Raw genomic sequence first — 49,778 nt, forward strand, 5'->3', positions numbered from 1 at the left:
CGCGGTTGCCCGAAAGCTCGTAACCATCGCGAACGCGCTGTGCAGGAACCGTCAGAAATGGGCCGCTCCGGCTACCTGACAGATACAGTTGCTAGTGACCGACAGGGCGACACCCGCCAGAACTTTGGCGTGCCGCGTGAAAACACGTTGCGGCAGCGGCCTCTCGAAATCATGCTCGATCCCGCAGGCGCTATGGAAAGCGCCTCGTCTTGAGATCCCGGGCAACGGGACCGAGCAGCGATGAGGCAACCGATGATCACACAACCCGTCTCCGCGGGCCGCTTCGGCCGGCGACGTTTTCTGGGCACCCTCGGCGCAAGCCTGGCTTTGCCGTTGGTATCCGGATGTGGCTTCCGCAGTTCCGAGCCGCTTCCCCCACCCTCGCGGGCGGGAACGCGCCTAGACGCGGTGTTCCCGCAGGTCGACAGCCATCCTAACATCAGGAACGCGCATACCGGCGAACAGGTCGCCCTTCGCTTCATGGCCAACGGCCGCGAAAGACGCGGTCCCTTGCACACGCTCGACTGGATCTTCCGGGACTGGCGCGCAGAAGAGGCCGAGGACATCGACCGCCGGATCTACTGGACCCTGGCGGCGCTGACCAATGAAGCGAAACGGAACGGACATTCCGGCGAGATCACGCTCCTGTCCGGCTTCCGGACCGCGCATACGACGAGAGTCCTACAAAGCCGCAGCTCGGGTGCATCCTCGACGAGCTACCACATGCTGCGACGTGCGGCGGACATCAGGTTCGAAGGTATCCCGCCCGAAGAGATCGCGCGATTGGCCGAATGACTCGAGGTCGGCGGTGTCGGGCGCTACGGCTCTCGGTTCACGCACATCGATTCCGGCCCGATCCGAACCTGGGGAAGCTGATCTTCCGCGGATAACGCACCTTGCCGCCAGCCGCCGGAGAAGTCGGCTTGGATCAGACGGTCGAGACATCTCAGGGTGGCGATCTCTGGCATACGGAACGACCAGAACCGCGCGAGATCTGCACTCTGACCTGTCACGCAGCCCATGCGGACAGCACCACGTAGCAGATCGTCTCGAACGTCATCAGCACCGCACCGAGCACGTCTCCGGTATACCCACCGAGCCTACGCCACGCGAGGCGCAGGACCACAGCCAGCCCGGCCATTGAGGCGATCACCATTGCGAAGGAAGACGCGCCGGAACCCGTCGCAAGCAAGAGCAAGAGACCGGCCACCGCTCCGACCGGGAGAACCGCCACGCTCTGCCCTCCTGCCGAATGGCCGAGCCCGTCGCGCCGGGCGGCTGGCGCGAACTGCATGACCACGAGCATCGCTAACCGGCTCGTTACCGTGATCGAGAGTACCTGCACGACGCTCAGAGACGCGTCCATGGACACCAGTGCCGTCGCCTGACAGCCAAGCGCGAGGATCAGCGCGAGTGCGCCGTAGCTGCCGATCCGGCTGTCGCGCATGATCTCGAGGCAATGCGCCCGGTCGCGCCCGCCGCCGATGCTGTCAGCGAAATCGGCAAGCCCGTCGTGATGCAGCGCGCCGGTCACCATCGCGTTCGCCACGAGGAACAGCATCGCGGCCACGGGCTCCGGCAGGCCCGCCCAGAGAGCCCCTGCGAGGACCAGCCAGCACAGCAGGCCCACCGGCAGGCCGACCAACGGGTAGGCCCATTGCGCCTCAGCGAGGGTCGGGACGGGATCGCGCAGCCGGCCCGCCGGCAGGCGGGTGAGCAGCATCACCGCCACCTGCGCCTCGGCGATGCGGCGCCGGGCGCTCATGCGCCGCCGATACCCGCTTCCGCGAAGGTGGCCATGCCGTCGTGGCACGCGAGCGCGCCGCGCAGGATCGACAGGGCCACCGCCGCGCCGGTGCCCTCGCCCAGCGCCATGCCGAGATCGAGGAGCGGCACTTGGCCCAGAGCCGCGCAGAGCCGGGCGTGGCCGGGCTCGGCGCTCGCGTGCGACACGAGGCAATGATCGAGAAATGCCGGCGCGGCGGCGTGGAGCGGCGCGATCGCGGCAGTGCAGATGAAGCCGTCGATCAGCACCGGGATGCGCGCCGCACGCGCGGCAAAGACCGCCCCGCAGATCGCCGCCTGTTCCCGGCCGCCGAGCGCCGCCAGGACGTGCAGGCCGATTGCATCGGCGTGCAATGCCCGCCCCTCCTCGACCACCCGCGTCTTCAGCGCCAGCCGGTCCGCGTCGGCGCCGGTGCCGCGGCCCACCCAATCAGCAGCCGCGCCGCCGAAGCAGGCATGGGCGAGCGCCGCCGCCACGGTGGAATTGCCGATGCCCATCTCGCCGAGAACCACCACGTCGGCGGACGGATCGACGGCGCCGGCGCCACGCCGCATCGCCGCGAGGCACTCCGCCTCAGTCATCGCCGGGCCGGTGGTGAAGTCGCGCGTCGGCCGGTCGAGGTCGAGCGCCACCACCGAGAGCGTCGCCCCGGCGTGACGGCAAAGCTGGTTGATCGCCGCGCCGCCGCGCTCGAAATTGGCGACCATCTGGGCGGTCACCTCCTGCGGGAAAGGATTTACGCCGCGGTCGCAGATGCCGTGGTTGCCGGCGAAGACGAGGGCCTGAGCGCTGTCGATCCGCGGGCGCGCGCTACCTGACCAGCCGGCCATGAACACCGCGAGATCCTCAAGCCGCCCGAGCGACCCGGGCGGTTTGGTCAGCTCGGCCTGGCGGTCGCGTGCGGCGGCGGCGGCGGCCGCGTCGAAGGCCGGCATGGTCCGCGCCCAGCCGGCAATCGAGTACAGGTCATCGAACGCGGGATAGTCGCTCATCGGGGTTTCACCTTGATCGGGTAGCCGGCGACGCAGAGCTGGACCTCGTCGCAGACCGCCGCGACGCGCTGGTTCAGAAGGCCCGCCGCGTCGCGGTAGCGACGGGCGAGCGCGTTTTCCGGGACGATGCCGGCCCCGACCTCGTTGGTGACTATGACGAGCGAGGCGCGCTGCGCGGCGATCGTCTCTGCAAGCTCCTGCGCCGCAGGCTCCCAGTCGCAGTCCGTGAGGATGAGGTTCGAGAGCCACAGCGTCAGGCAATCGACGAGCCGCGGCACATCGCCGTCGCTGTTGCGCAGGGCCCCGGCGAGATCGAGCGGCGCCGAGATCGTCCGCCATTCGGGGCCGCGCCGCGCCTGGTGACGCGCGATCCGCTCGGCCATCTCGGGATCCTGTGCCTCGGCCGTGGCGATGTAGACGGCCTTCGACCCCATGGCGAGGGTGGCCGTCTCGGCAAAGGCGCTCTTGCCCGACCGCGCGCCACCGGTGATGAGGATCGACTTTCCCATGACGCCGTGACAAAGCAGAAAGTCGTTCCGGGGAAAAGACCTGACCGATATGCGACCCGCGCCAGGAGACCTACTGATAATCCGCCACGCGCCGGCCGACCATGGCGGGCGGCTGTGCGGGCGCACGGACGTCCCCGCGATCCTGCCCGACGCCGCTTCGCTCGCCGGACTGGCCGAGTTCCTCGCGGGCAGCGCCATGATAGCGAGCCCCGCCGCGCGGTGCCTGGCGACGGCCCGTGCGCTATCGGCCGACGGCGGGATCGAGACCGAAGAGCGCCTCTGGGAGCAGGACTTCGGCCGCTTCGACGGACAGAGCTTCGTGGACCTGCCTGACCTTGGCGAGATGACCCGAGAGGCCCTCGCTTCGCATCGTTGGCCCGGGGGCGAGAGCTTCGAGGACATGGCCGGGCGTCTTGACCCGGCACTGACGGCGCTCATCGTAGTGGCGCAGGCGCGTCCGGTGGCGGTCGTGGCCCATGCCGGCACGGTCCGTGCGGCGCTCGGGCGCGCGCTCGGGGCACCCTCCCGCGGTCTCGCCTTCGACATCGCGCCGCTCTCGGTGACCCGGTTCCGGTGTTACGCGGGCGGGCTGGCGATCCTCGGCGTCGGACTGCCGCCCTCGGCCTTCGCATGATCCGTGTGGCGGGTCATTTCGGGGAGTGGTTGCAGGGGCGCCTCGGAGCCGACGGCCCGGTGGCGCTGGTCACCATGGCCTGCCCGGCGCTGTCGGTGCGGCTCGAGCGGATCGGCGACGGGTCGTTTTCTCTCGAGCAGAGCACGCGCATCCTCGCCCCGTCGCACCTCGCATGCCTCTGGCGACAGTCCAAGCGACCGGAGGGGCGCTTCCGGCTGAGAGCCGACATGCCGCCGGGTGGTGGGGCCGGTGCCTCGACCGCCGCACTTATCGCACTCACCCGGGCCGCCGGCATGCCCAAGTCCGGGATCGCCGCGCTCTGCCTCTCCGTCGAAGGCGCGACAGATCCGCTGATGCTCGAGGCACCCGACGCGGTGCTCTGGGCCTCACGCGAGGCGCGGGCACTGGAGGCGCTGCCGCCACCGCCCCGGGCACGGATCGTCGGCGGGTTCTTCGGCCCGCCCTGCCCGACCGATGCGGCCGACCACGACTTTCCAGACATCTCGGACCTCATGAAAGACTGGCGGACCGCTCCAAACCTCGTCGCCGCGGCGCGCCTCGCCAGCGTCTCCGCACAGCGCTGCACGGCGCTGAGGGGGCCCGCGGACGATCCGATGCCCGAGCTCGCCGCAACGACCGGCGCGCTTGGGCACGTCCGGGCGCATACGGGTTCGGCCCGCGGCCTGGTCTTCGCGCCCGGATCGGACACGAGGGCGGCGGAGCACGCGATGGCCGAGGCCGGCGCAACCGGGCTCGTGACCTTCGAGACCGGGGGCCGGCCGTGAGCTTCGCCGCGATGATGTTCCTCGGGGCCCTCGTCGACGCGGCGCTCGGCTGGCCCGACCGGCTTCATTCGCGCATCGGTCACCCGGTGACCTGGATCGGCGCGCTGATCGCCTCGCTGGACCGGCGCCTGAACGATGACGCCGGCACCGGACGGTGCCGCAGGATCGCCGGCGCCGCGACCGTGGCGCTTGTCCTGATCGTCGTCGCCACGCCCGCCACCCTCGTTCAGGCCGCCCTGCCCGCCGGACCGCTTGGGCTCGTCCTCGGCGGTGTACTCGCCTGGCCGTTCCTCGCAATCCGGTCGATGCACGATCACGTCGCCTCGGTGGCCCGCCCGCTCGCTGCCGGCGATCTCGAGGCCGCGCGCCGCGCGGTGGCGATGATCGTCGGGCGCGACCCCGCCCGGCTCGACGGCGCCGGCATCGCCCGCGCCACGATCGAGAGCCTCGCCGAGAACACCTCGGACGGCATCGTCGCGCCGCTCTTCTGGGGGGTAATCGGCGGGCTGCCGGGCCTCGCGCTCTACAAGGCGATCAACACGATGGACTCGATGATCGGTCACCGGACGCCGCGGCACGAGGCGTTCGGATGGGCGGCGGCGCGGCTCGACGACCTCGTGAACCTGGTGCCGGCGCGGCTGACCGGCGCGGTCTTCGCTCTCGCCTCGCTGCGGCCGCATATCGCGCTGCCGGTGATGTGGCGCGATGCCGGGCAGCACCGCTCGCCCAACGCCGGCTGGCCCGAGGCGGCGATGGCCGGCGCGCTCGGTGTGCGTCTTTCCGGCCCGCGCGTCTATGGCGCGCGGATCGCCGACGAGCCCTTCGTCAATGACGGCGGCGCCGATCCGGACGCGGCCGACATCGCACGGGGCCTTGCGCTCTACCGCCGGGCGATGGTCTGTCTGGCGGCGCTTCTCGCCGGCCTCGCGCTGGCCTGACCCCGGGGGGACGGGATGACACGCGATCATGGCGGCGACACGGATGCCGCGGCGGCGCGCTACGGCAGCGGCGACTGGCTCGACCTCTCGACCGGGATCAACGCGCGCCCCTACCCGATGCCGGACCTGTTCGCGCACGTTCTGAACGCGCTGCCGACCGCCGCGGAGATCGCGGCGCTCGAGGCCGCGGCCCGGCAGGCCTACGGCGCGACGGTCACCCCCGTGGCGCTCGCCGGCGCGCAGGTCGGGATCCAGCTCGTGCCGCGGCTCGCCGATACCGGCAGCGCCCGCGTCCTCGGGCCGACCTACAACGAACACGCCGGCGCGCTCGCGACCGCCGGCTGGCAGGTCGCGGAGGTCGCCGGGATCGACGCCCTTGCCGGTGCCGACATCGCCGTCGTGGTGAACCCGAACAACCCCGACGGCCGGCGGCACGACCCGGCCACGCTGCGCGCCCTCTCGGCGCGCGTGGGTCTCCTGGTGGTCGACGAAAGCTTCGCCGATCCCACGCCCGAGCTGTCGCTCGCCGGATCGCTCGGCGCGGCCGACGCCCGGCTGCTGGTTCTGCGCTCCTTCGGCAAGTTCTACGGTCTCGCCGGCCTGCGGCTCGGATTCGTGCTGGCGGGCGACGAGCTGTCGGCGCGGCTTCGCAGCCTTGCCGGTCCGTGGGCGGTCAGCGGCCCGGCCATCGCGGCCGGCCGAGCGGCGCTGGCGGACGACGCCTGGCGCGCGGAAACCGTGGACCGGCTGCACCGCGATGCCGCGCGGCTCGATGCCTTGGCGGCCGGAGCCGGCTGGGATCTCGTCGGCGGGGCGGCGCTCTTCCGTACCTACCGGGTCGCGGAGGCCGCCGCGGTACAGGACGCACTGGCACGGCACCGGATCTGGACCCGGATCTTCCCCTACGCGCCGCACTGGATCCGGCTGGGCCTGCCCTCATCCGAGCCCGACTGGTCCCGCCTGCGCGCCGCCCTCACCGGCGAGGCCGCCTAGCGCGCCGCGGCGAACAGCCCGGTCACGTCGAGATGCGCCTCGACGTGGTCGGCCAGCGCGTCGAGTGCCGCCTCTACGCCCGCATCGTAAAACAGCCCGGACGCTGCGCCGAAGGTCGACAGCCACGCCGCGCGGAAGCCGTCGTCGCGGAACATGCCGTGCAGGTAGCTGCCCGCGATGCGACCGTCTTCGCTGATCGCGCCCTCGGGCGCCTGCGCCACCCGCGCGAAGGGCCGCGCCCGGTCGGGGCCGTCGGTGCGCCCGATATGGATCTCGTAGCCGCGGAACCCCGCGCCGCTCGGCACGTGGCGGGCCGAGACCTCGGTCAGCGTCTTGTCCGCCCGCATCACCGTCTCGACGTCGAGAAGCCCGAGCCCCGGGTCGGTTCCGGGCGCGCCCTCGAGACCCTCGGGGTCCGCGATGCTCTGGCCGAGCATCTGGTAGCCGCCGCAGATTCCGAGGACCTGGCCGCCCCGGCGCACGTGCGCGGCGAGGTCGATGTCCCACCCCTGCGCGCGCAAGAAGGCAAGGTCGCCGCGAGTGGACTTGCTGCCAGGCAGGATCACCACGTCGGCGTCGCCCGGCACCGCCCGACCCGGCGCCAGCATGGTTAACCGCACGCCCGGCTCCTGCGCGAGCGGATCGAGATCGTCGAAATTTGCGATCCGCGACAGCTGCAGGCAGACGACGTGCAGCCCCGCCTCGCGATACGGCGCAGCGACGTCGAGCGCATCCTCCGCGGGTAGACGCCAGGCGTCTGGGAACCACGGCAGTACGCCAAAGCCGGGCCAACCGGTGCAATCCTCGATGGTCCGGTAACCGTCGTCGAAGAGGCTCGGATCGCCGCGGAACTTGTTGATGACGAAGCCCGCGACACGCTCGGCATCCGCCGGCGCCATGACCGCACGGGTGCCGACGAGCTGCGCGATCACGCCACCGCGGTCGATGTCGCCGGCCAGGATCACCGGCACCTCCGCCGCCGTCGCGAAGCCCATGTTGGCGATGTCGCCGGCCCGGAGGTTCACCTCGGCCGGGCTGCCGGCGCCCTCGACGATGACGAGGTCATGGGCGGCGCGCAGGCGCCGGTAGCTCTCGAGCACGTGGTCCAGAAGGCGCGGCTTCAGCCGCGCGTAGTCCCGCGCCCGCGTCGAGGTAAGGCGCCGCCCCTGCACGATCACCTGCGCGCCGGTATCGGTTTCGGGCTTCAGCAGCACCGGGTTCATGTCGGTGACCGGCGCCAGACCGCAAGCCAGCGCCTGCAGCGCCTGCGCGCGCCCGATCTCTCCGCCGTCGGCGGTCACCGCAGCGTTGTTGGACATGTTCTGCGGCTTGAACGGCGCCACGCCGAGGCCGCGCCGGCGCGCCGCGCGGCAGAGACCCGCGACCAGCATCGACTTGCCGACATTCGAGCCGGTGCCCTGGATCATCAACGCCGCCGGCATCCGAGCGCGTCAGCCCCGGTCCGAACTTGCGAAAGCACGAGGCACGATCAGAACTCCACCCCCGCCTGCGCCTTCACGCCGTCGCGGAACGGGTGCTTGACCAGCGTCATCTCGGTCACCAGGTCGGCGGCCTCGATCAGCTCGGGCTTGGCGTTGCGCCCGGTGAGCACGACGTGGGTCATCTCGGGCTTCTCGTGCAACAGGAACTCCACCACCTCGTCGATGTCGATGTAATCGTAGCGCAGCGCGATGTTGATTTCGTCGAGCAGCACGAAGCGGATCGCCGGGTCGCGGATCTGCTCCTTGGCGATCTCCCAGCCGCGGCGTGCGGCAGCAACGTCACGCTCTCGGTCCTGCACCTCCCAGGTGAAGCCTTCGCCCGACACGAAGAACCGGCATTCGTCCGGGAAGCGCTCGCGCAGGAAGGACTTCTCGCCGGTGTCCCAGGTGCCCTTTATGAACTGCACCACGGCGCAGGGCATACCATGGGCGATGCAGCGCATGATCATCCCGAAGGCCGAGGACGACTTGCCCTTGCCCTTGCCGGTATGGACCACGACAAGGCCTTTTTCCTCGGTCTTGGTGGCCATCATCCGGTCGCGGACCTCCTTGATCCGCTTCATCTTTTCGTTGTGGCGGGCGGTGAGGTCATCCACGGCGTCGGTCTCCTGGCACTTGACAAGATCGGCGTCACGCGCGCATGTCAGCCCATGCTGGTGCCCGTGTAAACGGGTGAAAATGGGAATGCGTAACCCCGGGCCTCCCGGGTCAGGCGCAGCCGCCCCCGCGACCGTAACCGGAGAGGTCGCCCATAGGTCACTGGCCCGCATCGGGCCGGGAAGGCCGGGCAACCGCAGGATCGCCGCAACGCGATTCCAGATCCGCAAGCCGGGAGACCTGCCAGCACGAGACGACGAAACCGGACGGGGTGCTCCGGTGTCGGGAGGCCTGTGGTCCGCGCCCCGATGCGATGCGTGGAATCCGTAAAACCGCCCGCCATCTGACCCGCGTCCCGCCATGGGAGTGGGACCGACGTGACCGAAACCGACGAGGCGCAACCGGCGGAGCTGCTGGTTTGCATCAAGTGCCGCCGTGGCATGGAAATCCCCGAGGACGATCGCCGTCCGGGGGCACGGCTTTACGACAACCTGGCCGCCTGCTCGCGCCCCGAAGGCGTGACCGTCACGCCGGTGGAATGCCTGCAGAACTGCGACCATGGCTGTACCGTGGCTCTGCGCGGGCCCGGCCGCTGGACATACGTCTACGGCCGCCTGCACGAGGCAGAGGACGTCGAGACGCTGCTCGACGGCGCCGAGCGCTACCGCGCTACCTCGGACGGTCTCATTCCCTGGCGCCAGCGCCCCGAGCACTTCAAGCGCAACTGCATCGCCCGCGTCCCGCCCCTCGCCCGCGTCACGGAGGCCTCCAATGGCTGATCTCGAGAAACTTCCCGTCACCGTCGTCACCGGCTTTCTCGGCTCTGGCAAGACGACGCTGATCTCGCACCTGATGCGCAACCCCGGCGGCAAGCGGCTCGCGGTTGTAGTGAACGAGTTCGGCGACGTCGGCGTCGACGGCGAGATCCTCAAGGGCTGCGCGATCCCCGAATGCCCGGCCGAAAACGTGCTTGAGCTCGCCAACGGATGCATCTGCTGCACGGTGGCCGACGATTTCATCCCGACTATCGAGGCGCTGCTGAAGCTCGACCCGCGGCCGGAGCATATCCTGATCGAAACCTCCGGCCTGGCGCTGCCGAAACCGCTTCTGAAGGCTTTCGACTGGCCCGACATCCGCTCGAAGATCACCGTCGACGGGGTGATCGCGTTGGCCGACGCCGAGGCCGTGGCTGCCGGCCGCTTCGCGCCGGACGTCGCCCGCGTGGACGCCCAGCGGCTCGCCGACGACAGCATCGACCACGAGACCCCGCTTTCCGAGGTGTTCGAGGACCAGATCGCTTGCGCCGACATCGTGCTACTGACCAAGCCCGACCTCGCCGGCCCCGAGGGCGTCGCGAAGGCGCGCGAGGTGATTGCCGCCGAGGCGCCGCGCCCGCTGCCGGTGGTCGAGGTCGCCGAGGGCGCGATCGACCCGCGCGTGATCCTCGGCCTCGGCGCCGCCGCCGAGGACGACATGGACGCCCGGCCCTCGCACCACGACACACCACACGATCACGATCACGACGACTTCGAGAGCGTCGTGATCGACCTCCCCGAACTGGCCGAGCCCGCCGCGCTGGTGTCCCGCATCGAGGCGCTGGCGCGGGCGCGCAACATCCTGCGGGTCAAGGGCTACGCCGCGGTGACCGGCAAGCCGATGCGCCTCCTCGTGCAGGCGGTGGGCGCCCGGGTGCGGTACCAGTACGACCGGCCGTGGCGCCCGGACGAGGCGCGGCAGGGACGGCTCGTGGTCATCGCCGAGCACGACGACATCGACGAGGCGGCGATCCGCGACGCGCTGACCGAGACGCGGCAGGCGGCCGAGTAGGCGCAATGCACGTCGTCTTCCGCGAAAGCCACGGGCTCGAGGAGAGCGAGACGCCCACCGATCTCGGGCAGACGCCCGGCGATCTCGTGGTGCTGTCATTCTCGGACAGCGACCTCGGGGCCTTCGCGGCGGGATGGGAGCGCGGCGGCGGTCGTGAAGGGCAGATGCCGACGCTGCGCCTCGCCAACCTCGCTGCGCTGAAGCACCCGCTGTCGGTGGACACCTACGTCGAGCAGACCCTCGAGGGCGCCAAGGGCATCCTGATCCGCCTGATCGGCGGCACGCCCTACTGGGCCTACGGGCTGCAGCAGGTCGAGGCGCTGGCCCGGGCGCGCGGCCTGGCGCTCGCGGTGCTGCCGGCGGACGGCCGGCCCGACGCGCGGCTCGACGCGGTCTCGACGGTGCCGGTCTCGACACTGCGGCGGCTGGCGCACCTTTGCGACACCGGCGGCGCGGTCGCGGCGCAGGCGGCACTGGCGCAGATGGCGCTCGCCGCCGGGCTGTACGCGGGGCCGGTGCCCGGGTCCAAGGCCCTACCTTCCGTCGGGGCCTGGACGCCGCGCGACGGAGTTTGCTGCCCGATCCTCGCGCACGCGGCCGAGGCCGGAAGGGGGCTGTCCGCTCCCCGCGCCGGCGGCGCTCCCCCCTCGGATATATCGATCCGTAAGAAGCCGCTGGCGCTGGTGATCTTTTACCGCTCCTACCTCTTGTCCGCCGATCTCGGGCCCGTCGAGGCATTGTTCGCGGCGCTCGAGGCGCGCGGGTTCCGGGCGCTGGGACTGTTCTTGCCCTCGCTGAAGGCGGCGGAGGCCGGGACGTGGCTGGCGGGCCAGGTCGCGCGGCTGGGCCCCGCAGCGATCGTGAACGCCACAGCGTTCTCGGGGCGCAGCGACGGCGGCGCCTCGCCTCTCGACGCTGGCGACGTGCCGGTGTTCCAGGTGGCGCTCGCAACTTCCGGCCGCGCCGCCTGGGCGGAGGCCGAGCGCGGCCTGTCGCCCGCCGACCTCGCGATGCACGTGGTGCTGCCCGAGGTCGACGGTCGGCTCTTCGGAGGCGTGGTGTCGTTCAAGGAACCGGCGGCCCGCGATCCGGAGCTTCAGTTCGCGCGACACGTCCATCGCGCGGATGCCGACCGCGTCGGCGCGGTTGCCGACCGGGTCGCGGGGTGGACACGCCTCGCCGCCGCGCCGGCCGGCGAGCGGCGGATCGCGCTGGTGCTGTCGACCTACCCGGGCCGCGAGTGGAATCTCGCCCACGCGATGGGACTCGACGCGCTGGCCTCGGCCGAGGCGATCCTCGCCGACCTGCGCGGCTCCGGCTACGACGCGCCGGCCGGCGCGCCGCTGGCCGGCAGCCTCGGGAGCGCGCGGATCACCTGGCCGCTCGCGGCCTACGAGGCCGCGCTCGCCACGCTACCGGAGACGCTGCGGACCGCCCTCTACACGGCATGGGGACCGCCCGAGACCGACCCGCAGATCGGCCCCGAGGGGATCCATTTCGCCGCGCTGGAACGCGGCGCCACGACGGTTGCGCTGCAGCCGGAGCGCGGCACGCCGGAGACCCGCGGCGACGATTACCACGACCTCGCGCGCGTGCCGCGGCATGCCTATGTGGCGTTCTACCTTTGGCTCCGCACGCAGGCCGACGCGATGATTCACGTCGGCGCGCACGGCACGCTCGAATGGCTGCCGGGCAAGTCGGTGGCGCTCTCCTCCGAGTGCTGGCCCGAGGCGCTGACCGGCGCCCTGCCGGTGGTCTATCCGTTCATCGTCAACGACCCCGGCGAGGCGGCGCAGGCCAAGCGGCGCATCGGCGCGGTCACGCTCGGCCACGTCCCGCCACCGATGCGTGCCGCGGGCACACCCGACCGGCTGGTGCGGCTCGAGGCGCTGCTCGACGAATTCTCGAACGCCGACGGTCTCGACCCGAAGCGCCGCGGGCGGCTGATCGAGGACATCCGCGGCGAGGCGCAGGCGCTCGGCGTCGAGGACGACCTCGGGATCGACGCGGCGTCCTGCCCGGCCGAGGCGGTCACCCGGATCGACCGTTTCGTCTGCGACGTGAAGGAAAGCCAGTTCGGCGACGGCCTGCACGTCTGGGGCCGCGCACCGGAGGGCACGGCCCCGTTCGACACGGCGGGCGCCGCTGACGCAGAGCGTCGCGCTCTGCTCGAAGCGCTCGACGGCCGGCGCATCCCCGCCGGCCCGTCCGGCTCGCCCTACCGGGGCCGCACCGACGTGTTGCCGACCGGGCGCAACCTCTACACCACCGACCCGTGCAGCGTGCCCACCCGGGCCGCCTACGCGCAGGGCGCGCGGCTCGCCGACGAGCTCGTGCGGCGGCACCTGCAGGACGAGGGCGAATGGCCGCGCGGGTTGATCGTGGATCTCTGGGGATCGGCCACGATGCGGACCGCCGGCGAGGAGTTTGCCATGGCCCTCGCGCTCCTTGGCGTGCGCCCGGTCTGGGATGCGGGCTCCGAGCGGGTGTCGGGGATCGAGGTTCTGCCGATCGCCGAGCTCGACCGCCCCCGGATCGACGTCACCCTTCGCATCTCGGGCCTCTTCCGCGACGTGTTCCCGACCCTCTCGGCGCTCTTTCAGCAGGCGGTCCGGGCGCTCGCGGCGCGCGACGAGGCGGGCGACTGGAACCCCTATGCCGGCGGCGAGACCGCCCGGGTCTACGGCCCCGCGCCGGGCCACTTCGGCCTCGGCATGGGCGCCACGCTCGAGACCTATTCCGACGACGGCCGCCGGGCCGCCGGCGAGGCCTGGCTCGCCGCGTCGTCCTGGGCCTTCGACGGTGACCGCGCAGCGCCGGACCGAGCCGGGCTCGCGGCGCGCGTCGCCGCCGCGGACGGCTTCGTCCACGCGCAGGACCTGCCCGAGACCGACCTTCTTCTCGCCGAGGACTACGCCAGCCACGAGGCCGGCTTCGCCGCCGCGCAGGGCGTAACAGGCGGCCGCGCGCGGCTCTGGCACCTCGACAACACCGATCCGTCCCGGCCGCGCGCCCGCGCGCTGACCGAGGAGATCGCCCGCGTCGTGCAGGCCCGCGCCGCGCATCCCGGGTGGATCGCCGGCATGCGCCGGCACGGCTTCCGCGGCGCCGCCGAGATCGCCGCGACGCTCGAGAACATGGCGGCCTTCGCCCACCTCGCGGACGTGGTGCCGGCGCGGCTCTTCGACCTCTTCCACGAGGCGACGCTCGGCGATGCGGAGGTCACCTCGTTCATGGCGAGCGCCAATCCCGGCGCCCTTCAGGCGATGCGCGACCGGTTCGCGGCGCTGCACGAGGCCGGGCTCTGGCGCTCGCGCCGCAACTCGATCCTCGCAAGCCTCGGAGCGGTGCAATGAGCCGGCCGGTGGTGAAGGGCTGGTGCCCTGGCGCCCATCGGCCGATGCGCTCCGGCGACGGGCTGGTGGTGCGCGTTCGGCCGTGGCTCGGCGCACTGTCGGCGGATCAAGCGCGCGGCCTGGCGGAACTCGCGGCGCGCTTCGGCAACGGCGCGATCGACGTTACCGGCCGTGCCAACCTGCAGATCCGCGGGGTGCAGGACGCGCGCTTTCCGGAACTGCTCGAGGGTCTCGACGCGCTCGGCCTTCTCGACCCGGACGACAGCAGCGAGGCCCGGCGCAACATCGTGCTCGACCCTTTCCGGCCCATGGAGCATCCGCACGACCGCATCGCTGCGACGCTGGGCGAGGCGCTGCGGCACGCGGAGTTCGCCGGCCTGCCTGCGAAGTTCGGCTTCGTGCTGGACACTGTCGGCCCTGTCCGTCGCCTTGCCGGGGTCAGCGGCGATATCCGGCTGGAAAGCGGCCCGGGCGGTGCGCTGGTCCGTGCCGACGGCGCACCGACCGGGCGACGGGTCCGTGACCCCGAGGAGGCGTTACGGGTCGCGCTCGACCTTGCCCGCTGGTTCCTCGCCTCCGGTGGCGTCGGCGCGGACGGTCGCGGTCGCATGGCGCGGCACCTAGCCGGCAGCCATCGGCTGCCCGCGAAGTTGACCGGATCGCACCTACCCTCGCCGGCCGAGCCACGACCTTCGCCCGGCGCCAACGCCCGCGGCCTGACCGTCGGCGCGGCCTTCGGCCAATTCACCACGGTGCAGCTGCGACAACTCGCCGATGCGTTGCCGCCCGGCGCCGAGCTGCGCGTCACGCCGTTTGGGCTGCTGCATCTCACCGCCGCGCCGGCCGCCGACGCTCTCGCAGGCTCCGGGCTGATCGCGACGCCCGGCAATCCGCTGCTCCGGGTCGCCGCCTGCGTCGGCGCGCCGCTCTGCCCGCAGGCCGAGGCCGAGACGCGCGAGACCGCCCTCCGCCTCGCTGCACGCCTGCCCGCCGGTATCCGCGCCCATGTCTCCGGCTGCGCCAAGGGCTGCGCATGCCCGCGCGCCTCGGAGCTGACGCTCATTGGGCGCGACGGCCGCTTCGACCTCGTGCGCCACGGCGCGCCCTGGGACATCACGGAGCGCCGCGGCCTGACGCCCGCCGACCTCGATCACATTTTCGGACCCTGACATGCCCTACAGCTACGAAACCGACGGCGCGGCAATCTACGCCGAGAGCTTCGCCACGATCCGGGCGGAGGCCGAGCTCGCGCCCTTCGACGCTGACGCCGAGCCTGTGGCCGTGCGGATGATCCACGCCGCAGGCCTCGTCGGCCTCGAGCGCGACATCCGCATCGCGCCCGGCATGATCGCCCGCGCCCGCGCCGCGCTCGGCGCCGGCGCGCCGATCCTTTGCGACGCGCGCATGGTGAGCGAAGGCATCACCCGGCCGCGGCTGCCCGCGAACAACGAGGTCGTCTGCACCCTGCACGAGCCAAGGGTTCCGGAATTTGCGGCGGACCTGAAGACCACGCGCTCGGCGGCGGCGCTGGAGCTGTGGCGGCCGAAGCTCGGCGGGGCCGTGGTAGCGATCGGCAACGCACCGACTGCGCTCTTCCACCTGCTCGAGATGCTCGAGGACCCCGATTGCCCGCGCCCGGCGGCGATCATCGGGTGCCCGGTCGGATTCGTCGGCGCGGCGGAATCCAAGGAGGCGCTCTGGGAGACGCAGCCCGCACCGTCGCTGATCGTCCGCGGACGGCTCGGTGGCAGCGCCATCACCGTAGCTGCGGTCAACGCCATCGCGAGCCGCGCGGAATGACCAGCGGGATCGGCACCATACACGGCGTCGGCCTCGGACCGGGCGATCCGGACCTGATGAGCGTCAGAGCCGACCGCCTGGTGCGGAGCGCCCGGAACGTCGCCTTCTTCCGCAAGGCCGGGCGTCCGGGACGGGCGCGGACCATCATCCAGGGTATGCTGTCGGAGGACGTCCGCGAGATTGCGATGGAATACCCCGTCACCACCGAGATCCCGCTCGCCGATCCGCGCTACAACGCATGCCTGTCGTCGTTCTACGCCGCGCAGACCGAGCGCCTGCGCGCGCTCGCGGAGAGCGGTGAGGACGTCGTGGTGCTCTGCGAGGGCGACCCGTTTTTCTACGGATCGTTCATGCACTTGCACGACCGGCTCATGGATCACGTGCCGGTCGAGGTCGTGCCGGCGATCACCGGCATGTCGGCAGCCTGGACCGCCACCGGCCGGCCGATGACCTGGGGCGACGACGTGCTGAGCATCGTCATGGGCACCCTGCCCGAGGCCGAGCTCGCGCGCGCCATGCTGAATGCCGATGCGCTGGTGGTGATGAAGGTCGGCCGCAACCTGCCAAAGATCCGCTCCGCGCTGGCGCAGGCCGGCCGCGCCGACCGGGCGGTCCTCGTGCAGTACGCCAGCATGGAAGGGCAGAAAGTCACGCCGCTAACCGCGGTCGAGGACGGGCCCGCACCCTATTTCTCCATCGTCATCGTGCATGGCGAAGGCCGGCGGCCATGAGCGGCCGGGTGATCATTGCGGGGCTCGGTCCCGGCTCCGAGGCGCTCGTCACCCCGGAGGTGAGCGCGGCGCTCGCCGAGGCGACGGACGTGGTCGGCTACATCCCCTATGTCCGGCGAATCGCGCCCCGTCCGGGCCTGACCCGTCACGAAAGCGACAACCGGGCCGAGATCGACCGGGCGCGGCACGCCCTGGCTCTCGCCGTCGCGGGCAGAAGGGTCGTGGTGGTCAGCTCCGGCGATCCGGGCGTCTTTGCCATGGCCTCGGCGGTTTTCGAGGCCGTGGAGCACGGCACGCCCGCATGGCGCGAGCTCGACATCCGCGTGCTGCCGGGGATCACCGCGATGCTGGCGGCGGCGGCCCGCGCAGGAGCGCCGCTCGGGCACGATTTCTGCGCCATCAACCTCAGCGACAATCTCAAGCCCTGGGCGCTGATCGAAAAGCGCCTGAGGCTCGCCTGCGAGGCCGACTTCGCCATGGCTTTCTACAACCCGCGCTCGGCGTCCCGACCGGAGGGGTTCGCCCGGACGCTGGACGTGCTGAGTGAATGCTGCGCGCCGGACCGGGTGATCGTCTTCGCCCGCGCGGTGTCGACGCCAGAGGAAAAGATCGACGTGCAGGCCCTGTCCGACGCGACGCCCGAGATGGCCGACATGCGGACCGTTGTCCTGGTGGGATCGAGCGCGACGCGGCTGATCCGCCGAACCGGCGCTCCCTTCGTCTACACTCCGAGATCGGTGCCTGCATGAGCCACCCAGTCGAGCGCGCCCGCGACGTCATGCACCTCGGCCCGGCCGGGCTGCGGCGGCCGGTCGATCATGATGACCGGAAGCCCGATCGCGCGGGCCGCGGCGATCTTTGCGTAGGCCCCGGTCCCGCCGGCATCCTTGGACACGACGAGCTCGATCCCGTGGGCCTCCATCAGCTCCCGGTCGCGCGCCGGGTCGAACGGTCCGCGGTCGACCACGACCTCGTGCCGGGGGAACGGCGGCGGTTCCCGCGGCGGATCGACGAGACGCAGCAAGTAGTGGTGCTGTGGCAGGCCGGCGAACTCGGCGAGGTGCATGCGTCCGATCGCCAGCATGACCGAAACCGGCGCGCGATCGAGCGCCGCCACCGCGCCGGAGATGTCCGGAACCCGTGTCCAGTCATCGCCCGGCACCTCGTCCCAGGCCGGCCGGGTCAGCGCCACCAGCGGCACGCCCTCGGCCGCGCAGGCGGCAACCGCGTTGCGGCTCATCTGCGCGGCGAAGGGGTGGGTGGCGTCGACGACGTGGGTGATCGCCTGACCCCGCAGGTAGGCGCGCAGGCCCTCGACGCCGCCGAAACCGCCGACCCGCCGCGGCAGCGGCTGGCGCAGCGGGCGGGCCACTCGGCCGGCGAAGGACACGGTCCCGGCCAAGCCCGCGTCGGCCGCGGCACGGGCAAAGGCGGTCGCCTCGCTGGTGCCGGCGAGAACGAGGAGGTTGGCGCACATGGCTGAGGATCCGTGGCTCACGATCATCGGTCTCGGCGAAGATGGACCGGAGGGCCTCTCGTCTGCAAGCCGCGCGGCGCTGGAGACCGCGGAGGTGGTGATCGGCCCCCCGAGGCACCTGGCGCTCCTGCCCGGCACCAACGCCGAGCGGATCGACTGGCCGGTGCCCTTCGCCGACGGGCTCGACCTGCTCGAGAAGTGCCGCGGGCGGCCGACCGTAGCGCTGGCGTCAGGCGATCCGTTCTGGTTCGGCGCCGGCCGTGTCATCGCCGCCCGGCTAGAGCGGTCCGAGTGGCACGCCTTGCCGGGCGTGTCGACCTTCGCTCGCGCCGCCGCGCGGATGGGCTGGGGGCTGGAACGCACGACCTGCCTCGGGCTGCACGCCGCGCCGCTCGGCCGGCTGCGGCCGCATCTCGCCACCGGCGCGCGGCTGATCGTGCTGTTGCGCGACGGCGCCGCGGTGGGCGAACTGGCACGCTACCTTCGCGAGCAGGGTTTCGGTGGCACCCGCATGGCCGTGCTCGAGGCGCTCGGCGGCCCGCGTGAGCGGCGCACGAACGCCCGCGCCGACGCGCTCGAGGGCACCTTCCATCATCCGCTCTGCGTGGCGCTCGAGGTCTCGAGCGGTCCCGGCCTCGCCTGCGTACCCGGGCGCGAAGACGACGTCTTCGACAATGACGGACAGATCACCAAGCGGCCGATCCGGGCGCTGACTCTCTCGGCGCTCGCGCCTCGGCCGGGCGAGCGGCTGTGGGACATCGGCGGCGGCTCGGGCTCGGTCGCCATAGAATGGCTGCTCGCGCACGCAGCGAACGACGCAGTCTCGTTGGAGGCCCGCCCCGACCGCGCCGAGCGTATCGGGCGCAACGCCGCGGCGCTCGGCGCCGACCGGCTGCAGGTCGTGCAGGGGCGCGCGCCGGAGGCGCTCGCGGGCCTGCCGCGCCCAGATGCGGTCTTCGTCGGCGGCGGCCTGTCCCGGACGCTGCTCGACGACCTCGCCGAGCGCCTCGCTCCGGGAACCCGCCTCGTCGCCAATGCAGTCACCCTCGAGTCCGAGGCGCTCCTGACCGCCTGGCACGGCGCGCGGGGCGGCGAGCTGATGCGGGTCGAGCTGTCCCGGGCCGCACCGCTTGGACCCCGCCGGGGCTGGCAGGCCGCCTACCCCGTTGTGCAGTATCGGGGAACGCTGTGATCGTGGCAGGCTTCGGATTTCGCGAATGTGCGACCCATGACAGTCTCGCCGACGCGCTTCGGCAGGCCTGGGCGGCGCCCACGGTCGCCTGGTTCGCCACGGCCGAGGACAAGGCCGATCACCCCGCGCTGGTAGCGCTCGCGGCCGAGCGCGGGGTTCCGATCCGCGCCATCCCGGCTGCGAATCTCGAAGCGCAGGACACCAAGACGCACTCGGCCCGATCGCTCGCGGCCCGGCGCTCCGGCAGCGTCGCGGAGGCGGCGGCGCTCGCCTCGCTCGGCGCCGGCGCGCGGCTGATCGCGCCGCGCGTGATCTCGGGCGACGGCTGCGCGACCTGCGCGCTGGCATGGAAGGACACGAAATGACCGTTCACTTCATCGGCGCCGGGCCCGGCGCGCCGGACCTCCTGACGCTTCGGGGGCGCGATCTCATCGCCGCCTGCCCGGTCTGCCTGTTCGCCGGCTCGCTGGTGCCGCCGGCGGTCCTGGAGCACTGTCCCGAGGGCGCCCGCGTGGTGAACACCGCGTCGATGGACCTCAACGGCATCATCGCCGAAATCGAGGCGGCCGAGGCGCGCGGGCAGGACGTGGCGCGGCTCCATTCCGGCGACCTGTCGGTCTGGTCGGCCATGGGCGAACAACTCCGGCGGCTCGACGCGCTCGGCATTGCCTACACCGTCACGCCGGGGGTGCCGGCGTTCGCGGCGGCGGCGGCGGCCCTCGGGGCGGAGCTGACGCTGCCCGAGGTCGCGCAGTCGGTCGTCCTGACCCGCACCCCCGGCCGCGCCTCATCCATGCCCGAGACCGAGAGCCTCGCGGTCTTCGCCGCAACCGGTGCGACCTTGACGATCCACCTGTCGGTGCAGAACCTCGCCGCGGTCGTGGCCACGCTGACGCCGCACTATGGCGCCGACTGCCCGGCGGCCGTGGTCTACCGGGCGAGCTGGCCCGACGAACAGGTCATCCGAGCGCCCCTCGCCGAGCTACCCGAAACGGTCGGCGCGGACATCACCCGCACCGCTCTGATCCTCGTCGGACGGACGCTCGGCGCCGGCGACTTTGCCGAAAGCCGCCTCTATGCCGCCGACTACGACCGGCGCTACCGTCCGCAATCTGCGGAGAGCCCCTGGGCGGGCTGGACGGACGACACCGGCTCGGCCGGCGGCCAGGGAGGTGCGGCATGACCGACTGGCCTCCCGGCCTCCTCATCTCGGCGCCGGCCTCGGGTACCGGCAAGACCACGGTGATGCTCGGGCTGCTGCGCGCGCTGGCCGAGGACGGCCTCGAAGTGCAGCCGTTCAAGTCCGGGCCGGACTACATCGACCCGGCGTTCCACCGAGCGGCTTCCGGGCGGGCGTCGTTCAACCTCGACACCTGGGCGATGGACGGCGCGCTTCTGGACGCCGTCGCCGCACGCGCCGACGGCGCCGACCTGTGCATCGGTGAGGGTTCCATGGGGCTCTACGACGGAGTGGCGACCGAGGGCCTGTCGGGCTTCGGCTCGAGCGCCGAGACCGCTGCGCGCATGGGCTGGCCGGTGGTGCTGGTCCTCGATGTCGGCGGGCAGGCGCAATCGGCGGCGGCGACGGCGCTCGGTTTCGCCTCCTACCGCCCGGACCTGCCGTTCGCAGGCGTCATTCTCAACCGCGTGGCAAGCCCCCGGCACGAGCGCCTCACCCGCCTCGGGATGGAGCGCGCCGGTCTGCCGGTGCTCGGCGTGCTGCCACGCCGCGGCGACCTGACCCTGCCCGAGCGGCACCTCGGCCTCATCCAGGCGGTCGAACATCCCGATCTCGAGACCGCTATTGCCGGCTACGCCAGCTTTCTGCGCGCGCATGTAGACCTCGGCGCGATCCGGGACGCGGCCGGCGGCGGCGCGGCGCATGGCGCCCGCGACCTGCCGCCGCCGCCAGCGCGGCGGATCGCGCTGGCGCAGGATGCCGCGTTCTCGTTCACCTATCCGCACATCCTCGATGCCTGGCGCGCCGCCGGCGCCGAGATCCTGCCGTTCTCACCGCTCGCCGACGAGGCGCCGGCACCGGACGCCGATCTCGTCTGGCTGCCCGGCGGCTACCCCGAGTTGCACGCGGGCACGATCGCCGCGGCGCAGCGCTTCCTGATCGGCCTGCGTCGCCACGCCGAGACCCGGCCGGTCCACGGCGAATGCGGCGGCTACATGGCGCTCGGCGAGGCACTGATCGACAAGGAGGGCACGCGCCACGCGATGGCGGGGCTTCTCGGCCTCGTGACCTCCTACGAAAAGCGCAAGTTCCACCTCGGCTACCGGCGCGCGGTGCTCGAGGTGCCGATGCCGGGCCTCGGCGCCGGGGCGGCCTTGCGCGGGCACGAGTTCCACTACTCGACCATCCTCGAGCAGCCCGACGCCCCGCTCGCCCGCGTCGCCAATGCCGACGGCGAGCCGGTGCCTGAGACCGGCTCGCGGCGCGGCACCGTCACCGGCACGTTTTTCCACCTGATCTCGACGGAGGGCGCATGGCGGGCCTCGTGAGTTTCGTCGGCAGCGGGCCGGGCGACCCCGAGCTCCTCACGCTCAAGGCAGTCGACCGCCTACAGCGCGCCGACGCGGTCCTCTTCGACGACCTGTCCTCGGGACCGATCCTGAGCCACGCCCGCCCCGGCGCGGACCTCGTCGGGGTCGGCAAGCGGGCCGGCCGGCCGTCGCCGCGTCAGCATCACGTCTCGCGACTGCTCGTCGACTACGCGCGGGGCGGGGGTCGGATCGTACGGCTGAAATCCGGCGATGCCGGGATCTTCGGACGGCTGGAGGAGGAACTGACGGCACTCCGGGCCGAGGGAATCGCGCACGAGATCGTGCCCGGTGTGCCGTCGGCCTGCGCCGCAGCGGCGGCGGCTGGTCTGCCACTGACGCGCCGGCTGACTGCGCGGCGGGTCCAGTTCGTCACCGGCCACGACGTCACCGGCGAGCTGCCCGAGGAGATGAACCTCGCCGCTCTCGCCGACCCGGCCGCCTGCACCGTGGTCTACATGGGCAAGCGGACCTTCCCGAGGCTCGCAGCGCTCCTCATGTCGCACGGTCTGCCCGGCGCGACGCCGGCGCTTCTGGCCGAGGGCGTGACGACTGTCGGAGAGGCCCTGACCCGGTCGACCGTGGCGCGGCTCGCCGAGCGGTTGGCGGACACCCGCAGCGAACTGCCGGCGCTGATCCTCTATGGTGCGCTCGCCGACGAGGCCGGGCATGGGTGACCTCTGGCTGATCGGCATCGGCACCGGCAACCCCGACCACGTGACGCTCGAGGGACGGCGCGCGCTGCGCGACGCCGCGCTCGTCCTGGTTCCGCGCAAGACCAAAGGAAAGGACGACCTCGCCGAGCTGCGCCACGCGATCCTTGCAGGCGCCGGGGCGACCGCCGAAGTCGTCGAATTCGACATGCCGGTGCGAGACGAGAGCCTGCCCTACGCCGCTCGCGTGCATCGCTGGCACGACGAGATCGCCCGCCGCTGGTCCGCGGCCATCGCGCGCGCCGGCGTCTCCGGCCCGGTGGCGCTGCTCGTCTGGGGCGATCCGGGCCTCTACGACAGCACGCTCCGGATCGCGGACCGCCTGTCGCCGGCGCCGCGGGTGCGGGTCGTTCCGGGCATCACCGCGCTGCAGGCGCTGACCGCGGCCCACGCGATCCCGTTCAACACGGTCAACGGCGCGGTCACGGTGACCACCGGCCGAAGCCTGCGCGACCACGGCTGGCCCGAGCCGGCCGAGAGCGTCGCAGTGATGCTCGACGGAGCCTGCAGCTTCCGCGCCCTGTCGCCCGTGGGACTGACGATCTGGTGGGGCGCGTTTCTCGGCATGGACAACCAGATGCTCGAGGCCGGCTCCCTCGCCGAAGCCGGCCCGAGGATCGTCGAGACCCGCGCCGCGGCGCGCGCCCGGCACGGCTGGATCATGGACACCTATTTGCTGCGGCGGGCCCAGGAGTGACCGCGCGGCTGCACCTCTGCGCCTCCTGCGAGGGCTCGGACCTGCCCGCTTTGCGCGCGGCGCTCGAGGTCTCCGGCCTCGACGTGGCGCTGCGCTCGGAACGCTGCCTGAACGGCTGCGCCGCGCCGGTCTCCATGGCGCTGCAGGCGCCGGGCCGGGCGACATATTTCTTCGCCGGTATCGACCCCGCCGGGGACGCTGCCGACATCGTCGCGACCGTCCGCCTCTACCTCACCGCGCCGGCGGGATGGATCGAGGACGCGCGCGGCTGCGGCCGGGTGCGCTTCTGCCTGAAGGGGCGCGTGCCGGCGCTCTAGTTGGCGACCGTCACCACCTGCTCGACCGGTACGTCGCCGACCGCCAGCGGCCGGTGATCGTTGGCGTTGAGAGTAACGCGCAGCTCCACGTCTCCCGCCGGCAGCTCGGCGAGGTGGGTCCAGGCCCCGTAGATCCGGGCGCGTTTCTGGCCGTTGACGTATAGATGTGCGTGGCCCTCGCCGAGCACGTGGGCGCCGCTCGCGCTGAGCGGAGCGAAGGCGAAGCCGGTGGTCGCCAGGTGCAGGTTCCAGCCGGACGCGGGGTCCGGTTCGACCGAGACGTCGAGCGTCGGCGCCTGTGCATCGCTGGGCAGCGACAGCTGCGTGGCGTGGTCGTGGCGCTCCGCCATGCTCGTCTGGTGGCCGGCCACGTGGTGGGCCGGGTCGCCGTGATCGTGGCCGTCGAGCGTGATGCCGTTGGCGGCGGCGACAGTGAAGCCGAGGCCGCCGCCAAACATCAGCCCGATCAGCAGGAGTGGAATGGACCGATCCATAATGTGTCTCCGCGGTGCGGGCCACTGGGCGGCGGCGCCGCCCGGTGACCCGCATATTTCAGCTGTCAGGCAGGCTGTGCCGCGGCGTCCCGCCCCGCGGTCTCGCGGGCCCAGAAGTGGCCGGCGAAACCGCCCAGCATGACCCAGGCCGCCATGCCGACGCCGAAGGCCCGCGCCGCGAAGAGCGCGCCGATTTCGGTCGGAACCGGGCCGGTGAAGACCTCGGGCTCCGGCGCGCCGACCAGGTGCGGCGCGGCAAGCAGCACCACGGCTGGCCCCCAGGCCGCCCAGCCGCGCCCGAAGGCGACCAGCCAGAGCGCCACCGCGGCGGCCAGAACCGTGGCGAACCACCAGACCTGCCGAAGTCCAACGTCGGCCGCGGCCACGCCGGGCACCTCCGGCGCCAGCGTGAAGCCCGGCGCGAAATGCACGACGATGAAGCCGCAGAGGCCCCAGATCAGGCCGGTGCGCGCGCCTATCCGGGCGCCACGCTCCTGTGCGAGCGCCATCAGCGGCACGAGGATCAGCGCGTAACCGGAGTAGATCATCATGGTGAAGACGATGCTCAGACCGTCGCGGACCGGGCTCAAACCGCCGAGATCCTGCTCCGCCGGCACGGTGGAGTCACCGCCGAAATGGACGAGTTCACCGCCCTCGTAGAGTTCCGCGTGCAGCAGAACTGGTTGCACGAACACGAGCTGCAGGAGGGCGGCAATCAGCCCCGCGGCAGCACCAGCGAACAGCGCGCTGGTCAGAATGCGTGTGAACATCGGCTCAGTGGCAGGGAAAGCCGGTGGCGTGGCGAACGTCGTGAGCGGCGTCGTGCAGCGTGTCCGCCTGCACGTGGCCGGTCACCACGATCATGCCGAGACCGATCAGCGCGGCGAAGATTCCGGCGCCGAGAAGCCCCGTCCGCGACGGCGTCGCGGTCGTCGATTGTACGTTCATGTCTTACTCCTTGCCATCTCACCCGAGGGCATTGCGGTTTCTGTGACGGCAGGTCTCCTGGCTTGCGGGTCGTCGCGTCGGGTCGGCCTTCCCGGTTTTCACCAGTGGCGTGTTCGACCCTGCTGTCCGCTCACAGTTGCGGGGGCAGCTGCAGCCTCGGCGCGTCGCGCCTCACTGCATTCCCTCTTTCCTCCGGCGGGTCACCCACCGGAACCGTTCACAGGTTCGTCATGGCAGATCGCCCGCGCCGCGGTCAACGATAAACCCGGGCGGTCACTCCGGCCCGGTGATCCAATCCTCGAAACGGGCCCGCGCCCGGGCCGGCAGGTCCCGCGGCAGGTCGGCCGTCGATGCCTCGGCGTCGCCCACCTCGATCAGCATGACCATGCCCATGCCGAAATGCGGCGAGCACTTGATGCCGTAGACGCCCTCGGCGTCGAGCGTCACCTCGATCTCTTGGTCGATGTTGCCGGTGAAGGGCGCGGCGCCGTCGGGGATCATCCCGTCGATCGTCGCGGCGTTGTGGCCGGGATCGGTTGCCACGAAGCGCACACTGTCGCCGGGGGCGATGGAGAACCGCGAGGGTACGTACACCATCGCGCCGGCGGTGCCGCGCGTGCGCATCTCGACCGTGTGTATCTCGGCCATCGCCGGGGCAGACGAAAGCGCGAGGGCGATCATGGCTGTGCGAACCGTCATGCCGGTTGCTCCGTTCTTTGGAATCTCAGGAATTGCACTCCGTCCTCTGGATCGGTCAACACGCGCGCAGAAACTGCGAAAGCGTCGCGCAGCCGGTCCGGCGTCAGCACCTCGGCCGGCGAGCCGAGCGCGATCAGTCGGCCCCGGTGCATCAGCGCGAGCCGGTCGCACTCCATGGCCTGGTTGAGATCGTGCAGTGCCACAACGGTCGTCGTCGGCAGCCCGCGCACAAGCGCGAGGATCGACAGCTGGTGGTGGATGTCGAGGTGGTTGGTCGGCTCGTCCAGCAGCAGGATTCGCGGCTCCTGCGCGAGCGCGCGCACGATGTGAGCACGCGACGCTCGCCGCCGGACAGCGTATGCCAGGGCCGGTCGGCGAACCCGGTCATCCCGACGGCCGCGAGCGCATCTGCGACGATCTGCGAGTCCGCCTCCGACCACGGCCGCAGAACCGAGAGCCACGGCGTCCGGCCGAGCTCGATCGCGTCACGCACGCTGATGCGGTCGCCGGTATCGGCCTGCTGTTCCACCAGCGCGATGACCGGCGCGATCTGTCGCTGCGACACCGTCTCGAGCCCATGCGCTCCGAGGACGACGCGACCCGCGGTCGGCGGCCGGATGCCGGCGAGCATCTTCAGCAGCGTCGACTTGCCCGAGCCGTTCGGGCCGATAAGCCCCAGGGTCTCGCCCTCCTCCACCCTCAGCGACACGCCCTCGACGATCGGACGGCCGCGCACGGACCACCCCAGACTTTCGCAACTCAGCATCATCGCGCCGCCCTCCCGCGGACGAGAGTCAGCGCGAAGGCCGGCGCGCCGACAAGCTCGGTGATGACCCCGATGCGCAGCACCTGCCCGGGCACCAGGACGCGCGACAGGATGTCGGATGCGATCAGGAAGACCGCCCCCGCAAGCGCCGAGGCCGGCACCAGGCGCGCATGCCGGACGCCGACCACGAAGCGCATCGCGTGCGGGATGACCAACCCGACGAAGCCGATGGAGCCTACCATCGAGACCATCGCTGCGGTCACCAGCGCCGCCAGTCCGATCAACAGCACCTGCACCCGGCGCACTGCGATTCCGAGCGACGCGGCGCTGTCGGCGCCGAAGGTGAACGCGTCGAGTGCGCGGACGTGCCAGAGACAGGCGCCCAGCCCCAACAGCGCCGCCGGGACGGCGAGCCAGACGTCCTCCCATCGGACCCCGGAGAGGTTGCCCATCAGCCAGAACATGATTACGCGCGCCTGCTCGGCATTGGCGGACTTAGCGATTATGAAGGCGGTGAGCGCGTTGAAGAGCTGCGACCCGGCGATGCCTGCCAGCACGATTACGCCCGCAGCCTGAACGCTGGCGCCGCCCCCCGCCGCCCGTGCCAGCGCGGCGACGAGAAGGAAAGCCAGCGCCGCCCCGGCAAAGGCGCCGGCTGAGAGCGACACGACGCCGGCCCCGACGCCTGCGACCGTCACCACGACCGCGCCGGTGGAGGCACCGGCAGAGATCCCGAGCAGGTAGGGGTCCGCCAGCGCGTTGCGCAAAAGCGCCTGCAGCACCACCCCGGAGAGCGCGAGTCCCGCTCCGCAGCACGCCGCCACCACCGCGCGGCTGACCCGGTAATCCCAGACGATGCCCGCATCGATGCGGCCGACGGTATATTCGGTGCCGAAGAGCTTGTTGCCCAGCACCTGCAGAACGGTCGCGACCGGGATGCGCGTCTCGCCGATCGCCGCGCCTGCGACGAGCGCAGCGAACAGCACCGGGGGCGCGATCCACCCCCAGTGGAGGCGCTGCCGCGCCGCCGGCCATGCCTCGGCCTGCATCATGCGCCCAGATCGAAGCCGACGAGCGCCTCGGCCAGGGTCTCGAGTCCAAAGATAGTGCGCATGGTCGCGCTCATCGCATGGGCGTCCATCACCACGATCCGGCCCTCGCGCACCGCCGTCATCTGGCTCGCCACCGGGTCATTGCGAAGGAACTCCAGTTTCTTCTCAATGTCGTCCGCGGGAAAGCGGCGGCGGTCCATCTTGGCGATGACCAGCACCGTCGGGTCGGCTCGAGCGATGGTCTCCCAGCCCACGGTCGGCCATTCCTCGTCCGAGTCGACGACATTCTGGATCCCGAGCTTCGACATCATGTAGCCCGGCGCGCCCTTCTGCCCGGCCATGTAGGGGTCGATCTCGAGGTCGGCCGAGGAGAACCAGAATGCCGCCGAAATTCCCTCTGGTAGTTCGAGCGCCTCGGCCTGCGCGATGGCCTCCGCCTCGCGGCCCTGCAACTGGCTGACCAGGTTCTCGCCGGCGCTCTGAACATCGAAGATCTCCGCCAGCTCGCGGATGCCCTTGTAGATCGACCCAGTTGCGAACGCCGAGGTCCGGGTGCCGTCGCCACCGGTCGTGTTGTCCTTGGTGTCGCAATCGGCGGGCAGGACGTAGGTCGGAATGCCGAGATCGTGGAACTGGTCACGCGTGCCGACGATGCCGTTTGGGCCGACATGCCATTCGTACTGAACTGCGACGAGGCCCGGCGCCTTGTTCGCAACGCTCTCGAAGCTCGGGTCGTTGTCGGCGAGGCGCTCGATGTCCGCGTTGACCTCCTCGAACTGCGGCAGCACCGGATTGAACCAGACCGACGTGCCCGCGACCCTCTCGGCAAGTCCGAGCGCGTAAAGGATCTCGGTCGCCGACTGACCGACCGTGACGGCGCTGTCGGGCGCCGCGTCGAAGCCGACGGTCTGGCCGCAGTTCTCGATCTCGAGCGGGTAATCGGTGGATTGTGCGTGGGCGGGAAGGCCCGCGAAAGCGATCAGCGCCGCAGGCGCGGCGAAGCGAGTGAACATGACTGTCTCCGGATTGCTGGAATCCGGGCGTTCGGGCTGTGAGGCGATCTGAATGCGCCGAACGGCAGAGGGCGGCTGTCCACGGAACGCGGATCCGGCGTGCGGTCTGGAACGGTCATCGGCATCCTTCCCCCGGGCAACCCCGCCCGGTGTTACGGTCTGACGCCGGCAGGTCTCCTGACTGGCGGGTCGTCGCCGATCCGGCCTTCCCGGGCACGGGCCCAGTGGCATGTTCGGACCGAGGCTCGCCGCCTACAGTTGCGGGGGCAGTTCCGTTTCGCATCCCGCAGGGCGCGGGAGGCGGCGGATTCCCTTTTCATCTCCTCTCGGAGAACCGACCTGGGCAGAGGGCACGAATGCCCCCTGCCCGTAAAGCGGCCGTTCCGGTCCGGGGAGGCCGATTGCGCAGAATTACGGCGGGCCACGTGGTTGCTGCCCGCCAGAGAGGCTCAGGCAGCACGCATCCGGCGCAGGCCGAACAGTGCCAGTTCGATGCAAGCGACGACGACCAGCGATAGCCCGACGAGCGGGAAGAAGATGCCCGCGGCGACTGCGATAACGAGGATGCCGCGCGGGATTCGCCAGTCCTCCGGAACCGTCGGAGCGCCGAGGCCGCCGGCCGGGCGGCGCTTCCACCACATCACCACGGCCGACACCGCCATCAGCACCATCGCCGCGCAGGCGAGCGCCAGCACCACCTGGTTCGCCACGCCGAAGGCCTGCCCCTTGTGGATGCTGACGCCCCATTCCGCCGCCCGGCCGAGCGCGCCAAGATCGGCGAGCCCCATGTCGAAGAGGATCGCGCCGCTGTACTGGTCGAGGTGGATCACCCGCTCCTGGCTGATGTCGTCCGGGTAGACCGAGGCGGTGAACACGCCCTCCGGCCCGGACGGCATGGTGAGCGCGTAGCCCGGATGGATGCCCGCGGCCTCGACGGTCGTGACCACGGTGTCGATCTGCGCTGGCACTCCTCCGGACGCGCCCGAGTGGCGGCGCGCCGCAAGCATGTGATACAGTCGTGTCCTTACATCTCGGGGCCCTCCCAGCCGTGGTTCTTAGCGTCGGCGTCCTGTAGAGCGCCCGAGTTCCCCGCAAGTTGTTCACGGGTCAGCCGCTGCCAAGCCGGATCGGGCTCGCCGGACGAAAACTTAAAGACGACCTCCTCCGCACCGTCTTCGACAACGAGGTATTCCACCGCTTCCCGGCCACGCCGAAAAAAGACGCGTCGCGGTCCTCCGCAAATTTCTCGCACGAGGCCTAGCGTCACTGCGAGCCAGTCCGCTCGCGAGCTGGCGGCAGGCCGAGCATCTCGATTATGTGGTCGATCCTCGAAGCCATCTCTGCCTGGGACGCCGCGTGCCGGGCGAGCGCTTCCGTCATGCGTCGTTCCACGGTCTCCAAGTCGTCCAGCGTCGCCGCCCCTGCCAACCTCGGTGCCGCCTCTCCCATCAAGCGGGTCGCGCTGCTCATCGCGCGCTCGACGCGTGAGAGCTGCTCGATGATGTCGTCCAGGCGGTCCGCCAGGGATCCGTCGGTCCGGCGTTCGAGGAGCGTTTCGAGAAGCTCGATCAGGCGTTCGATGCGATGGTTGACGTGATTTGCGTCGGATGAGGTCGTCACAGGTATTCTCCAGTTCGAGTGCGAGGTTTGTCAGGGATTCCGACCCGAGCGCGGTGAACGCCCGGGCCAAAAGGAGGTCGGATAGCGTCGTCACAAGCCGGTTGATCAGGCGACCGACCAGAGAACGCCGCGCGCCGCCAGACGTCAGCAGCGGCGTCCGGCCGTCGAGTAGCTCTGCAGGATCCGATCGAACAAAGACTGGCAAAGTCCCGCTCCCTAGGTGGCGATTGAACTCCGCCCGGCGTCTATGCGCTTCGGCGAGCTTGGCCGGAGCCGCGGCGATCTCTTCCTGACGTGCCACCATGGCATCGAAGGGATCGATCGCATTCTCCGCACCGTCGCCGAGCGCAACGCCACGGAAGGTGACTCGAGGTCCCCGCCCGTCGATCGGCCCGCATGTGATGTCGGTGCGCGACTGGCTCGTGACCGCCCAGCCGTAGGGTCCGAGACCCGCGTTGACGCGCGCGACGATGTCGTAGCGAGTGGGGAGACCCGCCGCGGTCGCTTGGCGGCAGAGCGACCAGGCCCGGTAGCGCGGGTCGCTCTGATCCACACCGACCCTCTCGCCACGCTCGGCCCGCCGCATCAACTCGGCGGCCGCTTTGGCCATCCAACTGGGTGGCGTAATATGTCGCCGCCGCATCGGGCAGCGCGGGTCCGCCCAGCCGTAAGTCGCGTTGACGACATCGGTGTAGGCATCCCAGTCGTCCCGGCTCGCGCGTCCGGGCGGATGAGGATTGATGCTTCTGAGCTGATCCCCGGGAAGTCCGACTGCACGAGGAAGGAGCACGTTGAGCTCGAGACGTCCAAGATGCGTGTGCGTCGATGCGAGGACCGGCGGTCGTGCGGCGCCCGGCACGCCGGCATAGGCCATCTCGACCAGCAGTCGCAGGGCACCGGAAACAGCGCTTCGTGACGCGAAACCCCCTTCATTGAATCTCCGGACATCGAACTCGTCAGCCGAGAAACTCAACACGCAGGACCGATAGCGCGCTCGGAACGGCAGAGCGTCGATATAAGCACCGACTAGAGATGGAGAGCCGAGCAGAATTTCCGGCGCGGGATCCCGCACAGCGATCACCGATCGACCATTAATCTGTTTCCGAACGCGCACGTCCAAGAAGTAACCGATCGCGCAAGAGGCAGGTCCGCTCTGATATTTTGACCACGTAAGGATCATCGACCACCACTCCGTCCTGCACCGCCATCCGCGACGGCCGCAGCGATGTCTTCGAGCCACGCGGCGACCCGGTCGAGAGCATCCGCAAGTTGGAGGTGGTCGAGTGCGGCGTCGCGCCCTGCGATGCTGTCCGAGATTTCCGTCAAAGTTTGGTAGTATCCAGTCAAGAGACGGATCGTATCGGCGTCGAGATGGCGTGAAGTGTGTTCAGGGCGCGCAAGCGCCGCCTCGACGAGATACGCCGACATTGAGAGCTTGGCCGCCTCGGCCCTTTCGCGCACGATTTGCCATTCCATTTCGGTCGCGTGAATCCTGCGCGGCTTCGTTGCGCTCTCACGATTTCGACGATGTCCCATGCTCCAGCTCCTGTCCTACGGGTCCGCCCGAGGGGCCTCGCTCCAGAGCGACGGACCACCAATCACCGCTCCTCGGATTATCGAGAAAGGATGACCTCGCCGGCGAGCTTTACGCGGTGAGGCGATTTCCGCTGCCGTGCTCCCGAACGAAGAGCGGTGGAGCGGATTCTTCATTTTCGCCAAGCTCTTAAAGACGCCGAATGGTCCGCCCAGCCATGGTGTCGGTCATTGACGGATCACTCGATAATCATGCGATCCGGCGCAACGCATGGCGGCACGCCATAAAGTATTTCGCGGGAAGTTGATGGGTCAGCGGGACCACAGGACTTGCCTGGTGGCCCCTCATTCGGCTCAGACGTCGGACCGCGCGCCCGCAACATTCGGGCGGACCGCAGGGCGAGCCCCCTTCGCGCAAACCTTGGCGGCATCAATCTGCTCGCTCATGCTGCCAAGAATGCCGAACACAGACTGCAATGCCTCCTGCAACGCGCGCCTCCGTTCGACTTCACCCTCAAGGCACTCGCGCTCTGCCGTCTCGAGCGCCTCGATCACCCGGCGGCGGATGTCCTGCAGGGCGAGCAGCGGCTCATCGGTGGCATCAAGCTCGGCATGGATCGCAGCCACGATCACGGCCTCAAGCGTTTGTTTCGTTGCGCTAGCGGCCGCTGCTCAACGTCGATCTTGAGCGACCGCAAGATGCGGGCGAGGCGATCGTTGCCGACAGGCCCATCAAGGACCTCGCGGATCTGCTTGTTCCTGGGCCACTCACCGTGCTTCTTGCGGGAGGCAAGGATCGCCGTGCGACCTTCGGTGTCGGTCTTGGTCGGCGTCTTGGGCATGTCTCGTCGTCTCCGTTGTCTACCAGTGACGAGATACGCGCCCAGATTTGGCACTTAAGGGCGGCGGCGAGGTTATCCACATGTCCGTGTCAAAGACCGATCCGAGCATCGACAATTGATGTTCCGCGCGTTGCATCGACACCGATATCCATCAGGCCGCCCCCGCCAGTTCGATCGTGCTGGCGCCGGCGCCGCGGCGCGTGACGCGCACCTGGACCGGGATACGGTCCTTCATCGCTTCCACGTGGGAAATCACGCCGATCGTGCGGCCCTGCGCCTGGAGCGTCTCGAGGGCGTCCATGGCGATGTCGAGGTCTTCCGCATCGAGTGACCCGAACCCCTCGTCGATGAAGAGCGTCGCGGCCAGGCCGCCCTGCCCGCCCATCTGCGACAGGGCCAGCGCCAGCGAGAGCGAGACGAGGAAGCGCTCGCCGCCCGACAGGGAGCGCGTGGAGCGGACCTCGTCGCCCATGTCGCCATCGACGATGTGCAGCGCCAGGTCCTCGCCACCCTGCATGAGCCGGTAGCGCGGCTTGAGATCCGCGAGGTGCAGGTTGGCGCGCTCCACGAGCAGCGAGAGCGTCACGGCCTGGGCGATCTGTGCGAACTTCCCGCCCTGTTTCGAGCCCACGGCCTCGTTGACCGCGCGCCAGGTGTCGCAGGTCTCCTTTGCCGCCCGGATCTCGGCGTCGAGACCCTTGAGGTGCTCGCGCAGCGCGTCGTCGGCCTTGAGCGCCTGCGCGATCGCGCCGGTCCGCTCGCGCATCTCGTCGCGGGCCTCCTCGCGCGTCGCCTTGGCGGCACGCAGGTCAGGCTCGGCCTCTTCGGGCAGACCCTTGTCGAGGCGCTCCTTCAGGTCGCCCTGGCGGGCGGCCAGCGTGGAGACCGCGCCGGTCATCGTCTCGTCGATCGACTTGAGCTTGTCGCGGAGGCGCGTGACCTCCGCCGCGCCCTTGCCGAGCAGGACGGCCAGTTCTTCACGGCCGAGCCCGGCCTTTTCGAGCTTGGCATCGAGATCGGCCTTGGCCTCCGTTTGCTCTGTCCGGGCCGGCACCAGCGCATCGCTCGCCGCCTTGAGGCGAGCGTCGGCGCCGGATTTCAGGCTGCGGGCCTCGGACAGGGCCGTCGCAAGGCGCTCCTTTTCCTCGGACGCCTTCAGGCGAGCCTCGTTGTGCCGGGTCCGGTGCGTCTCGGTGTCCTCGCCGCCGAGCATCTCCGCCCGCTTGGCCTGCAGCTTGTCCAGCGCGTCCGTGCGGTCTTTCTCGGCGCGCATGGCGGTATCGAGGTTCGACTGCGCCGACGTGACCGCCGAGCTCGCCGAGGCGATCTTCGGCGCGAGCTCGCGACGCGTGGCCTCGGCCGTGTCCCGGCGAGAGATCTGCGTGGTCCACCACTGGACGACGCTATCCAGCTTGCCACGCACGCCGACAGGATCCGCATCGAGCTTCTCGGGCGTCACGTTGACCGCGGCCAGCGCCGGCGAGATCTCGCGGTCGATGTCGGCGATCCGGCGCACGGCATGGGCCGCCTCCTGGTCTGCGAGCGAGGCCGCCGATGTCTTCTCCGAGACGATCCGGGCCTGCGCCTCGTGCTTCGGAGCCCGGGTCTCGATCGCCCCGGTATGGGTCTGGACCGCCTTGCGGGTCTCCTCGAGGGCCGTGCGCAGACGCGCCTGCTCGGCAATCAGCTCAGAGATCTCCGTCCGCCGCGCGGCGAGCTTGCTGGTCAGGGCGGCAAGCGCCTCCTTGGCGCCGGCCGGGCTCTCAGGAAGCTGGGTCAGGCCGCTCTCTAGCGTCTGGTGCCGCGCCTCGTCGAACGCGCATTCCGCGTCGCCGATGGCCTTCCCGGCAGTGTCCCGCACCTCGGTGGCCGTCTTGATCGCCAGCGCGGCCGCATCGCGCGCCCGCGCCGCGGCATCAAGATCCCGACGAGCCGTCTCGAGGGCCCGGCGCTCGGCCTCGAGCTGCTGGCGCATCTCGCGCGCGATGCGGCTCAGGGCGTCGTCGGCCTCCACGGGATGGGTCTTCGATCCGCAGACCGGGCACGGCGCCTCCGGCTCAAGGGACCGCCGTAGCTCTGCCGCCATGTCGGACGCCGCCGCCTCGGCGCGGTCGACCGGTGCCTGCAGCGCCGCGATCGCGGCATCCGCGCGGGCGATCTCTTTCTCGGCCTTGCCGTGTGCGTCTGCCGCGGAGCCCTGTTTTGCGGTCTCCTCGGAGATGCGTGTCTCGGCGGTCGTCTTCCCGGTGGTCTCCTCGTCGTGCGCCCCGGCGGCCCGGGTCATGTCCTTCAGACCCTGTTCGCCCTTCGTCAGCCGGTCCATGCGGGCCTGGGGGTCGTCCTTCGAGATCTCGTCGAGACTGGACTGCGCTTTCTGCCGTGCGGCCTCCAGCTCGGCGAGCTTGGCGCGATCCGCACCGTCGGCGGTGGTCAGTGTCGCGCGGCGCTCTTCGGCGTCCGCGGCCTCCTTGCGCGCCCCGATCGCTCTTTTCCGGGCACCGCTTTCTGTCTTCCGTGCCTCGGTGCGCTCATCGAGCAGTGCCTGGATCTGGGTCCATCGGTCGGCGAGGAGGTGCGCGTCCGGCGCCCGCTTCATCTGTTCAAGCGCGCGTTCGATCGCCTCGGCGGCTGTCTTGTCCTGACCCTGAAGCTCGTAAAGAGATTTCGCGGCGCTCTCCTGGAGGGTTGCCATCTCGGCGCGGGACCGGCCGGCCGTTTCGGCCTCGCCCTTGGCCGCGACGATCAGCTCATCGAGCTTCGTGGCTTCCGTCCATTGCGGCCCGAACGCCTTGAAGACCCGCTCGGCCTCCTCGGCGCCGGTGACGGCCGTCCGGTGCGCCTCCACGGCTTTCTCGAGGGCCTCGGCCAGCAGGGTCTGTTCGTCTGTCGCAGCCTTTTCCTCGCGCTCGAGATCGCTCACCGCCCGGTCGGCAGACAGGGCCCGGCCCTGCTCGCTCTTGAGGCCAAGCGCGGTCTCGATCCGCCCAAGCGTAGTGCGATCGTCTTTCGCCGCCTCCACGGCCGCACGTGCGTCGCGCTCGGCGGCCTCCGCCTTCGCGACACGAGACCGCGCTTCGGTGACGGCCACGTGGACCTGGATCTTCGCCTCGAGGCCGGCGATCTCGGCGAGGGTCGCCGCAATCTGCTTGCCGAGGGTGTCCGCTTCCTCGCGCATGGCCTGGCGGGCCTCGTCGGCCAGCGCGTTCGTCGCCGAGCGCTTCGTCTCGAGCGTGGCGAGCGCGGCCTTCGCCTCCTCGTGGCGCGCGTAGATGCGCCGTGAGATGTCGCGGTAGATGCCCGTCCCGGTCACCTTCTCGAGGAGCGCGGCGCGCTCGGGGGTATTCGCGCGCAGGAAGGCGTCGAAATCGCCCTGCGCCAGCAGAACGGTGCGGCGGAATTCCTCGTAGGCGAGGCCCGTGATCTCCGTCACCCGATCGCGCACGGCGTTGATCTGGCTTTCGATGAGCGTGTCGTCATCGACCCGGGTCAGGGCCCGCTCGACGTTCTGCAGCCGCCCCTCGGCCTTGCCGCGGGCGCGCCGCGCGGTCCAGCTGGCGCGGTAGGTCATCCCGTCGGGCGCCCGGAAGGCGACCTCGGCGAAGCCCTGGGCGGCGCCACGGCGCAGGATGGCGCGCGGATCGCTCGACTTGATGAATTCCCCGGCGATGTCGGGCACGTCGTCGTTCACGCCCTGGCTCGAGAGCCGTGGGCAGCTGCCGTAGAGCGCCAGGCACAGCGCATCGAGGATCGTCGACTTGCCGGCGCCGGTCTTGCCGGTGATCGCGAAGAGACCCGCCGAGCGCAGCGGCTCTTCGGTCAGGTCGATCTCGAACGTGTCGGCAAGGCTCGCGAGGTTCGCGCCGCGGATGGTCAGGATCTGCATGTCACTCTCCCACCGAGGCTTCGCGGAACGCGGCGATGTGGCGGTCTTCCGGTGCCGTGCCGTTGACCTTCTCGAAGGCCGGGCGGAACAGCGCCTCGGGGTTGGTGTCGCCGAGCGATTGCAGCTCGGGCGCCGCATCCTCGTTTGCCGCGTCGCGCTGCACGCGGATCCCCGCGGGCCGCACCGGCGCCGCGGCGAGCAATTTCTCGGCCTCACCCAGAAGAACCGCCGCGGGCCCGGTCGCCTCCAGGTTCACGTAGACGAAGGGCTGCAGGCCGCTCGACGTATCGGGATCGAGGTCCAGGTCATCGAGAGCCGCCTTGAACTCCGCGAAGGTCATGGTGCCGCGCTGCGGGAAGCGCAGCATCTCCGCGGGCCGCGCGATCGGCACATGCGTGTGTGAAATGACGCTCCCCTCGATCTCGAGGACGGTCACGCCGTGGTCGTAGCCGGCCTCCGCCGCCGAGAGCGGAAAGCACGAGCCCGAGTAGCGGATCCGGCCGCCGAGCGTCTGGTGGCGATGCAGGTGGCCGAGCGCGACGTAGTCGAACGCCTCGGGAAAAACATCTTCGGGCAGCGCATGCTCGCCGCCGATGAGGATGCGCCGCTCGGCCCCCTCGCTCTCGGTCGCGCCGTGGCAGTGCAGGTGCCCCATGGCGATGACAGGCAGGTCGCCGGCGGTCTCGCGGGCCCGTGCCGCCATCATCGCGTGAAAGCGGCGCGCCGCCTCGACGATGGGCGAGCCGCGCCCCTCGCCGGCTGCGAAACTGAGGCCGGGCAGGTCCGGCGCGCGCAGGAACGGGATGGCGCAGACCCAAGCGCGCGGCGCGCCGTCAGGGCCCGGCAGCGGGACCATGTGCCGGTCGGCCAGGATCTCCTCGCCGTCGCGGCGCACCGTGGCGAAGACATGGACATCGAGGCTTTCGAGAATGGCCGACGGCGCCTCGAGGCGGCCGGCGGGATCATGGTTGCCGCCGGTGATGACCGTGCGCAGCGTGGGGCGCGCATCCTTGAACCGGCGCAACGCCGAGTAGAGCAGCCGCTGGCTGTCGCCCGAGGGGTTGATGCCGTCGAAGACATCGCCCGAGACCAGCAGCACGTCGATCTCTTCACGGGTAAGGATGCCGCAGAGCTCGTGGAGCCACACGCGGTGCTCCTCGTCCCGGGACCAGCCGTTCAGTGTCTGGCCGATATGCCAGTCTGCCGTGTGAAGGATGCGCATGCTTCTTGATCCCGAGTTATCTTTTACTACAGATCCGAACGGCCGATAACGAAACGGCGGAGCACCCGAGGGTTCCTTCACCAAAGGCTTGTTGTGACGGGATTTGTCACGGAAATCGGCCAGTTTGTCACGCCCTGTGACACCCGGTGTGACACTATTAACTCACTGAATATTCGAACGAATATCTCTTTCTATCTATCTGTGTCACGGAATAGAGAAATATGTATTCACGTGCGCGCACCCACGCGCACGCACGCACCTACGCACGCAATACTCATTCGGGCGTGACGCGTGACAAGAAGTAACCAACTGATATATTTCGACATTCGTGTCACGGGTTGCTTTTGCTTCGTTGAAGCGTGACGGCCCAAGGTAGACGAAGACCGACTTCTCTCACGGTCCGGTAGGGCGAATGATCATCTTTCCCGCCCCGACCTCTCATCGAACCCGTCTGGTTCGCGGGCGCGTGTCACATAGCGACCGATGTCTTGTTGTTCTTGGCTTGCTCAAAGCAGCGGCCCGACCGACCGAGGATCGCCGCCTATATGCACCTATCGTTCGCTCGCCTCGAAGCGGACCCTTATCTTCGCTCCGCAGAACTCTGCATAGGTTTTTAACGACCTAAGGCTCGGGAGTTCTCCCGAAGGGGCTTCAATCGCCAAAACCTCGTCCAGGCTCAGGCCACTCGCTTCAGCCAACTGCTCGACGGTCAACCGGCGGATCTTTCGCACTCGCCGCGCTTCCAACGCTATTTCGCGCTTGTCTTCATTGAGGATCAGCTGCTCTTCGACGTCCGGGCGCGTTTGCCTGAGGCGATCTCTGATCACGCCCATGGTCATCCCCTCCGAATTCATTGTGACCGGTTCCGGATAATATACTTTCTACTGCGCTTTGTCAGGCTTGGCGATATCGGGCTACTAACTTCCAGGAATCTGATGGAGGCATACATTCCGAGGCATTCTGGAAGTCACCGCATCAAACGCTCGGCCGTCATCGCGACCCCAGCTAGGTCAAGACGACAAGATCTCGCATCAAGATCAAGGAGGTCTCGGCTCAAGTAGTGGTGAAACTTCTCGAACATGAGATTGGGCGCTCCCGCCGCGAGGTCGGGCTCGTCCTGATCTAAAATTCTCTTGAGCGCTTCACACAGTTCGGGCGCGTCCCCCTTGCGCTCCACCGTCAGAAAACCATCGTGCAGTTCGACCTCAAACCCAAGTCCTCTCAGGGCGAGCGCCAGTGATACCGCCTTGATGGTACCTACCCGGATCGCGAGGATGGAGTTGTCCGGTCCGGTAGAAACGATGCTCGCCTGACCGAAGCCGAGCAGGTGGAAGTTCCGGCGCGCCTCTTCGAGGAATTCCGAGGCAGTCTTATCGAGGTAATTCGGCATCTGCTCGCCTTCGAAGACATCGAACATGCGCTCTATGACTTTGTCGTGGATATCTCCAGGATCGCCGCCGAACATGGGCGGGGTTCCTGCCTTGGCCGGCTTGACGACGATCGCTTTCTCGCAGTCGTGTATCTCCTCAACGACCCACCGACGCCCCGAGAAAATCAGCAGCATGCCGGGGGCCAGGATATTGTCGATCGGTATGGTTCCGAGTTCGCGCCCGTCGCATATAAGGCGGAACTCCTCAGGGGTCTTGAAGACAGCATAGAAACCGTAATGCTCGACCAGCTTTTCGCCGACACGGCCGAGCAAAAGGCTCCCGTCGTCAGCTTGTTCAATCAGGGCTGTATCAGCTTCCCCAATTGAGCGCAGAACGTCGAGAAACTGTGCCTGGCTCACGGCGCGAAACGGCCCCTCCCGACAAAGTATGGCGTAAAGGCGGCTTGCCGAAGCGCCTCCGCGCTCCGCAATCACAGAGAGAATTTGATGGACGAGCGTGGACAGATGGAGCGCTTGCGGTTTTGGCGGTTCGCACCACCCCTCCAGCAGCAGCTCAATCATGGCGATGGCCCGGACGAGGCCCAGCCGAAGCCGATCCACGAAGCTGCTATCTGACGATAGCGCTGTCTCGACAGCATACTGCCGCAGGATCGCAGGCTGCCCCTCGCGTCGGCCGGATCGCCCCAAACGCTGGCGAAGGGCAGCGACACTGAACGGCGCGCCGATCTGGGCGACGCAGGTCACATCACCGATGTCGATCCCAAGCTCGAGCGTGGACGTGCAGACCGCCGTCGTCGGCTTGCCGGGGTCTTTCAGCCGACGCTCCACAAAATCACGATGGTCCCGGGACAGGCTCGCATGATGCGGATAAAATTCCTGCGGCATGTGCTCGCGCTCGCAGAGGTCGCGCAATCGGTCGGCATAGATTTCGACCGACTGACGCGCCCCGGCGAACACCAGATTGTCGGTCCCGCGGAGGTTTGCGAAGAGATGTTCGGCGACCGCGTCCGTTGCTGACCGCGCATCGTCCCCTTCGCCACCAGACAAGTATCCCCTGACTTGAAGACGAAGTTCGGACTCGCCGCTATCCCCCTCGATCAGCGTAACCTCGTTCGCGCTATCGGGTCGGAGATACGCTTTGGCGAGCCCCATATCCCCTAGCGTGGCGGATAGTCCGACACGCCGCACCGGATGACCGATTGAGAGCTCCATGCGCGCTAGGAGCGACCGCAATTGCACACCCCGCTCAGTATCAAGCACGCTGTGCAATTCGTCGATCACCACCGCACGCAGGCCCCGGAAGAGTCGCCGTATCTCAAGGCCACGGCGAACGAACAGGGCCTCGAGAGATTCCGGAGTAATCATCAGGGTTCCACCGGGGTTTTTGAGAGCCCGAGCTTTTACCGACTGAGACACATCACCATGCCAAGGCACCACCGGCAATATTGCGTCCCGACAGATGTCCTCGAGCCGCGCGGCTTGGTCTGTGATAAGCGCCTTGAGCGGACCGATGTAGAGCAAATCAAAACCCTGACCCTGCGATCGCGGGCCGTCGAGAACTTCGGAGATCAGCGGCAGAAACGCTGCCTCGGTCTTCCCGCCGGCGGTGGAGGCAGCGATAATCACGTCGCCATCGCCATCAAGGATCGCGTGCGTTGCCCGCGCCTGGATGTCTCGCAACTCGCGCCAGCCCTTCGAACGGATCCATTTCTGGACCGGACGCGCGAGCTTGTCGAACGCAGCGCTCACCGATCAGAGCTTGAAACTGACGAGATCGTCGTCACCCGACGGACGCGCTCCAGTATCCTCGTCAACGTCAGTAAGATCGTCTCCGCCGTCCTCGGACAACTCGATCCTTTCGATCAGGTCGCTCCATTCGGTGCCCGGGTTCTGCTCCAGTATCGACAGCAGGTTCACGAAGGCCGTTACGGTGTTTCGCGGAGTCCGAAAATAGGCCTCGCCGATACGGTCCGAACAGTGCGCCATGAAAGCTTCAAGCGCCGCGTCGGACACCGCGTTACCCTCGTTTTGCATGACCGCACGGACATTTGCCAGCAATACAAACAAATCTTCGGGTGTCAGGTTCGCGAGGCGGATGACGGGCCCCGAAAGATCGACGAGGCCGTCGCGGGCGAAGGTGTTCTCCGCCAGTCGAGACTGCAAGGCCTCGTAGCTGTAAAGCCCGCGGCGTGTGTTCATCAGGAACTCGGGCGTTCCGCCCATTAAGAACCCAAGGTTCTGCGCGCTCCCCTGTAGAACGTCGTTCAGAATACGGAGGATCTGCTCGTAGTTCGCATTGCGAGCCTGTGCCGAGGTCAGCTTGTAGAGATTGACCATCTCGTCAAGCCCGACCAACAAACCCTTGTAGCCTGCCTCGCAAACAAACGCCGACATCAGCTTAAGGTGATCGTAGACACTGGCATCGTCGATGATCGTCCGAACGCCGAGCGCCTTGCGTGCATCAGTGCGTGTCGAGAACTCGCCGCGCAGCCAACGTAGCGCGGCCGATTTCAGATCCTCGTCACCGTTCTCATGCCCTTCCCAGTAGCGCCGGATCACTTCTGCGAACTCGAAACCGCCGGTCAGCTCTTCGAAATGGCCAAGACGTTCACGGATGACCGAGCCGGTCGGGATGTCGCGCGCTTCTGCATCCCGGTGGGCCTGAGATACGAACCGCTCCACGACACTCGCCAGCGCACCACCGTCCGGCTTGGTCCGCGTCGAGAGGTTGCGCGCCATTTCGGCGTAAAGCCCGCGCGCCTGCCCGCCGGTCGCGTGAATACGGCGATCTGGCGCAAGATCGGCAAACATCACGATAAGCCCTTTCTCCAGAGCGACGAGCCGGATCAAGTTCATGAAGAACGTCTTGCCGGATCCGTATTCGCCAATCACGAACCGGATCGCCGAACCGCCATCCGCGATCCGGTCCATATCCTTGACCAATTCCTCGATCTCACGCACCCGTCCGACCTGAATGTGACGCAATCCGAGCTTGGGCACGACACCCGCTCGTAGTGCCTGCACGATCGCATCGCGTTCACGCGGTTTCAGTCTGGACATTCCTGGTCACCCCTCCGAGTTTTTCGTTGATCGCCGCCGAGACATCCGGCGAGACGTCGTATCCGTCGAATTCATCCAGCAACGGCTCATCATAGGTCTCGAACGACCACTCGTTCACCGCTTCGAGTGCGCCAGCGGGCATTACGCCATGTGTGTTGCAGACTGACTGGAACGCCTCTTCGCTCCAATGCGCCTGGGACACCAACGTGCGCACCAGCTCGGCGTGTTTCTCATCGAGTCCATCGAACGGATGGTCTGTTGCGAGACCACCGACGGTCTCGCTCTCTTCGTCCTCAGCGAAGATTTCACCCAGCACCGAGGACACACGTTCTGTGTCCGATCGGATTGCCGCGATACGCGCGCTGTCGAGCGTCCGCGCCTCAGTGACCGGCTCGTCCGGAATGGCCTCGCCGGGAGCCCCGCTCCTTGGTGGGCGCACAGTCCTAGGCCCATCCGGAACAACGCCTGCATGCAAGTCGGAATAAGCGAGTCCGGGGTCCATGCCGAGCGCCTTGTAGAGTTTTTCGATCCCGGCCACCTCCTCAGACTGGATCACACCGTCTGCATGCGCCGCGGCGACGATCGATGCCCTGAGAGCGGCGAGGTCCTCCTCCGCGGACTCCTTCAGTTTTCGCCTGAGAAGAGCAATGTCGGGCGGCACGGCAAGGAACCAGTCTACATTTGCCTGAAGCCGGTGCTTTTCCTGTTCGCTCAAGCCCTCGGCGCTTCGGGCCTGCTCCGCCAGCGCCACTCGCTCTGCCTCAGCAATATGTCCATCCGCGTGTGCCACGAAGGAGGCCAGCGCGAGCTGCATGAGCGCGGAACGGTAGCCCGCCGAGACATCCTCGAGCTTCTCCACCGGCGCTCCGAGATGGAAGAGAACCACAGGCTCTTCGGCTTTGGGGGAACGCAAGGCGAAGCGTGGATCCGGTGCCAGGCCGAACCCAAGACGCGCCAGCGCGTCCGCAGCTCCAGTCAAATGCCGCTTCCCGATCTTGTCCGGTCTGACACCCTCGAGCCGCTTGACGACATCGCCTGCCGTAACGAGACCGCCGGCCGCAACGATCTCCGCCGCCCACGCCTTGAGGGCATCCATTTCGGCGGCGGGAAACAAAGACCAGAGTTCCAAGGGCAGCAGCGCATGCCCTTCCATGGTGCCACGCCCATCGGGATTTCGACCGAGGAATCGGCTATATTTGTCGAGGTCTTCCATCGCTGCCTCGGCGATCTTCTGAGCTTGCTGTATAGGTTGCCGCAAGCCAGACACGTCTGGCACGGGTTTGCCTCCGAGTTCGGCAGTCACCGTTCCGGTAAACTCGCTGGACGCAGCCCTGTATGTCGCCTTCAAGGTTGCCCGTGGCTTGCGAATTTTCAGCCCTTCTGGATGGAGGGCCATGAACTTCAATCTGAAAAGTTCTCTGAATTCCTCGAAGCACCGTGACGCCGGGGTTCGCAATCGGCTCTCTGGATCACACATCAGCCAGCTTAGAACCCAGTCGGCATCGAGTGGCTCGTCCTCCCGGATCCTGACACCGAGAGCCAGCTTCAGCGAGAACGGCAGCTCCCAAGTCTGGTTCTCAAAAATTGGTTCAATCTTGTGGGCTTCGATCACCCCGGCTTGGCCGATTTCGATGAATTCGCCCAGGTATCGCTGAACGGAACGGTTTCCCGGGTATAAACATGCCAGCCGTCGCGCTTCTTTCACGAGATCCTGCCGCTCGTCCTGCGATGGCTCGTCCATGAAAAACCTACGCTCTAGCCCGTAGAAGTAGAGGAACATGTATCCAGGATCGTAGGAGGTATCGGAGCGCCCCGAAGCCAGCCAATCGAGATACGTCGCCCGGCAGCGTGGAGGAATCCCGGAGTATCCCGGCCAGTAGGGCATATCGTGACCGGCTTTGTCGGTTCCTGCTCGAGCAACCGGCAACGCAGGATCGATATAGGGGCGCGACTTCTCACCGTAGCCGTAGGTGCTCAGCGCCGGCGGGGTCCCAACATAGATCATACCGTCTAGGTGCCGCCCCCCAACCTCGACTGTCTCCCCTTTCGGAACCCAGCCCTGACGTCGCGATGCAGACGCGGGGGCTCGCTGTTGGCCACGGTCGCGCCTGGCGGCGATCTCGCGTGAATGCCGTGCGATTGCCGCGTAATCTTGGCTGAACTCCGACCTGCGATTCGAAGATGGCCTCTCCGTGGGATCGGTATTGGTTTTGTTTACAGCGCCCCAAGGTGCCGAACTCTCTGGCGGCGCATACTCGTTGGCTCCGCCCTTCAAACCATGCTTTTCCGACAGAGGCGGAGGCGTCGGAGCACCGGTATGCACCTTATTCGTGCGAGACGCGCGTTTGAGCTTCCTACGCCTCTCAAGGAACCATACTCCAACAGCAGGAGCGATGAAGGCAACCGCCATCTGCGCACCAGGCGACAATATGTCACCGGCTGCGACGATCCCGATCATGGCTACGACGAATAGCAGCGAATACGAGATAACCACGCGAAAAACAGCGAGTATATATTTCATTGAATATGTCCGAGCTTGGCCATTGGCTTATTCTGACGACGCGTGGCCGCTCGGGCAACTGCTGATGCGTGTGGAGCACACTAGCCCTGCAAACGGTGCGGTTGAAGCACTGTTACACGATCAGGTTGATTATCATGCCTGACTAGTGCCTTCTGCACCGCAAAGACCCTTAACCTCTAGTTCTCTATCGTCGCGTGGTGCAACCTTGCAAATTAAGACAGTAAAAATCGTAAACTTTCGATCGATAGTCGACGAAACCATAGATCTCTCTAAATATAACTCGTTTGTCGGCCCAAACGGTGCCGGAAAGTCCACAACACTACATGCATTGAATGTGTTTTTTGGAGAAATAAATAGTTTTTCAGACGAAGACTTTCACGCAAGAAACACTGAGAAACCCATTAAGATCACGGTCACATTCTGCGATCTAGGTGAAGAAGCCGCAGAAGAATTCAAGCACTACGCACGAGCAGATCAGCTTATTGTGCATGCTGAAGTTAGTAAAGCCGACGACGGTAGCTTTAAGAGAGTTATTAGGGGGGAGAGACTAATTTTTCCTCCATTTAGGGAGTATTTTGAGGCCGCAACGGCAAAAGACAGGGGGATCGTATTCAAGAATCTTCGAGAAAGGTATGATGGAATCGACGCGGCAACAAACGATGGAGATCGCTCTGCGGCGCTTGCTAAATATGAGGGAGAGCTGCCCGAGGATCAAAAAGAGCTGGTTCCTAGCGGCGGCGAATTTTTTGGAATTAGTAAAGGTATTCATAAATTTCAGCGCCATTTGTGCTGGGTTTACGTCCCTGCAGTCAAAGACGCGTCCAGCGAATCCGAGGAAGCCAAAACCTCTCACTTGGGAAAGCTCATTCAGCACACCATAAGAAGCCAGATGAACTACGACGCTGAACTTGAGCGCATCAGAACAGACGCATTAGACGCCTACTCAAAGCTTTTGTCGGACCAAACGTCTCACTTGGGAGACTTGCAAGCACGACTGTCGGAGAGATTGCAAGCCGCCGTAATGACAGAGGCAGACCTCAAATTGGACTGGAAGAAGGACGAGAAGTCTGTTTCTGTGCAGGATCCAATCGCGCAGGTGCTTCTGTCCGAACGTGGATATGTTGATCGAGTTGATAAGTTTGGGCATGGGCTGCAACGATCATTTTTACTTGTAATCCTTCAAGAGTTAATGGCCGTTGACAATGCAGTAAGCCCAACACTCATCCTCGGCTGCGAAGAGCCAGAACTTTATCAGCATCCGCCCCAAGCTCGTCACCTTGCAGAGATATTGATGGAATTGGCGGCTGGAGATTCTCAAGTTCTTCTCACCACCCATAGCCCATACTTTATCGATGTTGAGTATTTCGATGGTATCAAGGTTTTCAGAAATACATCTGGCGTAGCAACCGTTTCATCGTCTTCATTCTCAGAAGTCCTGGACAACTACAATACAGCATTCAAAAAACCTCTGCAAAACGAAGATCAAGCGCGCACTAAGCTCGCAATACAAACCCAACCTAAGTTCAATGAGGTATTCTTTGCTGAACGCGTAGTCGTCGTTGAGGGCGTATCTGATTTGGCCTGCATCGAGGCTTATATGCGGCTATCCGGAAAAAGGTCAGAGTTTCAGAAGTCCGGAGCAACCATCGTTGTTTGCGAGGGAAAAAGCTCGCTCGCGCTCATGATTCTAATAATGAAGAGCTTCAAAATTCCGTATCACGCTGTCTTTGACTGCGACTCCGAGTATGAGGAAAAATTCGCTGCCAATCCGGACAAGTTCAGGGAGCCCTATAATGAGCATATTAGGGATAACGACGCGATATTAGAGCTATCGGGGCATGAAAAAATCGGAGGCTTTCCAACCGAACATATTTTTCTGCCAAATGTAACGGGCTGGCGTTTTAATATTGAGAGGACACTCGAAGCAGAGTTTGGCGAGGACATCGAGGCATGCCTACAATCTGGCCGTGACGCCGTCGGTAATTTACGGAATTCCAGAAAGCATCCGCTATTCATTGCGGCGTCTATGTCATCTGCGTGGAATAAGGGAAAGACCTTTCCCGTCCTACAAAAATTGGTAGAACGTATCTTGATCTAGCGCCGAACCACGTAACCGCCTAATCGTCCGAGCCGCAAGCCTCTTCACGTGTCACGCTGCCTAAAAGTTCTCATGACTGCGGGACCGGTTTCTGAGTCAATTACATACTAGTGATGAGATAAAATTGTCGTTGCACTATGTTCCAGAGGTTGTCCGATGACCGCTAGCTTCGATATTTGTCCTCATATTTTTGGCATTCTAAATCGTTATGAGCCAACCCACTGCAACGGTCGGCCTGCGATTAAGATCGAGAGGCCATGTTCCGTCAATATAGAATATATGGAAGAAATAGCGCGAGAACTGCAATCCGATGAGGTGATGGCGCAGCTGGAGTCGGCAGAAGTCGCAACTTTGGCTGTGGTAGCGGCGAACTGCCTACAACGGTGTGGTGACGATGCAGGTGTATCGATCGGGCTCCAGGCCGTCCTTTCTTCGCGCCCAGGTGAACTCGATGCCGACATCGCACTGATTGCGATATCCGATTTCGGGGTTAATCGAGATATCCTCAAGGTCTTTACTGGGATGACGAAGTCCGCTGCCATGATCGACGCAATCATTGAAGCGGCATTACTAAAAAAGGCGCCGTTAGCTGGCTGGCTTAACAGATTCGACGTAAATGCCTTGGTGATCCGGGATAAAAATCAGGCTAGGCGCGCACTCCCTGCAGTAGAGTTCCTGAAAGAGGACCTTGTGCCGACCGTCCTTGTAGCTGCTATGGCTCGCGGCCTCGGTTGGACGCCATGGGTAAAGCTCTTCGCGATTCTATACGATGAGGTCGAACTTGCCCTGGAGGTCAAGTCAACTGTTCCGGCCAGGCGTCAATACGATAATGAAGACACGCTAGCGATGCGGCGGGCGGCATGGGAGAACATACTGCCCGACACCTCGGTCAGAGAGGTCGCACGGCTTATCCTCGATCTCGGCGGAGCTCTTTCATCCTCAGGTCCCGACGTGCGCGCCGTCTACGTCCAGCGTTTGCGCAATGCCATCGGTATTGAGCCCGAACTGCGGCGGGCCGCTTTGGAGGCACTGCTCAGCCGGTGCCCGCCGCAGCAGCACGATCTAGCGCTCTTCGCGGCGACGCGATTTGTGGAAGCAGATGATGCAACATTCATCGGAGCGCTCATCGACCACCCAGACCGAGAGGTTGGCTACCGGGCAGACATGGTGCGCCATGCGGTTTTCGATAAATCTGATGGTGACGAAGTCTGGCCGACTCCGGGTGTCAGCACGATCTCTGGCGGGCTTTTCAGCATCCGACTCAACCCAGTTTCGTCGGAACACTCGCACACCTGGATCGGCGACCGTCTCATCGAATTACTCATTGAACAAACAGTGGCCGGTGAGGAAAAAAGGTTCTCGCAGCAATATCAAGATCACAGCGAGGAGGGCGAGGAAGGACTACTGCGCAGCTTCTTCTCCGACCTCGCTTACCGCCTTCGCGACTTGGGAGACAGCCTGCGGGCGACGGCGAGGGCTACCGGCTCATCCCGCGTTACAAGCATTGATCTGAACTATCGGCCAGTCGACAAGTCAGAGGAGGGGAAGCCTGGAGTGAGCCCGAGAGGAGACCTAGCGCCACCCTCATTCTCCGCTGATCTTTGCTTGATCGTCGATCCGTATCTTGAAGGTCGTCCACTCGGCAAGCGGGCCACGCTCGTGCAGGCGAAGCGACTACGGCGTAAGGACACCACCCGCCCGGAGAAAGGTTTAGCAAGTTCCTTCAGACTGGAGCCCGGGCAGATGTCGGACCTGCTCCGGCAGACCGGGTCGTCATTCTATTTGTTCCAGTGCCCGGGGCTGCTCGACAGAGGCATTCCGATAGTCCCAACGCAGCTGGTTGAGGATCTGGCGCGGTTTAACTCTGGGAGCGCCTCGCAACTTCCAACGGACCTAGTCGGTCCGGCGTCTCGCCCGTTCGCGGAATGGCTCACATATATGGTGCTCGGTTTGCGGACGGGTGACCCGTTTGCAGAGCTGGTTGCCAAGGCTGAAGGTGCAGACGGACGGCGACCGCGCCCGTTGGCGAGTTTTGGAACTGTTGAGATCGTGGTTCGCGTAAATGATATCAAGCCAAGGGACGGCTAAGGCCTGTCAAAGTCGAGCTTTTCGCCGTTTGCATTGGTGCGATCGGCTAAATTGAAACCGGAAAGCTGCGGAGAGATAATTCCTAGCCGATCACCCTTCCCGCCTCTCGAGCCATTCCGCAATCATACGCCGAATCATCTCGGGTCTCGTGGGCACATCCTGCTCGACCCGCCTTGCATCGTCTATGGCCTGCAGCATCTCCGCATCTACGCGCACTAGGACCGGCGATGTATCGACTTTCGGTCGGCCTTTAGATTTCATGATATTGACCTCTTGATTTTTCAATATCAAGATCACATGTAATGCGTGTCGGCGCAAGAGTTGCAGCTCCCGCACCGACACTGACCACTTTGATCTGTTGGGAGATCTCCATGGCTGCGCACGCCCTTAGCACGACCCCACTTTCGTCCGGAACCTGTTCCGAGAACTTCTTCGGCAATGCTGACGCGCTCGACGCGATCATCGATTATTTGCACGCGGCCATCGACGCCGAGGCGCTCATCGGCGATCGATTTTTTGATATCGAGCTGAGCCAGTTTGCGCATCAGGCCGCGGATGCTTGGGCTACTTGCGAGACCGCAACGCTTCGTTTCCTTGTGCGCTCTCATTTAGGAGACGCACATGTGCTCGCTGGAGAACATGTGCTCGACGTGCTCCAGGATCGCGGACTCGATCACGATCGCCTGCGCACCGCGCCTGTGTCCCTGATGGACGCGGCCTGCCGTTCGGCCGCGCAGGTGGATCCCGTGAGCCTGGTCCTGACCCGGCAGCTGTCGCACCTCGCCTCGCTCCTTCGGGTCATCATCGAGAACAGCGAGGTAGCCCTCGATCCGGATCCGGATCCGGACTTTGATCCGGACGCGCCCTCACACGGCTGAACCCTTTTCCCGTTCGCATCCAAAGGCCCCGAGCTCAGCTCGCGGCCGCCCCTCACAATCTCTATCTGCTTCGGGAGGCTCCCCATTCGCAGTTTCGTCCCACATCTCCTGCATCGTTGATGACTCTGAAGTCACTCTGCGCGCCGGGCTCCTGCCCGCCGCGCTGCACGAGGCCGCCGCCCTCGCCGGCTTCGACATCCTCTCCCGGCTCACGGATCGCAGCCGGCTGCTGATCCGCTGCCGGACCTGCGACACCGTTCTCGTCAAGCGCCGCAGCG

48 protein-coding genes, 1 pseudogene and 3 riboswitches are annotated in these 49,778 nt (G+C 67.4%); of the genes and pseudogenes, 23 read left to right on the forward strand and 26 right to left on the reverse strand.

What is annotated here, in order from left to right:
• A partial coding sequence (locus BMX29_RS19440; protein ID WP_217644402.1) for a hypothetical protein occupies positions 1-213 on the forward strand: 213 nt, incomplete at its 5' end.
• A gap of 39 nt (positions 214-252) precedes the next feature.
• On the forward strand, positions 253-795 hold the full coding sequence (locus BMX29_RS19770; RefSeq protein ID WP_175471228.1) for a peptidoglycan L,D-endopeptidase MepK: 543 nt from the start codon (positions 253-255) through the stop codon (positions 793-795).
• 214 nt (positions 796-1,009) lie between these two features.
• Here the strand turns inward: BMX29_RS19770 and BMX29_RS17645 are convergent, their stop codons facing one another.
• From BMX29_RS17645 to cobU, 3 genes are read right to left on the reverse strand one after another with little or no spacing between them, the layout of a single operon-like run.
• The gene (locus BMX29_RS17645; protein WP_092815484.1) at positions 1,010-1,765 is read right to left on the reverse strand and encodes an adenosylcobinamide-GDP ribazoletransferase; all 756 of its coding nucleotides are present in this window, start codon (positions 1,763-1,765) and stop codon (positions 1,010-1,012) included.
• Complete coding sequence (cobT, locus tag BMX29_RS17650) at positions 1,762-2,778, reverse strand: nicotinate-nucleotide--dimethylbenzimidazole phosphoribosyltransferase (protein ID WP_092815487.1); 1,017 nt, start codon at positions 2,776-2,778, stop codon at positions 1,762-1,764. The genes BMX29_RS17645 and cobT overlap by 4 nt, the downstream gene beginning before the upstream one ends.
• Entirely contained in the window at positions 2,775-3,287 is a 513-nt protein-coding gene (gene cobU, locus BMX29_RS17655) for a bifunctional adenosylcobinamide kinase/adenosylcobinamide-phosphate guanylyltransferase (protein ID WP_092815490.1), read from the reverse strand. The genes cobT and cobU overlap by 4 nt, the downstream gene beginning before the upstream one ends.
• Before the next feature lie 49 nt (positions 3,288-3,336).
• Here cobU and BMX29_RS17660 point away from each other — a divergent pair, with 49 nt between their 5' ends.
• From BMX29_RS17660 to cobD, 4 genes are read left to right on the forward strand one after another with little or no spacing between them, the layout of a single operon-like run.
• Positions 3,337-3,921, forward strand: a complete 585-nt coding sequence (locus tag BMX29_RS17660) for a histidine phosphatase family protein (RefSeq protein WP_092815493.1) — start codon at positions 3,337-3,339, stop codon at positions 3,919-3,921.
• Positions 3,918-4,706, forward strand: a complete 789-nt coding sequence (locus tag BMX29_RS17665) for a hypothetical protein (protein WP_092815496.1) — start codon at positions 3,918-3,920, stop codon at positions 4,704-4,706. Before BMX29_RS17660 ends, BMX29_RS17665 begins: the two co-directional genes overlap by 4 nt.
• Positions 4,703-5,644 carry an adenosylcobinamide-phosphate synthase CbiB gene (gene cbiB, locus BMX29_RS17670; protein ID WP_425314282.1) on the forward strand — a complete coding sequence of 314 codons (942 nt, stop codon included), beginning with the start codon at positions 4,703-4,705 and terminating at the stop codon, positions 5,642-5,644. Before BMX29_RS17665 ends, cbiB begins: the two co-directional genes overlap by 4 nt.
• Before the next feature lie 15 nt (positions 5,645-5,659).
• Complete coding sequence (gene cobD, locus BMX29_RS17675; RefSeq protein ID WP_092815499.1) at positions 5,660-6,637, forward strand: threonine-phosphate decarboxylase CobD; 978 nt, start codon at positions 5,660-5,662, stop codon at positions 6,635-6,637.
• Here cobD and BMX29_RS17680 read toward each other — a convergent pair.
• Positions 6,634-8,079 (reverse strand): cobyric acid synthase, encoded by a 1,446-nt coding sequence (locus tag BMX29_RS17680; RefSeq protein ID WP_092815502.1) that lies wholly within the window; start codon positions 8,077-8,079, stop codon positions 6,634-6,636. The two genes, cobD and BMX29_RS17680, sit on opposite strands and share 4 nt — an antisense overlap.
• Positions 8,080-8,126: 47 nt before the next feature.
• Complete coding sequence (gene cobO / locus BMX29_RS17685; RefSeq protein WP_092815607.1) at positions 8,127-8,735, reverse strand: cob(I)yrinic acid a,c-diamide adenosyltransferase; 609 nt, start codon at positions 8,733-8,735, stop codon at positions 8,127-8,129.
• Between the two features lie 41 nt (positions 8,736-8,776).
• Positions 8,777-8,998: riboswitch (cobalamin riboswitch) on the forward strand.
• Between the two features lie 115 nt (positions 8,999-9,113).
• On the opposite strand from cobO, the gene BMX29_RS17690 reads away from it, so the two are divergent.
• The 7 genes from BMX29_RS17690 to cobJ are packed head-to-tail and all read left to right on the forward strand — an operon-like array spanning position 9,114 to position 17,199.
• A complete protein-coding gene (locus BMX29_RS17690) occupies positions 9,114-9,515 on the forward strand; it encodes a DUF1636 family protein (RefSeq protein WP_092815505.1) in 402 nt (133 codons plus the stop codon).
• Complete coding sequence (cobW, locus tag BMX29_RS17695; RefSeq protein ID WP_092815508.1) at positions 9,508-10,563, forward strand: cobalamin biosynthesis protein CobW; 1,056 nt, start codon at positions 9,508-9,510, stop codon at positions 10,561-10,563. Before BMX29_RS17690 ends, cobW begins: the two co-directional genes overlap by 8 nt.
• Positions 10,564-10,568: 5 nt before the next feature.
• Positions 10,569-13,919 (forward strand): cobaltochelatase subunit CobN, encoded by a 3,351-nt coding sequence (gene cobN, locus BMX29_RS17700; protein WP_092815511.1) that lies wholly within the window; start codon positions 10,569-10,571, stop codon positions 13,917-13,919.
• Positions 13,916-15,088: a hypothetical protein gene (locus BMX29_RS17705; RefSeq protein WP_092815514.1), complete on the forward strand. Its 1,173-nt coding sequence runs from the start codon at positions 13,916-13,918 to the stop codon at positions 15,086-15,088. The genes cobN and BMX29_RS17705 overlap by 4 nt, the downstream gene beginning before the upstream one ends.
• A gap of 1 nt (position 15,089) precedes the next feature.
• Complete coding sequence (locus BMX29_RS17710; RefSeq protein WP_092815517.1) at positions 15,090-15,719, forward strand: precorrin-8X methylmutase; 630 nt, start codon at positions 15,090-15,092, stop codon at positions 15,717-15,719.
• Complete coding sequence (locus BMX29_RS17715) at positions 15,716-16,450, forward strand: precorrin-2 C(20)-methyltransferase (RefSeq protein WP_092815520.1); 735 nt, start codon at positions 15,716-15,718, stop codon at positions 16,448-16,450. The genes BMX29_RS17710 and BMX29_RS17715 overlap by 4 nt, the downstream gene beginning before the upstream one ends.
• Complete coding sequence (gene cobJ, locus BMX29_RS17720; RefSeq protein ID WP_092815523.1) at positions 16,447-17,199, forward strand: precorrin-3B C(17)-methyltransferase; 753 nt, start codon at positions 16,447-16,449, stop codon at positions 17,197-17,199. Before BMX29_RS17715 ends, cobJ begins: the two co-directional genes overlap by 4 nt.
• Here cobJ and BMX29_RS17725 read toward each other — a convergent pair.
• Positions 17,172-17,927, reverse strand: coding sequence for a cobalt-precorrin-6A reductase (locus BMX29_RS17725; protein WP_092815526.1), 756 nt, complete (start codon positions 17,925-17,927; stop codon positions 17,172-17,174). The genes cobJ and BMX29_RS17725 overlap by 28 nt on opposite strands.
• On the opposite strand from BMX29_RS17725, the gene cbiE reads away from it, so the two are divergent.
• The 7 genes from cbiE to BMX29_RS17760 are packed head-to-tail and all read left to right on the forward strand — an operon-like array spanning position 17,926 to position 23,393.
• The gene (gene cbiE, locus BMX29_RS17730; RefSeq protein ID WP_092815529.1) at positions 17,926-19,119 is read left to right on the forward strand and encodes a precorrin-6y C5,15-methyltransferase (decarboxylating) subunit CbiE; all 1,194 of its coding nucleotides are present in this window, start codon (positions 17,926-17,928) and stop codon (positions 19,117-19,119) included. The genes BMX29_RS17725 and cbiE overlap by 2 nt on opposite strands.
• 2 nt (positions 19,120-19,121) lie before the next feature.
• A complete protein-coding gene (locus BMX29_RS17735) occupies positions 19,122-19,484 on the forward strand; it encodes a cobalamin biosynthesis protein (RefSeq protein WP_342342400.1) in 363 nt (120 codons plus the stop codon).
• Positions 19,481-20,302, forward strand: a complete 822-nt coding sequence (gene cobM / locus BMX29_RS17740) for a precorrin-4 C(11)-methyltransferase (protein WP_092815535.1) — start codon at positions 19,481-19,483, stop codon at positions 20,300-20,302. The genes BMX29_RS17735 and cobM overlap by 4 nt, the downstream gene beginning before the upstream one ends.
• Positions 20,299-21,627, forward strand: coding sequence for a cobyrinic acid a,c-diamide synthase CobB (locus BMX29_RS17745; RefSeq protein WP_092815538.1), 1,329 nt, complete (start codon positions 20,299-20,301; stop codon positions 21,625-21,627). Before cobM ends, BMX29_RS17745 begins: the two co-directional genes overlap by 4 nt.
• Complete coding sequence (cobA, locus tag BMX29_RS17750; protein ID WP_092815541.1) at positions 21,612-22,343, forward strand: uroporphyrinogen-III C-methyltransferase; 732 nt, start codon at positions 21,612-21,614, stop codon at positions 22,341-22,343. The genes BMX29_RS17745 and cobA overlap by 16 nt, the downstream gene beginning before the upstream one ends.
• The gene (gene cobF / locus BMX29_RS17755; protein WP_092815544.1) at positions 22,336-23,076 is read left to right on the forward strand and encodes a precorrin-6A synthase (deacetylating); all 741 of its coding nucleotides are present in this window, start codon (positions 22,336-22,338) and stop codon (positions 23,074-23,076) included. Before cobA ends, cobF begins: the two co-directional genes overlap by 8 nt.
• A complete protein-coding gene (locus tag BMX29_RS17760) occupies positions 23,073-23,393 on the forward strand; it encodes a DUF1636 family protein (RefSeq protein ID WP_244889276.1) in 321 nt (106 codons plus the stop codon). Before cobF ends, BMX29_RS17760 begins: the two co-directional genes overlap by 4 nt.
• On the opposite strand, the gene BMX29_RS17765 is transcribed toward BMX29_RS17760, so the two are convergent.
• The 18 genes and pseudogenes from BMX29_RS17765 to BMX29_RS17850 all read right to left on the reverse strand — a co-directional run bounded on the left by BMX29_RS17765 (position 23,390) and on the right by BMX29_RS17850 (position 44,436).
• A complete protein-coding gene (locus BMX29_RS17765) occupies positions 23,390-23,887 on the reverse strand; it encodes a hypothetical protein (protein WP_092815547.1) in 498 nt (165 codons plus the stop codon). The genes BMX29_RS17760 and BMX29_RS17765 overlap by 4 nt on opposite strands.
• Positions 23,888-23,952: 65 nt before the next feature.
• The gene (locus tag BMX29_RS17770; protein ID WP_092815550.1) at positions 23,953-24,657 is read right to left on the reverse strand and encodes a CbtA family protein; all 705 of its coding nucleotides are present in this window, start codon (positions 24,655-24,657) and stop codon (positions 23,953-23,955) included.
• A 4-nt stretch (positions 24,658-24,661) separates the two neighbouring features.
• Positions 24,662-24,835, reverse strand: a complete 174-nt coding sequence (locus BMX29_RS17775) for a CbtB domain-containing protein (protein WP_092815553.1) — start codon at positions 24,833-24,835, stop codon at positions 24,662-24,664.
• Positions 24,836-24,865: 30 nt separating this feature from the next.
• Positions 24,866-25,069: riboswitch (cobalamin riboswitch) on the reverse strand.
• 39 nt (positions 25,070-25,108) lie between these two features.
• Positions 25,109-25,534: a pseudoazurin gene (locus BMX29_RS17780; RefSeq protein WP_092815555.1), complete on the reverse strand. Its 426-nt coding sequence runs from the start codon at positions 25,532-25,534 to the stop codon at positions 25,109-25,111.
• Positions 25,531-26,303: pseudogene (locus tag BMX29_RS17785) on the reverse strand (ABC transporter ATP-binding protein). Before BMX29_RS17785 ends, BMX29_RS17780 begins: the two are co-directional and overlap by 4 nt.
• Positions 26,300-27,352 carry a FecCD family ABC transporter permease gene (locus BMX29_RS17790; protein WP_092815558.1) on the reverse strand — a complete coding sequence of 351 codons (1,053 nt, stop codon included), beginning with the start codon at positions 27,350-27,352 and terminating at the stop codon, positions 26,300-26,302. The pseudogene BMX29_RS17785 and the gene BMX29_RS17790 overlap by 4 nt, the downstream one beginning before the upstream one ends.
• Positions 27,349-28,365 (reverse strand): ABC transporter substrate-binding protein, encoded by a 1,017-nt coding sequence (locus BMX29_RS17795; RefSeq protein ID WP_092815561.1) that lies wholly within the window; start codon positions 28,363-28,365, stop codon positions 27,349-27,351. Before BMX29_RS17795 ends, BMX29_RS17790 begins: the two co-directional genes overlap by 4 nt.
• 150 nt (positions 28,366-28,515) lie before the next feature.
• Positions 28,516-28,719: riboswitch (cobalamin riboswitch) on the reverse strand.
• 95 nt (positions 28,720-28,814) lie between these two features.
• Complete coding sequence (locus BMX29_RS17800) at positions 28,815-29,372, reverse strand: PepSY-associated TM helix domain-containing protein (RefSeq protein WP_092815564.1); 558 nt, start codon at positions 29,370-29,372, stop codon at positions 28,815-28,817.
• A gap of 256 nt (positions 29,373-29,628) precedes the next feature.
• A complete protein-coding gene (locus BMX29_RS17805; protein ID WP_092815566.1) occupies positions 29,629-29,985 on the reverse strand; it encodes a hypothetical protein in 357 nt (118 codons plus the stop codon).
• A gap of 1,176 nt (positions 29,986-31,161) precedes the next feature.
• Positions 31,162-31,521, reverse strand: a complete 360-nt coding sequence (locus BMX29_RS17810) for a plasmid mobilization protein (RefSeq protein WP_139197079.1) — start codon at positions 31,519-31,521, stop codon at positions 31,162-31,164.
• Positions 31,522-31,872: 351 nt separating this feature from the next.
• Positions 31,873-32,145 carry a hypothetical protein gene (locus BMX29_RS17815; protein ID WP_139197081.1) on the reverse strand — a complete coding sequence of 91 codons (273 nt, stop codon included), beginning with the start codon at positions 32,143-32,145 and terminating at the stop codon, positions 31,873-31,875.
• Positions 32,146-32,147: 2 nt separating this feature from the next.
• Positions 32,148-32,360, reverse strand: a complete 213-nt coding sequence (locus BMX29_RS17820; RefSeq protein ID WP_092815575.1) for a hypothetical protein — start codon at positions 32,358-32,360, stop codon at positions 32,148-32,150.
• A gap of 151 nt (positions 32,361-32,511) precedes the next feature.
• Positions 32,512-36,243, reverse strand: a complete 3,732-nt coding sequence (locus tag BMX29_RS17825; RefSeq protein ID WP_092815577.1) for an AAA family ATPase — start codon at positions 36,241-36,243, stop codon at positions 32,512-32,514.
• Position 36,244: 1 nt separating this feature from the next.
• Positions 36,245-37,465 (reverse strand): exonuclease SbcCD subunit D C-terminal domain-containing protein, encoded by a 1,221-nt coding sequence (locus tag BMX29_RS17830; protein ID WP_092815580.1) that lies wholly within the window; start codon positions 37,463-37,465, stop codon positions 36,245-36,247.
• Between the two features lie 551 nt (positions 37,466-38,016).
• Entirely contained in the window at positions 38,017-38,298 is a 282-nt protein-coding gene (locus tag BMX29_RS17835) for a hypothetical protein (protein WP_139197083.1), read from the reverse strand.
• Between the two features lie 134 nt (positions 38,299-38,432).
• Positions 38,433-40,604 carry a DEAD/DEAH box helicase gene (locus BMX29_RS17840; protein WP_092815586.1) on the reverse strand — a complete coding sequence of 724 codons (2,172 nt, stop codon included), beginning with the start codon at positions 40,602-40,604 and terminating at the stop codon, positions 38,433-38,435.
• A 3-nt stretch (positions 40,605-40,607) separates the two neighbouring features.
• Positions 40,608-41,915, reverse strand: a complete 1,308-nt coding sequence (locus BMX29_RS17845) for an ATP-binding protein (protein WP_092815589.1) — start codon at positions 41,913-41,915, stop codon at positions 40,608-40,610.
• Positions 41,893-44,436 carry a tellurite resistance TerB family protein gene (locus BMX29_RS17850; RefSeq protein WP_092815592.1) on the reverse strand — a complete coding sequence of 848 codons (2,544 nt, stop codon included), beginning with the start codon at positions 44,434-44,436 and terminating at the stop codon, positions 41,893-41,895. Before BMX29_RS17850 ends, BMX29_RS17845 begins: the two co-directional genes overlap by 23 nt.
• Positions 44,437-44,641: 205 nt before the next feature.
• On the opposite strand from BMX29_RS17850, the gene BMX29_RS17855 reads away from it, so the two are divergent.
• Together BMX29_RS17855 and BMX29_RS17860 are read left to right on the forward strand one after the other, a co-directional pair.
• Positions 44,642-46,534, forward strand: coding sequence for an ATP-dependent nuclease (locus BMX29_RS17855; protein ID WP_175471229.1), 1,893 nt, complete (start codon positions 44,642-44,644; stop codon positions 46,532-46,534).
• 156 nt (positions 46,535-46,690) lie between these two features.
• Positions 46,691-48,622, forward strand: a complete 1,932-nt coding sequence (locus tag BMX29_RS17860; protein ID WP_139197085.1) for a hypothetical protein — start codon at positions 46,691-46,693, stop codon at positions 48,620-48,622.
• 90 nt (positions 48,623-48,712) lie between these two features.
• Here the strand turns inward: BMX29_RS17860 and BMX29_RS19775 are convergent, their stop codons facing one another.
• Positions 48,713-48,883, reverse strand: coding sequence for a ribbon-helix-helix protein, CopG family (locus BMX29_RS19775; RefSeq protein ID WP_084782747.1), 171 nt, complete (start codon positions 48,881-48,883; stop codon positions 48,713-48,715).
• Between the two features lie 110 nt (positions 48,884-48,993).
• Between BMX29_RS19775 and BMX29_RS17870 the strand changes: the two genes are divergently transcribed.
• Positions 48,994-49,500 carry a hypothetical protein gene (locus tag BMX29_RS17870; RefSeq protein WP_092815601.1) on the forward strand — a complete coding sequence of 169 codons (507 nt, stop codon included), beginning with the start codon at positions 48,994-48,996 and terminating at the stop codon, positions 49,498-49,500.
• A 61-nt stretch (positions 49,501-49,561) separates the two neighbouring features.
• Here the strand turns inward: BMX29_RS17870 and BMX29_RS19445 are convergent.
• The coding region (locus tag BMX29_RS19445; RefSeq protein WP_217644403.1) for a hypothetical protein at positions 49,562-49,778 on the reverse strand (217 nt) is incomplete at its 5' end.

This window comes from Roseivivax marinus, assembly GCF_900109705.1.
Lineage (GTDB): Bacteria > Pseudomonadota > Alphaproteobacteria > Rhodobacterales > Rhodobacteraceae > Roseivivax > Roseivivax marinus.

Bases quoted from the DNA above. Each gene is read 5' to 3' on its own strand.
- BMX29_RS19770 (WP_175471228.1), top strand. From the start codon at position 253: ATGATCACACAACCCGTCTCCGCGGGCCGCTTCGGCCGGCGACGTTTT.
- BMX29_RS17645 (WP_092815484.1), bottom strand. From the start codon at position 1,765: ATGAGCGCCCGGCGCCGCATCGCCGAGGCGCAGGTGGCGGTGATGCTG.
- cobT (WP_092815487.1), bottom strand. From the start codon at position 2,778: ATGAGCGACTATCCCGCGTTCGATGACCTGTACTCGATTGCCGGCTGG.
- cobU (WP_092815490.1), bottom strand. From the start codon at position 3,287: ATGGGAAAGTCGATCCTCATCACCGGTGGCGCGCGGTCGGGCAAGAGC.
- BMX29_RS17660 (WP_092815493.1), top strand. From the start codon at position 3,337: ATGCGACCCGCGCCAGGAGACCTACTGATAATCCGCCACGCGCCGGCC.
- BMX29_RS17665 (WP_092815496.1), top strand. From the start codon at position 3,918: ATGATCCGTGTGGCGGGTCATTTCGGGGAGTGGTTGCAGGGGCGCCTC.
- cobD (WP_092815499.1), top strand. From the start codon at position 5,660: ATGACACGCGATCATGGCGGCGACACGGATGCCGCGGCGGCGCGCTAC.
- BMX29_RS17680 (WP_092815502.1), bottom strand. From the start codon at position 8,079: ATGCCGGCGGCGTTGATGATCCAGGGCACCGGCTCGAATGTCGGCAAG.
- cobW (WP_092815508.1), top strand. From the start codon at position 9,508: ATGGCTGATCTCGAGAAACTTCCCGTCACCGTCGTCACCGGCTTTCTC.
- cobN (WP_092815511.1), top strand. From the start codon at position 10,569: ATGCACGTCGTCTTCCGCGAAAGCCACGGGCTCGAGGAGAGCGAGACG.
- BMX29_RS17705 (WP_092815514.1), top strand. From the start codon at position 13,916: ATGAGCCGGCCGGTGGTGAAGGGCTGGTGCCCTGGCGCCCATCGGCCG.
- BMX29_RS17710 (WP_092815517.1), top strand. From the start codon at position 15,090: ATGCCCTACAGCTACGAAACCGACGGCGCGGCAATCTACGCCGAGAGC.
- BMX29_RS17715 (WP_092815520.1), top strand. From the start codon at position 15,716: ATGACCAGCGGGATCGGCACCATACACGGCGTCGGCCTCGGACCGGGC.
- cobJ (WP_092815523.1), top strand. From the start codon at position 16,447: ATGAGCGGCCGGGTGATCATTGCGGGGCTCGGTCCCGGCTCCGAGGCG.
- cbiE (WP_092815529.1), top strand. From the start codon at position 17,926: ATGGCTGAGGATCCGTGGCTCACGATCATCGGTCTCGGCGAAGATGGA.
- BMX29_RS17725 (WP_092815526.1), bottom strand. From the start codon at position 17,927: ATGTGCGCCAACCTCCTCGTTCTCGCCGGCACCAGCGAGGCGACCGCC.
- cobM (WP_092815535.1), top strand. From the start codon at position 19,481: ATGACCGTTCACTTCATCGGCGCCGGGCCCGGCGCGCCGGACCTCCTG.
- BMX29_RS17745 (WP_092815538.1), top strand. From the start codon at position 20,299: ATGACCGACTGGCCTCCCGGCCTCCTCATCTCGGCGCCGGCCTCGGGT.
- cobA (WP_092815541.1), top strand. From the start codon at position 21,612: ATGGCGGGCCTCGTGAGTTTCGTCGGCAGCGGGCCGGGCGACCCCGAG.
- cobF (WP_092815544.1), top strand. From the start codon at position 22,336: ATGGGTGACCTCTGGCTGATCGGCATCGGCACCGGCAACCCCGACCAC.
- BMX29_RS17765 (WP_092815547.1), bottom strand. From the start codon at position 23,887: ATGGATCGGTCCATTCCACTCCTGCTGATCGGGCTGATGTTTGGCGGC.
- BMX29_RS17770 (WP_092815550.1), bottom strand. From the start codon at position 24,657: ATGTTCACACGCATTCTGACCAGCGCGCTGTTCGCTGGTGCTGCCGCG.
- BMX29_RS17775 (WP_092815553.1), bottom strand. From the start codon at position 24,835: ATGAACGTACAATCGACGACCGCGACGCCGTCGCGGACGGGGCTTCTC.
- BMX29_RS17780 (WP_092815555.1), bottom strand. From the start codon at position 25,534: ATGACGGTTCGCACAGCCATGATCGCCCTCGCGCTTTCGTCTGCCCCG.
- BMX29_RS17790 (WP_092815558.1), bottom strand. From the start codon at position 27,352: ATGATGCAGGCCGAGGCATGGCCGGCGGCGCGGCAGCGCCTCCACTGG.
- BMX29_RS17795 (WP_092815561.1), bottom strand. From the start codon at position 28,365: ATGTTCACTCGCTTCGCCGCGCCTGCGGCGCTGATCGCTTTCGCGGGC.
- BMX29_RS17800 (WP_092815564.1), bottom strand. From the start codon at position 29,372: ATGCTTGCGGCGCGCCGCCACTCGGGCGCGTCCGGAGGAGTGCCAGCG.
- BMX29_RS17810 (WP_139197079.1), bottom strand. From the start codon at position 31,521: ATGGGACATCGTCGAAATCGTGAGAGCGCAACGAAGCCGCGCAGGATT.
- BMX29_RS17820 (WP_092815575.1), bottom strand. From the start codon at position 32,360: ATGCCCAAGACGCCGACCAAGACCGACACCGAAGGTCGCACGGCGATC.
- BMX29_RS17825 (WP_092815577.1), bottom strand. From the start codon at position 36,243: ATGCAGATCCTGACCATCCGCGGCGCGAACCTCGCGAGCCTTGCCGAC.
- BMX29_RS17830 (WP_092815580.1), bottom strand. From the start codon at position 37,465: ATGCGCATCCTTCACACGGCAGACTGGCATATCGGCCAGACACTGAAC.
- BMX29_RS17835 (WP_139197083.1), bottom strand. From the start codon at position 38,298: ATGGGCGTGATCAGAGATCGCCTCAGGCAAACGCGCCCGGACGTCGAA.
- BMX29_RS17845 (WP_092815589.1), bottom strand. From the start codon at position 41,915: ATGTCCAGACTGAAACCGCGTGAACGCGATGCGATCGTGCAGGCACTA.
- BMX29_RS17850 (WP_092815592.1), bottom strand. From the start codon at position 44,436: ATGAAATATATACTCGCTGTTTTTCGCGTGGTTATCTCGTATTCGCTG.
- BMX29_RS17860 (WP_139197085.1), top strand. From the start codon at position 46,691: ATGACCGCTAGCTTCGATATTTGTCCTCATATTTTTGGCATTCTAAAT.
- BMX29_RS19775 (WP_084782747.1), bottom strand. From the start codon at position 48,883: ATGAAATCTAAAGGCCGACCGAAAGTCGATACATCGCCGGTCCTAGTG.
- BMX29_RS17870 (WP_092815601.1), top strand. From the start codon at position 48,994: ATGGCTGCGCACGCCCTTAGCACGACCCCACTTTCGTCCGGAACCTGT.